Here is a 54477-nt window from a genome sequence, read left to right as displayed (position 1 = left end):
CCTCCATGTTTAACGATCTTCTTCCTTTCTGGAGGGCAATGCAATTGTCATGCCAACCATCTTGTCCAAAAGTGGCCTATACCATTTGATTTTAGACTTTTTTGTGGCAAACACGCGACACGATACCGCTAGGCAAGCGCGGCCTGCTGCCCCGCCAGCCGCAGCGGCGCCCGCTCCGCCACAAAATCGATGAAATGCCGTACCCGCAGCGGCATCAAGGTGCGCTGCTGGTAGTACATGAACACGCCACTGTTGGACGTGGCTGTGTGCCGCAGCAACGGCACCAGCGCGCCGCTGGCCAGCTCGGCTTCGATCATGAAGACCGGCAGCTGGCCGATGCCCAGGCCGTTCAGCACCGCAGTCAACTCCCCCTCCACCGTATTGAAGCTGGCCACCGCCGGCATCTCCTGGTAGACCGTGGCGCCGTCCACCTGCAACTCCCATGGCATCAAGCGGCCGGTGCTGGGACGGCGGAAGCCGGTGCAGCGGTGCAGCTGCAGTTCCAACACCGTCTGCGGCGTGCCGTGCAGCGCCAGGTAGCCGGGCGTGGCGCACGGCACCAGCACGATCTCGCCCAGCTTGCGGGAGATCAGGTTACGTTCAGGCGGATTACCGGCGCGGAAGCCGACATCGATCTTGCTCTCCACCAGGTCGGTGAAATGGTCGTCCAGCTGCAAATCGAAATGGGCGCCGGGATAGCGCCGCTGGAACTCCGGCAGCAGCGGCACGATGACCGCGTTGCCAATCGACATGGGCGCGACCACGCGGATCAGGCCGTCCACTTCGAGGCGGCTGTTCTGGATATGGTCCAGCGCCTCGTCCAGCAGGCGCAGGCCGGGGTTGGCCAGCTCGAACAGGCGCGCGCCCTCCTCCGTCAGGCTCAGGCTGCGGGTGGTGCGGTGGAACAGGCGCACGCCCAGATGATCCTCCAGCTGCCGCACCGCCTTGCTGACGGCCTGCGGCGTCAGGCCGGCGTCGACCGCCGCCTGGCTGAAGCTCTTGGCGCGCACCACGCCGATGAACAGACTGACTACCCTGGCTTTATCCATATTTACAACCAAATAGTGATAATCAAACAGCTTTCCCATGGCTAGTGTAACAGGTCGCTCATGCCTACACTGGCATCCACCAACTCACCTCACAGCAAGGAAACGATCATGACAGGCACTGCACAAAAAGTATGGTTCATCACCGGCGCATCCCGTGGCTTCGGCATGCTGACGGCGCAACAAGCGCTGGCGCGCGGCGACTTCGTGGTCGCCACCGCCCGCGATCCGCAAGCCGTCACCGCCGTGCTGGGCGAGCATCCGAATCTATTGGCCTTGCGGCTGGACGTCAAACTGGAGGCGCAAGCCATTCCCGCCGCGCAGCAGGCGATAGCGCGCTTCGGCCGCATCGATGTGCTGGTCAACAACGCCGGCTACGGCCTGCTGGGCGCGGTGGAGGAAGCCAGCGCCGAGGAAGTACGCGCGCTGTATGACACCAACGTCTTCGGCCTGCTCAACGTCACCCGCGCCGTGCTGCCGGCGATGCGCAAGCGGGGCGGCGGCCATGTCATCAACATCTCGTCGGTGGGTGGTTATTCGGCCTTTGCCGGCTGGGGCCTGTACAGCTCGACCAAGTTCGCGGTCGAAGGCATCAGCGAGGCGCTGGCGATGGAAATGGCGCCGCTGGGCATCCATGTGACGGTGGTGGAGCCGGGCTTCTTCCGTACCGATTTCCTTGACGCCTCGTCGCTGGTGTCCACCCGCGAGCGCATCGAAGACTACGCCGACACCGTGGGCGCGATGCGCGAGTTCGCCTCCGGCGTCAACCACCAGCAGCCGGGTGATCCAGCCAAGCTGGCCGGCGCACTGCTGCAACTGGCCGACAGCGCCAAGCCGCCGGTGCGCCTGCAACTGGGCTCGGACACGGTGGAACGCGTGCGCGCCAAAAACCAGTTCGTCGAAACCGAGATGGCCCAGTGGCTGGATCTGGCGGTATCGACCGACTTCAACCTTCTGCCAAAAGCGGCTTAAAGCTTGCCCGGCGGGTGCAGCGACAGCAGATCCTCGCGCGGGTAGCCCCAGCCGGGCACGCCCGCCGGACAGCTCCCGGCCTTTGCCGCGTGCAGCGTCGTGAAGTTGCCGCGCGGCGTGGTCGCGAAGCGATAGTCGGCCAGCTCGCCGGTCGCCAGCATCAGCGCCGGCATGCGGGCGAAGCGCAACCAGGCATCCACCTGGCAATTCTCATCCTTCAGCATGCGCAACGCCGTCAGGCTGGCCAGCACCGTGCCGAATTGCTGCACACCCGGCGACAAAGCCAGCACCTGCTGCGGCGATCCGACCAGGCCGGCCGGACAGGCCAGCGGCGCCAGCCACTCCGGCGCCAGGCTGGCCACGCCGCGCCGCAGGCGGTAGTAGCCCTGCTTCTCATTGGTCTCCACGCTGGCATACGACCAGCACAGCGGCTGCGACGGGAACGCCGTCATCGCCACATCCATCACGCGCACGGACGGATCGGCCTTCAGCAAGGCCGCCGTGATCTGCTCACGGCCGTAATGCGAGGCCACGCCCTGCACCGCGATGAAGCCGGCGCCGAACACCAGCGCCAGCAGCAGGCCCGCGCGGCCGCGCGCACCGGCGCGCCACTGCGCCGCGCCGCAAGCCGCCGCGATCAGCAACAGCGCGGCAAACGAAGTCCACGCCAGATAGCCTTTGGCAGCGAACACCACCAGCCCGCCGAACAGGCAAGCCAGGCCGAGCATGCGCAAGGAACGCCAGCGCATGATGAGCGCCATCGGCACACCCATCGCCACCCAGAACAAGGGCTCGACGATGAACACCATGTCGCCATAGAACCAGCGTCCGGTGAACGGATACCACGGGTGGATGCCGTAGGAATTGGTGAAGTCCATCAGCAGATGCAGCGCGAAGCCCAGCCCCACGCTCAGGGCCAGGCCGAGCCGCGCCGGCCGGCTGACCTTCAACAGCGCGCGCGCCGACGGCCAGCACAAGCACAGCAGCGCCGCCAGCAGCAAGGCTTGCGGCAGCGCCAGCAGCGCCGTATGCGTATGCCCGCGATGATGCAGCAGATAGCCCAGCGGATCGGGCAGCAGCTTGTTCAGGAACAGGTCGAGGTCGGGAAAATTGCTGGCCAGCGCGCAGGACACCAGCAGCAGCCGGTGCCGCACCCGCTGCGACGGCGCATCCGCCTCGTCGGGCAGGCTGCGGTGTACCAGTTCGCCAACGCCGAAACCGATAATGCTATGGGTGATATTGTCCATGCACCCGTCTAGCGCTGCACGTCCACGCCGCGCCAGAACGCCACGTGGTCCTTGATCTGCGCGGCCTTCTCGGACGGCTCCGGGTAGTACCAGGCGGCGTTCTCGTTGAGCTTGCCGTTGACGTTCAGGCTGTAGTAGCTGGCCAGTCCCTTCCACGGGCAGCGCGAGGTGTGCGCGCTGGCCTGCAAATACTCCGTCTTGACGCTGGACGGTGGGAAGTAGACGTTGTTCTCGACGATTTCAACCTCGTCGTCCTTCGCTTCGGCGATGACGACGCCGTTCCAGCTGGCGGTGGGCATGGGGGACTTCCTTTCAGTGTCAGGTGGGGCCGCATTCCACGCGGTTGCGGCCGGCGTGTTTGGCGCGGTACAGCGCGGCGTCGGCCTGGCGCAGCAGGCTTTCGGCATCGCTGATTCCCATGTGGTCGAAGGAACCCACGCCCAGGCTGGCGGTCACCGGCAGCAGTCGCGGGCCGGCGTAGTGCAGCTGCGCTTCGATCTTGGCGCGCAGCGTTTCGGCGAACTTGCAGGCGCCTTCGACCGGCGTGTTCGGCAGGATCACGCACAGCTCTTCGCCGCCGTAGCGGCCCGGCACGTCGATCACGCGCACGCTGTCGCGCAGCAGCAGGCCGACGCTGGCCAGCACCTGGTCGCCGACCGCGTGGCCGTATTCGTCGTTGATACGCTTGAAGTGGTCGAGGTCTATCATCACCGCCGACAGCGGCGAGCGGAAACGCTTGGCGCGCGCGGTCTCGAACTTCAGGCGGTGCAGCAGCGAGCGGCGGTTGTGCAGGCCGGTCAGCTCGTCGGTGGTGGCCAGCTGCTCCAGCTCGCGCACGGTCGATTCCAGCGCCTTCTCGTTGGCGCGCAGTTCGATCAGCGCCATCACCTGGCGCGCCAGCTTGACCAGCGTGGCGCGCTGTTCGACGCGCAGGCCGCCCGGCTTGGTGTCCATCACGCACAGGGTGCCGATGGCGAAGCCGTCGGACGAGGTCAGCGCCACGCTGCTGTACATGCGCATATGGGGCTCATCGACCGTCAGCGCCATATGGGCGGTGCGGAAGTCTTGCGTCAGGTCGGGGATTTCGGTGGCGGCCTGGCCCAGCACCGCCAGCGAGCAGTAGCTCTCGCCGCGCGGCAGCTCGCCCAGCTGCATGCCGGCGCAGGACTTGATCCAGACGCGCTCGGCGTCGACCAGCGAGATGAAGGCATACGGCACCTCGCACACTTGGGCGGCCAGCTCGGTGAGGAAGCTGAAGTCTTCGCAGGCGGGGGTATCGAGGATGTGGTAGCGGTGCAGCGCGGCCAGCCGGAACTGGTCGGCCTGCGGACGGGCGATGGACAGCGTGTGTACTTTTTCTGCGGCCAGCATGGGCCTCCCTGTAGCGACGTCGATCTTTTTTGGGCTCCCGGCATGCGGCGGGGCCGAACTATGGTGCTACCCGATCAGTTTATCGCAAAACAGGGACGGCGGGCGCACTTGCCTCCGCCGCTTACCGCATTTTTTAAGCCGCCTGCGCCATGATTTCGCGCAGCGCCTTTTCAAACACCTCGGCCGGCTGGCCGCCGGAAATCAGGTGGCGTTCATTGATGATCACGGCCGGCACCGAGTTGATGCCGTGGCGCTGGAAGAACTGCTCGCGCTCGCGCACCTCGTCGGCGTACTGGTTCGATTGCAGCACCTCGGCGGCGATGGCGGTGTCCAGCCCCACTTCGCCGGCCACGCGCAGCAGCACGTCGTGCGAGCTCGGGTCGTCGCCCTTGGTGAAGTAGGCGCCGAACAACGCTTCCTTCAGCGCCTTCTGCTTGCCCTCGCCCTCGGTCTCGGCCCAGTGCAGCAGGCGGTGGGCGTCGAAGGTGTTGTAGATGCGGCTGCGCTTGCCCATGGCGAAATCGAAGCCGACCTCGGCGCCGCGCGAGCGTATCATCTCGCGCGCCTGGTCCTGCTGCGACGGCGTCGAACCGTATTTCTCGGTCAGGTGCTCGACGATGTCCTGGCCCTCGGGGCCCATGTTGGGATTGAGCTCGAAAGGCTGGAAGTGCATGCTCACTGCCGCCTCGTCGCCGATATTGGCCAGCGCCTGGTCCAGCGACTTGAGGCCGATGGCGCACCACGGGCAGGAAACGTCGGAGACGAAATCGATCTTCAGGGGAGTGGTCATGATGTGCCTTTGCTAAACGGAATTTTCAGCATATGGCGACACCCGGCGCAAAATCAAGCGCCGGGATGGGGGATGGCCTTACTTTTTCTTGCCTTTGGCCGCGTCCTGGCTCTTGCTGCCGATGCGGCTTTCCTTTCCTGCCAGCAGATTCGAAATATTCTTGCTGTGACGGAAAGCCAACAGTGCGCTCATGACGAACACCGCGAACAGCTGCGGCTCGACGCCGAACAGCAGGCCGTAGTAGAACGGCGCGAACAGCGCCGCCACCAGCGCCGCCAGCGACGAGTAGCGGAACGCGAACGCCACCGCCAGCCAGGTCACCAGGGTGGCCAGGCCCAGCCACGGGTTCAGGCCCAGCAGCACGCCCAGCGCGGTCGCCACGCCCTTGCCGCCGACGAAGCGGAAGAACACCGGCCACAGGTGGCCCAGGAACACCGCGATCGCCACCAGCGCGATGGTGGCGTCGCCGATCTGCAACTGGTTCTGGTAGCGGATCGCCAGCCACACCGCCAGCCAGCCCTTGGCGCCGTCGCCGATCAGGGTCATGATGGCGGCCGCCTTATTTCCACTGCGCAACACATTGGTGGCGCCGGGATTTTTCGAGCCGTAGGTGCGGGGATCGGCGATGCCGAACAACTTGCTCATCACGACGGCAAACGAGATCGAGCCGATCAGATAGGCGGCGACGGTCATCCAAACTGTATTCATTATTTCCTCAAAAGTAGTCATGCGCCCGTTGGGGGCCGCTGAATATACACTGCCGACGCCCGATCGGCCAACTAATCAGCCAGCGCGCAGTGCACCGGCCGGGCCTGCAGCAGCTCGACCAGCACCCGCGGCGCGATGCCAACCAGATAACCCCTGCGGCCGCCATTGATATAAATCGTTTCCAGCGCAAGAATGCTATCCTCGACATACACCGGCAGCACCTTGCGGGTGCCGAACGGCGAGGTGCCGCCGATCTGGTAGCCGCTGTGGCGGGTGGCCACCTCCGGCTTGCACGGTTCGACGGATTTGCAGCCGATGCCGCGCGCCAGGTTTTTGGTCGAGACCTTGCAATCGCCGTGCATCAGCACAATCAAGGGTTTAGCGGCCTCGTCTTGCATGACCAGGGTCTTGACCACCGCGTGTTCGTCCACGCCCAGTTCGCGCGCCGACACCGTGGTGCCGCCGTGTTCTTCGTAGTCGTAGGGGTGCTCGCTGAAGACCACCTTATGTTTGCGCAGCATTTGCGTTGCCGGGGTCTCGGAGATGTGCTCTTTTTTAGCCATGCGTGATACGCTGCTTGTGAAGTAATGATCGGGAGTTTCTAATTATGCAGCAGGAAATTCGCTTTGCCACTTTCAATGTTTGCAATCTTTCCCAGCCTGGGGCGAAATTGTACGACAATCTGCCGCCGTTGACGCCGGCCGAGTATGAAGCGAAAGTCCTGTGGACCGCGCAGCAGCTGGACCAGCTCGACGCCGACGTGATCGGCCTGCAGGAAATCTTTTCGCTGGCGGCGCTGCGCGACGTGCTGGCCCACAGCGCGCGCTACCGCGAGGCCACGCTGGCCGGCTTCGACCCCGCGCCCGATCCCGCCACCGGCGCCGCGCGCCTGGTGCCGCAGGTGGCGCTGATCTCGCGCCTGCCGCTGGCGGCGCCGGCCGCCGAATACCGCGCCTTCCCCGACGGCGTGGCGCTGCCGGCCGGCAGCCGCGACGCCGACACTTTCGCCCGCGCGCCGCTGCACGCGCAAGTGCTGCTGCCGGACCAGCGCATCGTCGACGTGATCGTCATCCACCTCAAATCCAAGCGGCCCGACTACAGCAGCGGCGACGACTACGCCGATCCGATGCAATACGCGCAAGCGAACCTGCGCTCGCTGATACGGCGCGGCACCGAGGCGGTGGCCCTGCGCGCCCTGCTCAGCCAGCTCGAAAGCAGCGCGCGCCGGCCGCGCGTGGTGCTGGGCGATTTCAACGACACCGCCGACGCCGTCACCACCGCCATCGTCATGGGCTCCGGCGCGGCCGGCCTGCCGGGCGAGGAACTCAGCGGGCGCATGTTCGACTGCAACCAGATCCAGCTGGGCCGCGACACGCTGCGCCAGGTCGGCTACACCAACATCCACGAGGGCCACTACATGACCATCGACCATGTGCTGGTGTCCGAGGAATTCAACCCGGCCTCGCGCTACGCGGTCGGCGAGGTGCTGGAGGTGACCTATCTGAACGACCATCTGCTGCAGGACAAGCCGGAAGCATCCGACCACGGCCAGGTGCTGGTGCGGCTGCGCCTGTACGGCGCGCGCGATCGCGCCGCAGCCATGTAGTCAGGCGGCGCCGTCCAGCAGGCCGTCCAGGCCGTCGAGCAGGCCCTTCTGCTGCGCGTAGTGGCCCTGGTACTGCTGGCAGCCATGCTGCGCCAGGAAGCTCAGCTGCGCCTCGGTCTCCACGCCCTCCGCCAGCACTGTCAGGCCCAGGCTGCGCGCCATCGCGATCATGGCGATCACGACCACCGGCGGCGCCGCGCCGTCGGCGGCGGCGTCGATGTCGCCGATGAAGGTGCGGTCTATCTTCAGCTTGTCGAACGGATACTCGCGCAGATGGCTGACCCGGGTGTAGCCGGTGCCGAAGTCGTCGATCGCCAGCCGCACCCCCAGCGCCCGCAAGGCACGCAGCGTGGCCGGCGCGGAGGCCACGTTTTTCATGATGATGGCCTCGGTCAGCTCCAGCTCCAGCAACTCCGGCGCCAGGCCCGAAGCCGCCAGCGCCGCGCCGACGCTGTCGGCCAAATTACGTTGCAGGAACTGCGTCTGCGACAGGTTGACCGACACCGCCAGCGCATGACCGGCGTCCTGCCAGCGCCGCGCTGCGCGGCAGGCCTGCTCCAGCACCCACTGGCCGATACCCACCATCAGGCCGCTGTCCTCGGCGACGCCGATGAAGCGCTCCGGCCGCAGCAGCCCCAGCGCCGGATGGCGCCAGCGCAGCAGGGCTTCGGCCGCCAGCGGCCGGGCGCTGGCGATGTCGACCTGGGCCTCGTACTCCAGCACGAACTGCTGTTCGCGCAGCGCGCGCCGCAGGTCGTTCTCGAACGTCACCCGTTCGACGATCTGCGCGTTCATTTCGGGGCTGAAGAACTGGAAGCCGTTGCGGCCCTTTTCCTTGGCGTGGTACATGGCCAGGTCGGCGTTGCGCACCAGGGTGTCGATGTCGGCGCCGTCGTCCGGGTAGATGCTGACGCCGATCGAGGTGCTCACGTGCAGCCGGTGCGGCTCCAGCACGAACTCCTGGCTGATGGCGCCCAGCACGGTGTCGGCCACGTGCGCCACCTGGTCGATGCCGCCGATCTCGGACAGCATGATGACGAACTCGTCGCCGCCCTGGCGGCTGACGGTGTCGACGCTGCGCACGCAGCGCACCAGCCGCGCCGCCACTTCCCGCAACAGCTGGTCGCCGACGTGGTGACCCAGCGTGTCGTTGATGTTCTTAAAACGGTCGAGATCGAGGAACAGGATCGCCAGCCGGCTGCGCTTGCGCCGCGCCGCCGCCATCGCCAGGCTCAGGCGGTCGAGCAGCAGCACGCGGTTCGGCAGGTCGGTCAGGAAATCGTGCTCGGCCAGGTGGCGGGTCTGCTCCTCGGAGCGGCGGCGGTCGGCGACGTCGGCCAGCAGCGCCAGGTGCATCACCAGCTGGTCTTGCTTACGGGCCGAGATGTCGCGGATCGCCGCGACCACCCGCTTTGGAGCGATGGCGGTCAGCAGCACCTCGGCCCAGAACTGGCGCCCGCCGCAACCGACGCAGCACCATTCGAACTGGCGGTTGCCGTCGCGCTGCGCATCGGCCAGCAACTCGGCCAGCGCGCGCGCCGACAACACGCCCTCGGCCTGCTGCAATGGTGACAAATCAACCAGCCCCAGGCCCAGCAAGCGGTCCGGCCGGTCGCACTCGAACAGCGCCTGCGCGGCCGGATTGCAGGCGAGCACGCGGCCATCCTGCAACAGCAGCAAGGCGTCGCTGGTATGCGCGACCATCGCGAGGAAATCCGCGCGCGCGCCGTCATCTCGTTTGTGTGCTGGTGCCACCTGGGCCTCTCCGGCTTAGCGCCAATCGCGCCCTCTCAGGCCTTGCTCATTCTTGCCGCTGACAGGAATCGACCATTGACCTCCGTCAAACGCGCTTGATCCCGCGTTTTTACCGTTCATCCGTATTTTTGCGCGGCCTGTCGCATTTCTCTGGCAGCCGGCCTTGAAAATTCATAGAGTGCCAACATGCGCCGTGGCGACCATTTGATAGAAGAACGATATGAAACTTGAAACCTTGCCCGTCTCCCCACCATCCACCGTGCGCAGCAAACGCTGGCGCAAGCCGTTGGCGGTGCTGGTCGTCATCGGCTTGGCCGGCGGCGGCTGGACCGTCCTGCACAAGAAGGACGCCGCGCCGCCCAGCACCCAGGCGGCCAAGGACGATAAAAAGAAACAGGAAGTCTTCGAGCTGGCCAGCGGCGATATCGCGGCCATCGATGCACGATCATTGGCGGTCAGCTTGCCCTTGTCCGGCTCGCTGGCGCCCCTGAGTTCGGCCACCATCAAGTCCAAGGTCTCGGGCGTGGTGGAGGCCACCACGGTGCAGGAAGGCATGGCGGTGTCCGCCGGCCAGGTGCTGGCCCGCATCGACCAGTCCGACCTGCGCGCGCGCCTGCAACAGCAGCAGGCCATGCTCGACGAAGCGCAGGCCAAGCTGTCGCTGGCGAGCAAGAACGAAACCAATAGCGGCGCCCTGCTCAAGCAAAAATACATTTCGCAGAACGCCTACGATTCGACGCAGAACAGCGTCGACCTGGCGCGCGCCAACGTCAAGTCGGCCGCGGCGATGGTGGAGATCGCGCGCATCGCGCTGAACGACGGCGTCATCAAGGCGCCCATCAGCGGCGTGGTCAGCAAGCGCCACGTGCAGGCCGGCGAAAAGCTGGCGCCGGACATGCCGGTCTACAGCATCGTCAACCTGTCCGAGCTGACGCTGGAGGCGCAGGTGCCGGCCTCGGAGATCCCGCGCGTCAAGGTGGGCCAGGAGGTCAAGTTCAAGGTCGACGGCTTCCAGGGCCGCGAGTTCGCCGGCAAGGTGGCGCGCATCAACCCGGCCACCGAGACCGGCTCGCGCGCGATGCTGGTCTACATCTCGGTCAGGAACGACGACAGCGCGCTGCGCGCCGGCATGTTCGCCAAGGGCAGCATCGTCACCGAGCGTTCCGCCGTGATGCCGATCGTGCCGATGACGGCGCTGCGCACCGACAAGGGCCAGCAGGTGGTCTACAAGATCGAGCAGGGCAAGGTGGTGGCGCAGCCGGTCAAGCTGGGCCTGCGCAACGAGGACGAGGGCTACGCCGAGGTGGTCGACGGCCTGGCGCCTGGCGCCAACGTCATCATCTCCAAGCTCGACAGCGTCAAGCCGGGCAGCCAGGTCAAGCTGCCGGCCAATCTCGCCACGCCGGCCCAGCCGGCCAAATCCGCCATGCTGGCACAGAAGGGCTAAATCATGTGGATCACTAAAACCAGTATCCAGAACCCCGTCTTCGCCACCATGGTGATGGTGGCGCTGGTCGTGCTGGGCCTGTTCTCCTATCGGGAACTGGGCCTGGAGTCCATGCCCAACGTCGACATTCCGGGCGCGCTGATCGAGGTCAATTATCCGGGCGCCTCGCCGGAGGCGGTGGAGAACGACATCACCCGTCCGCTGGAGGACGTGGTCAACACCGTCAGCGGCATCAAGACGTTGCGCGCCAACTCGTGGGAAGGCCGCGCCGGCCTGTACATCGATTTCGAGCTGTCCACCAATATGGACAAGGCGATGCAGGACTTGCGCGACAAGGTGGCGCAGGTGCGCCCGCGCTTCCCGAAGGAAGCCAAGGACCCGTTCATCGTCCGCTTCGAGGGCGAGAACAGCCGCCCGATCGCGCAGATCGGCATCACCGCCACCGACCACTCGCTGCGCGACCTGTCGACCATGGCCGACCAGCTGATCGGCAAGCGCTTCCAGGGCGTGGCCGGGGTCGGCCAGGTGCGCCTGAACGGTACCGCCTCGCGCCAGATCCTGGTCAGCCTGCGGCCCAACGACCTCAACGCGCAGGCGATCGGCGTCGATGAAGTGATCAACGCCATCCAGGCCACCAACACCAACCTGCCGGCCGGCTCGATCAGCTTTGCCGGCAACGAGCAACTGGTGCGGGTCGAGGGCAAGATGAAGGACGCGCGCGACTTCAACAAGATCATCGTGGCGCGCCGCGCCAACGGCCCGGTCTACCTGGAGCAGGTCGCCACCGTGATCGACGGCGCGCAGGAAGAGCTGTCGGTGTCGCGCCTGAACGGCAAGCGCGCCATCACCATCGACATCACCAAGGTGCAGGACGCCAATGTGGTCGAGGTGGGCCGGCGCATCCAGAAGGTCGCCGCCGATCTGCAGAAGACGCTGCCGGCCGACATCACGCTGACCGTGCTCAACGATGAATCGCTGAAGGTGCAAAGCCAGCTCGACAACGTGAAGGAAACCATCATCGAAGGCGCGGTGCTGACCATGATCATCGTGTTCTTCTTCCTGCACTCGTGGCGCTCGACCATCATTACCGGCCTGACGCTGCCGATCTCGGTGATGGCCAGCTTCATCGCGATGAAGTTCTTCGGCTTCACGCTGAACTTCCTGACCCTGATGGCGCTGTCCCTGTGTATCGGCCTGCTGATCGACGACGCCATCGTGGTGCGCGAGAACATCGTGCGCCACCTGGGCATGGGCAAGAACCACCGCCGCGCGGCCGAAGACGGCACCAATGAAATCGGCCTGGCCGTGATGGCCACCACCTTCGCCATCGTCGCCGTGTTCATCCCGGTGGCCTTCATGCAGGGCATCATCGGCCGCTTCTTCCTGCAGTTCGGCATCACCGTCGCGGTGGCCGTGCTGGTGTCGCTGTTCGTCAGCTTCACGCTCGATCCGATGCTGTCGTCGGTGTGGCCGGACCCGGTCAAGGACCGCTTCAAATACCTGCCGTGGCTGGGCCGCTTCATGCACTGGGTGGAAGGCGGCATCGAGCGCCTGCACGTGGTGTACGGCAAGGTGCTGGGCCTGGCGCTGCGCTGGCGCAAGCTGACCCTGGCCTTCGCCGCGACCCTGTTCGTCGCCAGCCTGATGCTGGTGCCGATGATAGGCGGCGAGATGTTCCCCGACCAGGACAACGGCTGGATCAACCTGCACCTGAAGACCCCGGTCGGCTCCAGCCTGGAGTACACCGACAACAAGGTGCGCCAGGTCGAGGAGGCGCTCAAGGCCTTCCCCGAGATCGCCAGCGTGATCGCGGTGGTCGGCACCCAGGAGGGCCGCAACAACGCCCAGATCGACATGAAGCTGCAGGACCGCAAGACCTATAAGCGGCGCTCGCAGAAGGAGCTGGAAGGCGTGGTGCGCGCGCGCCTGAGCAAGATCGCCGGCATCACCATGTCGGTGGGCTGGAAGCCGATCTTCATCGCCATCCTCGGCACCGACGAAGGCAAGCTGGACGCGGTGGCCCACCACCTGATGGACAAGATGCGCAAGATCAAGGGCATCGCCGACCTGGAGTACAGCCAGGAAGGCGCCAACCCGTCGACCACGGTCAAGATCAACAACGAGCTGGCCAGCGACCTGGGCCTGTCGGTGCAGCAGATCGGCAGCGCGCTGCGGCCGTTCGTGGCGGGCGACACCACCAGCCACTTCCTGGCCGACGATGGCCAGAACTACGACGTCAACGTGCAGCTGCCGAAATCCGGCCGGCAGAAAGTGGCCGACCTGGCCGACCTGTCGCTGGCCTCGAGCAAGCTGGGGCCGGACGGCCGCCCGCTGATGGTGCCGCTGCGGCAGGTGGTGGACTTCGTGCCGTCGTTCAGCCCGCAGGTGCTGAAGCGCCAGGCGCTGCAGCGCCGGGTGGCGGTGTATGCCGGCGTCGAAGGCCGTCCGGGCGGCGACGTCGACAGCGACGTCAAGAAGGCCATGAAGGAAATCGACCTGCCGGCCGGCGTGCGCTTCGACGTCGGCGGCAATGCGCAGGACATGGAAGAGAGCATGTCGTCGGCCATGATCGCGCTGGGCATCGCGGTGATCTTCATCTACCTGGTGCTGGCTTCGCAGTTCGGCAGCTTCCTGCAGCCGGTGGCGATCATGATGTCCTTGCCGCTGTCGCTGATCGGTGTGCTGGTGGCGCTGCTCATCACCGGCAGCACCTTGAACATCTTCTCGGTGATCGGCTTCATCATGCTGATGGGCCTGGTGACCAAGAACGCGATCCTGCTGGTGGACTTCACCAACCATGCGCAGCAAGGCGGCATGGGCCAGCGCGAAGCGATCATGTCGGCCGGCCAGGTGCGGTTGCGTCCGATCGTGATGACCACCTTGGCGATGGTGTTCGGCATGCTGCCGATGGCGATCGGCATGGGCGACGGCGGCGAAACGCAGGCGCCGATGGGCCGCGCGGTGATCGGCGGCGTGATCACCTCGACCCTGCTGACGCTGGTGGTGGTGCCGGTGGCCTACACCTACCTCGACAGCCTGGGCAAGCGTTGCGCCCGCTTCTTCAAAGGCAAGGCCCACGACGAAGAGGCCGCGCTGCAGGACGCCATCGAGCCGCTGCACGACGTCAAGAGCCGCAACGAAGTGGCCTGAAAAACCACGGGGGTCACGGGGGTCAAGTCTGACATTCGGACACGGCCTCTGCCGTAACGGCCGTTACGGCAGAGGCCGTGTCCGAATGTCAGACTTGACCCCCGTGGTTTTGGTTTTTTTTTCGTCCCTACTCCGCCGCTGCGGCGTCGCCTTCGGCGGCATCGTCGCCGTCCATCTCCTCCAGCTCGCCTTCCTGGGCCAGGCCGGGGTTCTGCTTCAGCTCGGCCTTGCGCCGGGCTTTTTCATCCGCTTTTTTCTTCTTTTCCAACTCACGCTGGCGCTTTTCATACGCGAAATTTGTCTTTGCCATTTGCCACCTCTTCTTTATACGGTTCGATTACCTGCCCACATTATGACGCACTTACGGCCGGCGCAAGTTTTTCAGCCGCGAGGATGATGTTGCGCATGCAGATGCTTCAGGCGTTCGCGGGCGACGTGGGTGTAGATTTGCGTCGTCGAAATGTCCGAATGGCCCAGCAGTAACTGTACCACCCGCAGGTCGGCGCCGTGGTTCAGCAGGTGGGTGGCGAAGGCGTGGCGCAAGGTGTGCGGCGACAGCGGCGCGCTGATGCCGGCTTTTAACGCATGTTTTTTTATCAAGACCCAGAACATCTGCCGCGTCATCGGCCCGCCGCGCGCGGTGACGAACAGCGCGTCGTCGACCTGGCCGTTGAGGATGATGCCGCGCGCCTCCTTGACGTAGCGCTCGATCCACACCCGCGCCTGCTGTCCGAACGGCACCAGCCGCGTCTTGGCGCCCTTGCCGGTGACGCGCAGCACGCCGTCGTTCAGGCTCAGCTCCAGCAGTTTCAATGTGACCAGCTCGGACACCCGCAGGCCGCTGGCGTACATCAGTTCCAGCATGGTGCGCTCGCGCAGGCCCAGCGGCGTGGCGACGTCGGGCGCCGCCAGCAGGGCCTCCACTTGAATTTCGCTCAAGGTGTGGACGAAGCGGGCCGGCTGCTTGGCCGATACCAGTTTCAGCGTCGGGTCGTCGGCGATGCGGCGCTGGCGCAGCAGCATCTGGTAAAAACGCCGCAACACCGACAATCGCCGATTGGACGAGGTGGCCTTGCCGCTGTCCTGGTGGCGGGCGGCGATATAGCCTTCGATGTCGTGCGCGGCCACCGCCGCCAGCCCCGCCACCTGCGGCCGCTTCTTCTCCAGCCAGGTGGCGAACAGGCGCATGTCGCGCCGGTAGGCTTCCAGGGTGTTCTTCGACAGGCCGTCCTCCAGCCACAGGCTGTCGCAGAACTCGTCGATCAGAGCAGTGTTGTCTGTTGCCATGCGTATTCGCTAGCTCCTTCATGGGCCAGCAGCCAGCGCTTGATGCCCAGCAGGTAGCCATTGGGGTCGTCGCTGTTGGCGAAGCCGCCCAGGCCGCTGGCCGAGGTGACACGGTGGCAAGGGATCACCACCGGGAACCAGTTGGCGCCGCAAGCCTGGCCCACCGCGCGCGGCGCCGAACCGATGTGCCGGGCCAGCTCGCCGTAGGTGCGCACGCTGCCGCGCGGAATCGAACGGATCGCGTCCCAGACCTTGTGCTGGAACTCGGTGCCGGCGCGCTTGAGCGGCAGGTCGAAGGCGAAGTCGGCGTCCCGGCAATACCGCTCCAGCTGCGCGGCCGCCTGCTCGGCGATGGCGTCCTGTGGCGCTTTTGCATCAAAATGGGGCGGCAGGTAACACAGTTCCGTTATCAGACCACTTGCCGTGCGCACGCCCAGTTTTCCAAGCGGCAAATCCAGTACGGCGGAAAACAATTCATGCTGCTGTTGTATTTTCATCACACTCCATGCACCAAAAAATCCGCCTGATGTTGTCGAAATGCACCATTTTGTTGCATTCGAACTACATTAAAAAAACCACACGGTTGCATTGTAAATCCGGGCCTAAGGCGGCAGGCAAAAAAAAACGCACCTCGCGGTGCGTTTCCAAATCCTGCTTCACGTTCCCGGTCGTTTGCCTGTCCCCGTAGCGCGCTTGTGGCGGCCTTCAGCGACTATAACAACGACATTCTGTAAAACGTGGTCTCCTCGATCTTTTGCCGGTATTCAGTACCGTTTCTCTACACACTCCCCACCTACAATTCTGGGCTCTTGCTACCGGGTCGCATATTGATATGCAGTTATCCCTGAGAGCGACGCAATCATAACGTATCTATTTCGCTTTTTCTCCTTTTTTTTCGGCCCGATGACACCCTTGCTTTAAACATGAAACAAATCTGACGCATATCAAGAAAGTTGTGGTATTGGGCTTGAAATTGCCAAAAGACCTAGTAGTACCCCTCATTGCTTTCCTCCCAACAAAATTATAATTTAGGCGAAAATGGCGGATTTCCCGACATCAACAAAACCTTGAGACCAATCATGCTCGCAAAACTACTGGATCATCTGGAGGAGTGGATCATCACCTTCCTGATGGCAGGCGCCACCCTGATCATTTTCCTGTCCGTGGTGCACCGCTACGGCACCGGCCTGCCCATTCCCGGCGTCCAGGACTACCTGCTGTCGCTGCACTTCGAGTGGGCGCAGGAGCTGGCCATCATCATGTTCGTGTGGATGGCCAAGTTCGGCGCGGCCTACGGCGTGCGCATGGGCGTCCACGTCGGCGTCGACGTGCTGGTCAGCCGCCTGCCGGACGCCTGGCGCCGCCGCGCCACCTACGTCGCGCTGGCTTGCGGCATGCTGTTCACCGGCATCATCGGCACCCTGGGCCTGTCCTTCGTGTGGGATAACGGCCTGCACTACGCCCTGTTCAACAAGCTCGGCCTGGATATCAGCGCGCTGACCGAAGGCCCGACCACGCCCGACCTCGAATGGCCGACCTGGTTCATCTACTCGGTGGTGCCGATGGGCTCCTACCTGATGTGCTTCCGCTTCATCCAGGTGTCGCTGGTCTACTGGCGCACCGGCGAGATGCCGCACCAGGACGAGACGCAGGTCGATGGCCTGGACGACGCCGAGGACGACGACATGTTCGCCGTCGCCCACCCAACCCCAGCCCACGGAGGTGCCAAATGAGCGGCGCAGCACTCACTTCAGTCAATGTGATGTCCAAGCAGCGCGCGGCCGCGTGGCTGATCGGCATCGCCGCCATCCTGCTGTCGGTGTGCGTCATCGGCGGCAAGGTCGGCATCGTGTTCGCGCTGCTGCTGGCGCTGATGTTGACCGGCATCCCGGTCTCGATCGCGCTCGGCCTGACGGTGCTGATGTTCATGTACCTGCTGACCCACGTGCCGGTCGAGGCGGTGGCGCTCAAGCTGTTCAGCGGCATCGAAAAGTTCGAGATCATGGCCATTCCGCTGTTCATCCTGGCCGGTAACTTCCTGACCCACGGCGGCGTGGCCAAGCGCATGATCAAGTTCGCCACCAGCCTGATCGGCCACTGGCACGGCGGCCTGGCGCTGGCCGGCATCATCGCCTGCGCCATGTTCGCGCTGGTGTGCGGCTCGTCGGTGGCGACGGTGGTGGCGATCGGCTCGATCATCCTGCCGGCCATGGTCAAGCAGGGTTATCCGAAACGCTTCGGCGCCGGCGTCATCATCACCGCCGGCTCGCTGGGCATCCTGATGCTGCCGTCGATCCCGAAAGTGATCTACGCCATTTCCACCAACACCTCGATCGGCGCGCTGTTCCTGGCCGGCCTGTTCCCCGGCATCCTGCTGACGGTGATGCTGTGCACCACCACCTGGGTGCTGGCCAAGAAGAACGGCTATCCGCGCATGCGCAAAGCCACCTGGGGCGAGCGCGGCAAGGCCTTCAAGGACAGCGTGTGGGGCCTGATGCTGGTGGTGATCATCATCGGCGGCATCACCAAGGGCATCTTCACGCCGACCGAGGCGGCGGCGATGAGCGCGGTGTACTCCTTCATCATTTCGGTGTTCGTCTACAAGGACATGCCGCTGAAGAAAACGCCGGAAGTGCTGAAGAAGTCGGCCAGCCTGAGCGCGATGCTGCTGTACATCATCACCAACGCCGTGCTGTTCTCCTTCCTGATGGCGCACGAGAACATCCCGCAGGCGATGGCGGACTGGATTTTGGCCAAGGACCTGGGCCAGGCCGGCTTCCTGTTCTTCACCAACATACTGCTGCTGCTGGCCGGTAACGTGATGGAGCCGTCGTCCATCATCCTGGTGATGGCGCCCATCCTGCACCCTGCCGCGATCCGCCTGGGCATCGACGCCGTCCACTTCGGCATCATGATCGACGCCAACATGGAAGTGGGCCTGTGCCACCCGCCGGTCGGCCTGAACCTGTACGTGGCCAGCGGCATCTCGAAGATGAGCATCTCCGAGCTGACCGTGGCCGTGATGCCGTGGCTGCTCACCATGCTGGTGTTCCTGGTGATCGTCACCTACTGGCCGGGACTGTCGCTGTGGCTGCCGAAGGCGATGGGCCTGATGTAACTAAAAAAAAGCCCCGTGTGGCCTTGCGACGATCTTGAGCGTCGCATAGCGCACACGGGGCTTTTTTTCATTTGAAACGAGCTAAATTATTTAGCCGCTTCCTTGTTGATCGCCGAGATCAGGTCCTTGCCGATACGGCCTTCCATATCCTTCTGCACCGGCAGCAGCGCCTTGCGCCAGTCTGCCTGCTCTTTCACGCTAGGCGTGTAGATCTCGGTCTTGCCGGCTTTCTTGATCGCTTCCAGCGCCAGGTCGTTGTCGCGCTGGGCGATGGCTTTTTCAAACGTGGTGGCATCCTTCATCGCCTTGTCCAGCGCGCTGCGGATATCGGCCGGCAAACCGTCCCAGAACTTCTTGTTGACGATCACCGCATAGCCCAGGTAACCGTGGTTGGACACCGTCACATACTTCTGCACTTCGTGCATCTTCTGGGTGTACATATTCGATGGCGGATTCTCGGTGCCGTCGACCACGCCGGTTTGCAGCGCCTGATACACCTCGGAGAAGGCCAGCACCTGCGGGTTGGCGCCCAGCGCACGCATCTGCGCGTCCAGCACCTTGGACGACTGGATGCGCATCTTCAGGCCCTTGAAGTCGGCCACGTTATGCAGCGGCCTGTTGGCCGACATGACCTTGAAGCCATTGTCCCAGAACGCCAGGCCGATGATGCCCTTCGGTTCCAGCTTCTTCATCAGGCTCTTGCCGATTTCGCCTTCGGTGACGTTGTACAGCGCGGTCTTCGACGGGAAGATGTACGGCAGGTCGAACGCTTCGAATTCCTTCACGCCCAGCGGGCCGAACTTGGCCAGCGACGGCGCCAGCATCTGCACGGCGCCCAGCTGCAGCGCTTCCAGTTCTTCCTTGTCCTTGTACAGCTGGCTGTTTGGATAGACTTCGACCTTGACGCGGCCATTGGTGGCCTTCTCGGCCAACTGCTTGAAACGCTCGGCGGCCTGGCCTTTCGGCGTATCGGTGGCGACCACGTGGCTGAATTTGATGACGATAGGCGCCTGCGCGTAGGCATTGAAGCTCAGAGCGACGCTCAGGGCCAGTAGAACGGATTTCAATTTCATGGAGTCTCCAGAAGGGATTTAAAATGCAGTATTGTTCTAGTTTGACCGATTTTTACCAATAGTGACAAGGGGCGCAACTGTGGATAACCACAATGGTGCCGCCACTCCAAGGCTTTAACCTGAGTGTCCATGACCGCCACGCCAGCCAACATCCCGCCGCGCCGCGCCCACTACAGCTCTTCGCTGCGCTGGCTGCTGCCCATCGTGCTGGTGCTGTTCTTCCTGGCGATCCTGATCTGGCTACCGTGGCAGGCGCGCCAGATGGAGAGCAACGAGCGCCAGGAACAGCTGATCGCCGACACACTGTGGGTCGAGCAAACCATCCGCTTCCAGCTGGCGCGCGACGAGGAAAGCCTGCGCGGATTGGGTGTCGAGATCAGCGCCGGCCGCCTGCCGCCGGGCCAGACGCACGAACGCCTGGCGCGCCTGCTGAAGAACGGCCACGAACTGCTGCGCGTGATCTGGCTGCGGCCGGACGGCGCCCTGGCTGCCAGCAGCGATCCGCAGGCGGCGCCGGTGGAACTGTCGGAAGCTTCCAAGGCCACCATGGAGCTGGCCCGCAAGACCCGCCATGCGCTGTACACCCAGCCGGAAGCACAAACACCCAACCTGTCGGCCGCTCCCGCCGCGGTGCTGATGGACTATCACGTGCCGCTGTTTCGCGGCGACGACTACATCGGCGACCTGGTGGCCACCTACCAAACCAGCGCGCTGCTGGAGGAAATGGTGCCGTGGTGGTTCGCCCAGGACAACCAGGTCTCGCTGATCGACCGCGACGACAAGGTGCTGGCGCGCCGCGCCGCCGCAGGTCCCGGCCACGGCGTCTACACCCACAAGCGCGCGCTGGACCTGCCCGGCGCCACCATCACGCTGGTGACGGACAGCGTCAAGAGCGAGCCGCGGCTGCTGCCCAACCTGCTGGTCGGCTCGGTGATCGTGCTGTCGCTGGGCTTGTTATGGAGCCTGGTGGCCTTGTGGGGCCACATCTCGCGCCGGCTGGCGGCGGAAGGCGCGCTGCGCCAGCAGATGTCGTTCCGCACCGCGATGGAGAATTCGCTGGTCACCGGCCTGCGTGCGCGCGACCTCGAAGGCCGCATCACCTACGTCAACCCGGCCTTCTGCCAGATCGTCGGCTATCCGGCCGAGGAAATCGTCGGCATGCTGCCGCCCATGCCCTACTGGGCCCCGGAAGCGATGGCCGAGTACCAGACCCGCTTCGCCTCGGTCCTGGCGGGCAAGGTCACGCCGCAGTTCGAAACCATCTTCCAGCGTCCCGACGGCGAACGCGTGCCGGTGCTGATCTTCGAGGCGCCGCTGGTCGACAAGGATGGCAAGCAGACCGGCTGGATGGGCTCCATCCTCGACATTTCGGACCGCAAGCGCATCGAGGAACTGAACCGCCAGCAGCACGAGAAGCTGCAGGCGAGCGCGCGCCTGGCGACCATGGGCGAGATCTCCTCGATGCTGGCGCATGAACTGAACCAGCCGCTGGCCGCCATCTCCAGCTACACCACCGGCGCGCTCAATGTGCTGGCGCGCGCCGACAGCAGCGGCGCGCCGGTCGATTGCGGCATGCTCAAGCCGGCGCTGGAACAGGCCAGCGCGCAGGCGCAGCGGGCCGGCCAGATCATCCGCAGCGTGCACGAATTCGTCAAGAAGAGCGAGCCGCAGCGGCAGGAGATCGGCATCGCCTCGCTGCTCGACGGCATCCGCACGCTGATCGAACTGCAGGCGCGCCAGGCCTACGTCGCCTTCAGCGCCAGCATCCCCGCCGACCTGCCGCCGGTGCGCGCCGACCGCGTGATGATCGAACAGGTGCTGCTCAACCTGACCCGCAACGCCATCGAGGCGATGGCCCACATTCCGCCGCAGCGGCGCATGCTCAACGTGGTGGCCGCGTATGATGCGGCCAATGCGCAGGTCAGCGTGGCGGTGATCGACCAGGGGCACGGCATACCGGAGGAGGTGGCGCAGCGTTTGTTCTCGCCGTTCTTCTCGACCAAGGCGGAAGGCATGGGCATGGGGCTCAACATCTGCCGCACCGCGATAGAATTCCACGGCGGCGCGCTGACCCACAGCGCCAACCCGCAGGGCGGAACCATATTTACCTTCACGCTGCCGGCGGTGCTGGCGGCGGCAGAACAGGAGACTTGAAGCATGCTGCATATCGTCGATGATGAAGCGGTCGTACGCGACTCCCTGACCTGGCTGGCCACCTCGCGCGGCATTGCGTCGCGCGCGTATGAATCGGCGCCGCAGCTGCTGGCGCACACCGAGGCCGGCCAGTTCGACGCCGACGGTGACTGCGTGCTGCTCGACGTGCGCATGCCGGACATGAACGGCGTGGCCGCGTTCGACCAGATGTCCGCGCGCGGCCTGACGCAGCGCATGCCGGTGATTTTCCTGACCGGCCATGGCGACGTGCCGATGGCGGTCGACGCGCTCAAGCGCGGCGCCTTCGACTTCTTCGAGAAGCCCTTCAACGACAACCAGCTGATGGACCGGGTGCAGGAGGCCATGACCAACTCGCGCCAGGCCGGCGCGATGGCGGCGGTGCATGCGCGCCTGGCCACGCTGTCGGCGCGCGAGCGCGAGGTGCTGGAACTGATCCTGGCGGGGAAGATGAACAAGGTGGTGGCCGACCAGTTGGGCATCAGCATGCGCACCGTCGAAGTCCACCGCGCCCACATCTTCGACAAAATGCAGGTCAAGACCGCGGTCGAGCTGGCGGGATTGCTAAAATAAAACCGGGGTCAAGTCTGACATTCGGACACGAGCTCTTCAGTAGTGCCGCGCTACAGCAGAGTTCGTGTCCGAATGTCAGACTTGACCCCCGTGTTTTATTGCGCGGCGATCCACTCGTCCACCACCTGCTCCAGCACCGGCAGCGGCACGTTGCCGGTCTCCAGCACCACGTTGTGGAAGGCCTTGATCGAGAATTTTTCGCCCAGCGCCTTCTGCGCCTTGGCGCGCAGGTCGAGGATGCGCATCATGCCGATCTTGTAGGCGCAGGCCTGGCCCGGCATGGCGACGTAGCGTTCCACCTCCGCCGCAGGGATGCCGTAGTCGATGCCCTGCTGGCGCGTCCACTTCATCGCGTGCAGGCCGGTGTCCACCACCAGCCGGCGCGCGCGGAACAATTCAGCGTCCAGCTGACCCAGATGGCCGACCACGTCGCCGTCGTACCAGTTGTTCTCCGCCGCCAGCTGCTCCGCGTACAACGCCCAGCCCTCGCCATACGCCGAGCCGACCGCGAACACGCGGTCGCGCCGGTAGCGCGGCAGCTTGTCGTTCTCCTGCTGCAGCGCGACCTGGAAGTGGTGGCCCGGCACGCCCTCGTGATACACCAGCGTGCGCATGCCGACGATGCGAAAATCAGGCCCCGGCATCGGCGCCCAGAATATGCCCGGCCGCGTGCCGTCCTTGGCCGGACCCGTGTAGTGGGCCGCCGCCGTCTTCTCGGTGAACGGCGGCTCGCGCTTGACCACCACCGGCGCTTTCGGCGTGACGTCGAACAGTTCTTTCGCGCGCGCCTCGGCGTCGCGCAGCACGCCGTCGTAGCGCGCCAGCAGCGCCGGACGCGGATCGGCGTCCTTCGGCTGCGAGTCCTTTTCCAGCTTGGCCATGCGCTCCTTGATGCCGCCGTCAGTGTAGCCCAGCGACGCCAGCAGACCATCCATCTCCTTCTCGATGCGCGCCACTTCCTGCAAGCCGATATTGTGGATCTGCTCCGGCGTGTAGTCGGTGGAGGTCATCTGCTTGAGCAGCAGCGCGTAAGCCTTGTCGCCATTCGGCAGGCGCCACAGGCCGGCGTCGTTGGTGGTGCGCGGCAGCTGGTCTTGCAGCATCGCGCGGGCCCGTTGGAACACCGGAATAATCGATTGCTTGACGATGGCTTCAGCCGCCGCCGCAAACTTCGCCTGCTGTTCCGGCGATACGTCCTTCAAGCCGCTCATGCGCTGCTTCAGCGTGGCGACGAAAACGTTGTTCTCCGGCGCGCCGTCGAGGAAGCGGTCCAGCTGCCCGATCGATGACTGCGTCAAAAAGGTCGGCATCAGAATGCCGTGACCGGCCGCGCCGCGCGCCTGCACGATGCCGGTGTCCATCTTGCCGGCCACCGCCTTCAGGCGCACCAGGTAGTTTTCCACGTCGCGCTGGTTGCGGATCGGGTGCGCCTGCGTCAGGAAGTTCACCAGCTGCACATGCAGGCCGCCGAACTGGTTGAACACGAAGTTGTAGTCCACGTAAGGCCAGGCATCCACGGTGCCCCGCAAATTCCAGGCGATGCTGGCGGCGCTGGCGCGCTGCTGCGGCGTCAGCGTCTGCTGGTCGATCCTGGCCAGCTGCGCCAGCGCGGTCTTGGCGGCGGCCACTTCGCCGGCGCGGTAGACGATGGAGTTCGGCGTCAGCTTGCGGTCCAGGCGATCCTGCTCCTTGCCGCTGAAGTACTGCTTCTGCGTGGCCTGCTCAGGGTCGTTGCGCAGCTTGGCGTTGGCGACCTTGTCGGCCCAGTCGTCGAAGCTGGCGCCATGCGCGGCCAACGTGAAGGATGCGCCGGCAAGCAGCGCAATGAATCTGGTTGAAGTGTGCATGGACGTGGGCCTTGTAAGAGAAACTCCCGAGTGTAGCGCAGTTCAAGCGTGGCAGGCCAGCGCCCATTCGACGTGCTCGCGCACCAGTTCCGACGGGTGCTCGCGACGCGCCGTCAGCGCCGCCACGATGGCCGCGTCGCCCCTGGCGCCGGCCGCCGCCGCGTTGCCCAGGCCGACCGCGATATTGCGCAGCCAGCGTTCGTGGCCGATGCGGCGTATCGGGCTGCCTTCCAACTTGCGGTTGAATTCTTCCTCGCTCCAGGCGAACAATTCGACCATCGAGGCGCTGCCCAGGCCATGGCGCTCGTCGAAGTCCGGCAGCACCGCGCGCTGCGCGAACTTGTTCCACGGGCAGGCGGTCTGGCAGTCGTCGCAGCCGTAGACGCGGTTGCCGATCAACGGCCGCATCTCCAAAGGGATTGCGCTTTTCAGTTCAATCGTCAGGTAGGACACGCAGCGCCGCGCATCGAGCTTGCCCGGCCCGAGGATGGCCTGGGTCGGGCAGATGTCGATGCACGCCGAGCACTGGCCGCAATGGCTGCCGGTCGGCTGGTCCACCGGCAGCGGCAGGTCGACCAGGAACTCGCCCATGAAGAACATCGAGCCGGCGGTACGCGACAGCAGCAAGGTGTGCTTGCCGCGCCATCCCAGGCCGGCCTTCTCCGCCAGCGGCAGTTCCATCACCGGCGCCGAGTCGGTGAAGACGCGGTAGCCGAACTCACCGATCTCCGTCTTGACCTTGTCGGCCAGCTGCTGCAGGCGCGCGCGCAGCACCTTGTGGTAGTCCCGGCCGCGCGCATAGACCGAGATCACAGCGGCGCCGGGATCGGCCAGGCGGGCCTCCTCGCGCGCGCGCCAATCGTTGTCGCCACCCGTTTCCGTGTCCCTCGGCAGATAGTTCATGCGGGCGCTGATCACCCGCACCGTGCCCGGCACCAGCTCTGCCGGACGGGCGCGCATCATGCCGTGGGTGGCCATGTAGTCCATTTCGCCGTGCATGCCGGCGTCCAGCCACGCCTGCAGGCCGGCCTCGGCATGGCTGAGGTCGATGTCGGTGATGCGGATTTCGGCGAAGCCCAGCTCTACACCCCAGCGCTTGATGCTGAGGGCAAGTTCGGCTAAATTGGTGACAGGCAGGGACATCGGTAGCAGGTGGCGGTTACAATGGCTGGCGATCCAACCAACACGACATTCTAATTGATGCAGCACTTCCAAGCCCATCTCCATGACGAAGCCGGCACCGCCGCCCTGGGCACGGCCCTGGCGCGCGCCTTGGCGCCCGGCCTGGTGATCTACCTGCACGGCGACCTGGGGGCCGGCAAGACCGCCCTCACCCGCTCCCTGCTGCACGCCGCCGGCCATGTGGGCACGGTCAAGAGCCCGACCTACACCCTGTCCGAACCGTATGCGATACAACTCGGCGGCCGCAAGGTCAGCGTGATCCATTTCGACCTGTACCGCATGGGCAGCCCGGAGGAATTCCTCGACGCCGGCTTCCGGGAAGACTTCAACGGCGACAACATCTGCATCGTCGAATGGCCCGAAAAGGCCGACCGCGTGCTGCCTGCCGCCGATATCAACCTGTTTCTGACTGTGGCCGGCAACGGCCGTGATGTAGAATTGCAGGCGTCCACCGCACTGGGTAACTCATGCCTTCAACGCCTCAAATTCGCCCCGAACATGTGAACAAGGGCTTAAAAAACCCGCCTGTTTCACGCCGCACCGTCCTCAAGGCCGGCGCCACGCTGCTGCTTTCCGTGGTGGCGCCGATCCGCGCCTACGCCGCGCAGATCCTGGCGGTGCGGGTCTGGCCGGCCGAGGACTACACCCGCGTCACGCTGGAAAACGACGCCGCGCTCAAGGCCACGCACTTCATCGTCAAAGACCCGGAACGCATGGTGGTCGACATCGAAGGCCTGGAGCTCAATCCCACGCTCAAAAGCCTGGTTGCCAAGATCCAGTCCAACGACCCGTACATCAAGCAGGTGCGCGTGGGCCAGAACCGGCCCAACGTGGTGCGCCTGGTGTTCGACCTGAAGGAAGAAGTCACGCCGCAGGTGTTCACGCTGGCCCCGGCCGGCAACTACAAGCACCGCCTGATCTTCGACCTGTATCCGGTCAAGCCGGTCGACCCGATCGCCGCGATGATCGAAAAAGGCGACTGGTCGAGCGACGGCAAACTGCCGCCGTCCGGCGCGGCCGCCACCGGCAGCGCGCCCAAGGGCGACATGCCTCCGCTAAAAACCGCCGAAGCCGAGGCCCTCGCCAACGCGCCGCAGGCGCAACTGGAAGCGCTCAAGCCCAACACCAAGGCCGAGCCGCGCGCGGAACTGAAGAATGAACTGAAGACCGCCGAGAAGAACGGCAAGCTGATACGCATGCTGACCGTGGTGCTGGACCCCGGCCACGGCGGCGAAGACCCCGGCGCGTCGGGCAAGAACGGCAGCCGCGAGAAGGACATCGTGCTGGCCATCGCCAAGCGCCTGAAGGACAAGATCGAGGAGTTCCCCAATATGCGCGTGATGCTCACGCGCGACGGCGACTACTTCGTGCCGCTCGGCACCCGCGTCGACAAGGCCCGCAAGGTGCAGGCCGACCTGTTCGTCTCGATCCACGCGGACGCCTTCGTGCAGCCGACCGCGCGCGGCTCGTCAGTGTTCGTGCTGTCGGAAAAAGGCGCCAGTTCGTCGGCGGCGCGCTGGCTGGCCGACAAGGAAAACCTGGCCGACACCATCGGCGGCGTCAACGTCAAGACCCAGGACCGCCAGCTGGCCAGCGTGCTGCTGGACCTGTCGACCACGGCGCAGATCAACGATTCGCTGCGGCTGGGCAAGTCGGTGCTGGGCGAGATCGGCGGCATCAACCGCCTGCACAAAGGCTCGGTCGAGCAGGCCGGCTTCGCGGTGCTGAAGGCGCCGGACATACCGTCGATCCTGATCGAGACCGCCTTCATCTCCAACCCGGAAGAAGAAGCCAAGCTGCTCGACGACGGCTACCAGAACCAATTGGCCGATGCCATCGTCAAGGGCATACGGCGCTATTTCGCGAAGAACCCACCGCTGGCAAAGAACCGGCTGACTTAATTAAAACGGACGAGACATGGCTGTCATAATCAACACGGAATACGGCGCACTGCCGGCAGTACAAATCACGGCGGCCGACGGCAGCCAGGCGACGGTGTCGCTGTTCGGCGCCCACCTGCTGTCATGGAAAACCGGCGACGGCAAGGAGCGCCTGTTCGTCAGCGCGCAGACGCCGCTCGACGGCAGCAAGGCCATACGTGGCGGCGTGCCGGTGATCTTCCCGCAGTTTAATGTGCGCGGCCCCGGCCTGCGCCACGGCTTCGCCCGCGTCAGCACCTGGCGCCTGACCGGCAGCGGCGGCGACGGCGGCCAGTCCTTCCTCGAATTCAGCCTGAATCAGAACGACCTGGCGCCGGAACACGCGCAAGCCTGGCCGCACGCCTTCGAACTGACGCTGCGCTTCACGCTGCACGGCGAGTCGCTCGACGCGCGCTTCACCGTGCATAACAGCGGCGCGCAGGACTTCCCGTTCGGCGTCGCGCTGCACACCTACTACGACGTCGGCCAGCTGGCCGCGACCAGCATCAGCGGCTTGCAGCACATGCGCTGCACCGACCATCACCAGGAAACGCTGACGCAGGAGCATCCTGCGCTGCACTTCACCGAGAAGCTGGACCGCCTGTACCAGTCCACGCCGACGCTGACGCTGAACACGGCCAACGCCACGCTGCGCCTGGAGCAGCAAGGCTACGATAACTGGGTGGTGTGGAATCCGGGCCAGGACGACGCCAGGGCGCTGGTGGACCTGGCCGACGACGAGTACCTGCGCTTCGTCTGCATCGAACCGGCGCGCATCGACCAGCAGCAGCTGGCCGCCGGCGCCACGTGGACCGGCAACCACCGCATCACCGCGGATTAATTCAGGTCTTTAGTTCGACTCTTTGATGATGCGGCCGGAACCCGGCTGGATAGGCCGCGCATTCAATGGATAGAGGCGGCTGAACAGCGCCATCTGCGCCGGCGAGGCTTGCACCGGCTCCTTCATCACCAGCCACAACACGCCCTCGGAACACGGCGGCGTGGTCAGCGATCCCATGAACGTGAAGTAGTCGCGGCGCGCCGGCAGCAGGTCCATCGGATCGAGCACGGTCGATGGCGCCAGCGTTTCCAGCTTCTCCAGCGGCAGGTTGTTCCACACTGTCTGGATCACCGGCTGCGGCTTGCCGCGCTCCAGCAGCAGCGCCAGCACGGCCAGCTTGCCCTCGCCGTCCTTGTGCACCAGGTGCATCACCATCTCGTAACCCTTGCCGTTGATGCGCTCTTCCGACGGCCGGTGGAAGTGGAACTGGATCAGCTCATACATGCGGTTGTTCACCGTGATGAAATTGCCGCTGCCGAGCATGACCTGCACCGTATGGCCGTTGTCGGTCACGTTGAACGAAGAGGGATGGTAGTCGAAGGTGATCTGTTCCAGTTCGACCTTCATGCCGTCGCGGATGTCGATCGGCGACTGGCGGTTGCCGGTGCCGCACTTGGCCCACTCGGGATTGATCCTGCCCCAGTTGGCAGGGCCGTTCTCGCCCTCGTACGACCAGTGGTTGCTGTACACCTTGGGCACGACCGGCGCGGCGGCGGCGACCTTCCTGGCCTTGGCCGCAGCGGCGGCGCGGGCCTGCTGATTGGCGCGCATGATGGCCAGGCGCGCCGCGATCTTGGCCGACAGGTCGGATTCCGCCTCGGCCTCGCGCTCGCGCTCGGACATCTTGCGGGTCAGCGAAGAGGTGACGGAAGACGCTCCGGTGGCGGAAGCGCTGGAAGAAGCTGGACTGCTGGGACGGATGGACGCGATCGACCCGGCAGCGCCACCCACCGCCGATTTCGTCGAAGGCGAAATCAGCGGATCGTTTGCAGCGCTAGCGGTCGCGAGGACGCAGCAGCAGGCAATCAGGGTGAGGAGAGGTCGCATTTGTATCCAGGAAGAAAAGAATTACATACTGGTATACGGATGCATTTGGGCAAAACTTGAGCGGGCCGGGCCTTTCTGGAGGACTTTATTTACAGAACGGCACGCTCAGCGGCCCAGCATGCGGCGCGACAGCTTCCACATGCCGCCCAGCGCCATCGGCACCACGGCAATGCCGACGCCGAACAGCACGATCTCGGTCAGGTGCTCGCGCACGATGGCGATGTTGCCGAAGAAGTAGCCGGCCGTGGTCAGCAGCGCCACCCACAGCACGGCGCCGGTGATGTTGTACATCTGGAAGCGAGCATGGGTCATGTCCGACACGCCGGCCACGAACGGGGCGAAGGTGCGCACCACCGGCACGAAACGTGCCATTACGATGGTCTTGCCGCCGTGTTTTTCAAAGAATTCGTGGGTGCGGCGCAGCGCTTCCTTGTTGAGCCAGCGGTAATCGTGGGTGAACACGCGCTGCCCGATGGCCTCGCCGATCCAGTAATTTAGCGTATTGCCGCTGACGGCCGCGGTAATCAACAGCAGCATCAACAGGAACAAATTCATTTCGCCCAATGCGCACAGGGCGCCGGCGATGAACAGCAGCGTGTCGCCCGGGAAGAAGAACAGCACCACCAGCCCGGTTTCGCAAAAGATAATCGCGAACAGCACGGCATAGACCAAGGTTCCGTATTGCTGAATCAGCACTTCCAGTGTCTTGTCGACATGAAGGATCATGTCAAAAAATTGCATAAAATCCATATTCTTCCCATAAAGTCTGCGCCGGAATCATACACCACCCTTGCCCCGGTCGCGGAAGTTTCCAGACCGGTGATATCCAGTTTACAATCCCCCGAGCGTCCGCAACAAGCAGGCGCGACCAACCAAGGAGATAATGGATGTCCCTGACCCACCCGTTCCGCGCCCTTCCCCTCTCCATCCTGGCGATCAGCCTGGCCTCTTTGGCGCACGCCGCCGACCTGCCGGTCCGGCCCAGCGCCGGCGACGTCGTCAAGCTGTCCAAGCCGTCCGACTGGCGTCCGCTGGACCCCAACAACACCTTGTACATGGAGCTGCCCACCGGCCGCGTGGTGATCGAGCTGGCGCCGGATTTCGCGCCGCAGGGCGCCGCCAACATCAAGACGCTGGTCAGGGAAGGCTATTTCGATGGCCTGGCCATGCTGCGCTCGCAGGATAACTATGTGGCGCAATGGGGCGACCCGAACGCCGAGACCAAGCCCAAGTCGCTGGGATCGGCCAAGGCCAAGGTGCCCGGCGAGTTCACGGTGCCGATGGCGAACGACAAGCACTTCGTGCGCCAGCAGGACGCCGACGGCTACGCGCCGCAGATCGGCCATTCCAACGGCTTCCCGGTCGGGCGCGATCCCAAGGCCAAGACCACCTGGCTGGCGCATTGTTACGGCATGGTCGGCGTGGGCCGCGACAACGACACCGACAGCGGCAGCGGCGCCGAGCTGTATGCCGTCACCGGCAACGCGCCGCGCCACCTGGACCGCAATATCACGCTGGTGGGCCGGGTGGTGTCGGGTATGCCGCTGCTGGCCGGACTGCCGCGCGGCGGCGAGGCGATGGGCTTCTACGGCGCCAGCGAGGCCCGCATGCCGATCAAATCGGTGCGGCTGGAGGCGGACGTGCCGGAGGCGGAGCGCAGCCACCTGGAAGTGATGCGCAGCGAGGCGGCTATCTACAAGGACGTGGTCGACGCGGCGCGCAACCGTGGCGGCCCGTGGAACAAATTCACGCCGCATTACGTTGAACTGTGCAATGCGCCGATTCCCGTGCGCGAGCATCCCAAGGACTGAACCCTCAAGCGTGGGGTCTGACCCGAACGGGTCAGACCCCTGGCCTGCGGGGTAATCGGGTGCCGTGAGCAGTTATAATCTCAGGATGAACGCGCCCGACACTTCCCCACGCCCTCTTCTCCCCATCCGCCCCATCCAGGCCCTGCCCGACCAGCTGATTTCGCAGATCGCCGCCGGCGAGGTGGTCGAACGGCCGTCCGCCGTGGTCAAGGAGCTGCTGGAAAACGCCCTCGACGCCGGCTCCACCCAGATCACCGTGCGGCTGGAGGAAGGCGGCGTCAAACGCATCGCCATCACCGACAACGGCCGCGGCATCCCGCCCGAGCAGATGCCGCTCGCGCTGGCGCGCCACGCCACCTCCAAGATCGCCTCGCTGGACGACCTTGAAAACGTCGGCACGCTGGGCTTCCGCGGCGAGGCGCTGGCCTCGATCGCCTCGGTGGCCGCCGTCACGCTGACCTCGCGCACCGCCGACGCCGCCCACGCGTGGGAAATCGTCGGCTCGCACAACGGCGCGGTGGCGCCATCCTCCGGCGCCCAGGGCACCACGGTCGACGTGCAGGACCTGTACTTCAACACGCCGGCGCGCCGCAAGTTCCTCAAATCCGAGCAGACCGAATTCGGCCACTGCGCCGAAGTCGTGCGCCGCATCGCGCTGGCGCGGCCGGACGTGTCGTTCTCGCTCAGCCACAACGGCCGCACCATCGACCACTGGAACGTCAGCGAGATGGCCAAGCGCAGCGCCCACATCCTCGGCGACGGCTTCGCCGAGGCGCGCCTGCCGATCGACGAAAGCGCCGGCCCGCTGCGCCTGCACGGCTACGCCGGCCTGCCGACCGCCTCCAAGGCGCGCGCCGACGGCCAATTCTTCTACGTGAACGGCCGCTTCGTGCGCGACAAGGTGCTGGTACACGCCGTCAAGGCGGCCTACCAGGACGTGCTGCACGGCGACCGTTTCCCTTCCTACGTGCTGGCGCTCGACCTCGATCCCGCGCTGGTGGATGTCAACGTCCATCCGTCGAAGATCGAAGTGCGCTTCCGCGACAGCCGCGCGGTGCACCAGTTTGTGTTCCATGCGGTGCAGCGCGCGCTGGCGCAGACCTCGGCCACCGCGCACGGCAGCGTGCCGTCGCCGCTGCCGGCGGCCGAAAGCCTGGGCAGCTCGACCTGGCGCGGCGAACAGACTTCGTTCGGACCATTGCTGGCGCCGGACTACTCGCCGACGTTCTCGCCATCGCCATTTGGTTCGCGCGACGGCGGCGCAGGCTTCGGCGCGCCCCGCTTCGGCGGCAGCGAAGGCGGCGTCTCCCAGAGCACGGAAAAATACGGCGCCCTGTTCGGCGGCTCCGGCCCCGTCACCGGCTACCGCGCCGAATCGGACATGGCGCTGCCGCAGGCCAGCCCGTTCAGCGTCTCCCCGGCGGCGATGGCGCAGGAGGAATTCCCGCTCGGCTTCGCGCTGGCGCAGCTGCACGGCATCTACATCCTGGCGCAGAACAACAAGGGCATGGTGCTGGTCGACATGCACGCCGCGCATGAGCGCATCCTGTACGAACAACTGAAAACCGCGCTCGATAGCCGCGTCGCCGGCGAAGAGATGCAGGTGCAGCCGCTGCTCATCCCCGTCACCTTCTATGCCGACACGGTCGAAGTGGCCACCGCCTCCGAACACCAGGAGACCTTGCAGGCATTGGGCTTCGACATCGCCACGCTGTCGCCGACCACGCTGGCGGTGCGCTCGGTGCCGGTGCTGCTGAAGAACGCCGACGCCCAGACGCTGGCGCGCGATGTACTGCGCGACGTGCGCGAATTCGGCGGCTCGCGGGTGCTGATCGAGCGCCAGAACGAGCTGCTGGGCACACTGGCCTGCCACACGGCGGTGCGCGCCAACCGCATCCTGTCGACGCAGGAGATGAACGCCCTGCTGCGCCAGATGGAAATGACCGAACGCGCCGACCAGTGCAATCACGGCCGCCCGACCTGGGTGCAGGTGGAAATCGGCGCGCTCGACAAGCTGTTCCTGCGCGGTCAATAAGATGAGCACTCACGCTTCAAAACCGCTGGCGGTCGCCATCATGGGGCCTACGGCGTCGGGCAAGACGGCGTCCGCGCTGGCGATCGCGCAGCGCATTCCGTCGGAGATCATCTCGGTCGATTCCGCGCTGGTGTATCGCGGCATGGACATCGGCACCGCCAAGCCCACGCGCGAAGAACGCGCCGCCGCGCCGCATCACCTGATCGACATCATCGATCCGCTCGATTCGTATTCGGTGGCGCAGTTCCGCAACGATACGCTGCGGCTGGTCGGCGAGATCGTCGCGCGCGGCAAGCTGCCCTTGCTGGTGGGCGGCACCATGCTGTACTTCAAAGGGCTGGCCGACGGCCTCGACGACCTGCCCGGCGCCGATCCCGCGCTGCGCGCCGAACTGGAAGAGCAAGCGGCCCGCATCGGCTGGCCGGCCATGCACGCTAAGCTGGCAGTGCTCGATCCCGAAACCGCCGCCCGCCTGGCGCCGGCCGACGCGCAGCGCATCCAGCGCGCGCTGGAGATCTGCGCCCTGAGCGGCAAGCCGATGTCGGAACTGCTGGCGTTGAAGGAAAAGACCGAACTGCCGTTTGACCTGCTGTCGTTCGCGCTGGAGCCGTCGGACCGCGCCGTGCTGCACGAGCGCATCGCGCGCCGCTTCGACATCATGCTGGAAGAAGGCCCGGACGGTAATCTGATCACCGAAGTGGAAGTGCTGCGCCGGCGCGGCGACCTGCATCCCGGCCTGCCGTCAATGCGCTGCGTGGGCTACCGCCAGGCATGGGAATACTTGGACGGCACCATCGACTACAAGACGATGCGCGAGACCGGCATCATCGCCACGCGCCAGTTGGCCAAGCGCCAGCTGACATGGCTGCGCTCCATGCCGGAGCGCGTGGTGCTCGACTGCCTGGGCGCCGATCCGGCCAGCGCGATGCTGGCGCGGATCGCCGGGAAGCTGGGCTAAGCGGCTTCAGGATTGCGGCGGCGCCGTATCCATATAAATGATTTCCCACAAATGGCCGTCGAGGTCCTGGTAGCCGTGTCCGTACATGAAGCCGTGGTCCTGCGGTTCCTTGTACGCGCTGCCGCCGGCTTCGATGGCCTGGTTGACCATGGACGTGACCTGCTCGCGTGACTCCACCTGCAGACAGACCAGCACCTCGGTCGACGTGCGGGCGTCGCAGATCGGTTTCGGCGTAAAGCTCTTGAAGCGCTCCTCGACCAGCAGCATGACGAAGATATTTTCCGCCACGATCATGCAGGTGGCGCCGTCGTCGGTGTATTGCTGGTTGAAGGAGTAGCCCAGATGAGTGAAGAACTTGACCGAGGCGGCCAGGTCGCGCACGGGGAGGTTCACAAAGATATTGGTCGCCATAACGTCTCCGTTAAAAAAGTGCTCAAAACAGCATACCAATTTGACCATCTTTTGGCGACGCGATTCAAATTTTAAAAAAATTTCGGGACGGTCGTTGACAGCGAAGGCGCCAAGCCCCATAATGCTGGGCGTTGCAGGTGATATAGCTCAGTTGGTTAGAGCACAGCATTCATAATGCTGGGGTCGGTGGTTCAAGTCCACCTATCACCACCAAGAATTCTATAAGCCGTTGATCCGAAAGGTTCAGCGGCTTTTTCATGTCCGCTCTACTCGCGGGGTGTTGCACAAGGGTGCTACACATGGCAGGTAAATTCTCGCGTGAATCTGCTTCATCACCAGTTAGAAAACTAGCTCACTTTGGGGCGTGACTCCCTCATGATGAAACTGAAACTGAAACGGTGCGGTGACGTGCCGGCCAGCCAACCAGCCAGTGGCATGAAGCCATTGTCGGTTACTACATCCACCTGATCGCCGTCATCTCCGCAACAGGTAGCGCATTTGCGGCAGTAAAATGGCGGTGAATTCATCGTAACGGCGGTCGCGCTCAGCAGGCAGCGCATGCAGCCACTGTTCGATCTTTGCCGTTTGCGCGGCAGTAGCTGACGGCACAAACGCGGTCCAGCCAAACAGAAACAGGTGATGGAACGGTGGGCCGTTCCTGCGACTACGCGTCATCGCACCGCCCAACACGCAGAAGGCGTCCTCGCATTGGGAAGCCATCGGCCGATTATCGCGGAAGCTAAGCAGGACCGGCAAGATACCCTTTTCGTCCCAGAATGCGCTATCCAGAGCGGCGTCGAAATCGCTGTGCCAAAATCGGTATCGCGTCAGTCCGTACATGGCCGAAAACAATTCATCGCGCGGGCTGGCGGACGTCGATTCATAGAACCGCAGGGCAAGCCGCAGTACGTTGTCGAGTGCTGCATGCCAACTGTCCTGCAGCTCATAACTGCGGCGGCTCAGGGCAGCGCGCTCGACACCTTCCCACTGCCCTTGGCGCACTAGCGCGGCGTCGACTTCAGCCTGGTCAAGCGTACAGTACTGCCCACCCCGCACGCGCTGGCGACCGAACTGCTCCATGTGAATTTCTGCGCATGCACGGCATCGATTGTCTGACCGAGAATGGCACGCTTCCATCCCTTGGGGGAGGGCCAGCCAACGCCGAGCAGGCCGAGCTGTTCACGGGTCCAGCCGCCGCGCACGCTGGCGCCGGAGCGCAGGAATTCCTCGGTGATTTGCACGGTTGTGCGTGCGCCCTCATTTTGGTGGCCATTCATCTTATGCACTCAGAGTTAACATTGAAAGGGTTACCTGCCTCAGGCTTTTTCATTTCAGCTCTACTCGCATCGTGTTGCATAGGAATTCGCCGGTGACGCTTATGACAACTCTCGGCCAATTTCTCCATATTAGTCCGAAGAAGTTCCCAATGTTAGGAATCGTCACAGCCGAGTATTTGCAAGCACATACAAAATCTTGTATATTCGTGACATGACGGATTCGACAAAACTTGCCCCCAAGCCAGTAGAGTTTCGTGGCAGTTCCCTTGATGATTTGCGCGCCTACCCAATCGCCGCCAAGCGTGAAGCTGGCCACCAGATTGACCTCGTGCAGAACGGGCGGGATCCAGACGACTGGAAGCCCATGGCAACCACCATCGGACCTGGCGCCAAGGAAATACGCATTCGGGATGAAGCTGGGGCATTCCGAGTGATTTATGTAGCAAAGTTCGACGACGCCATCTACGTGCTGCACTGCTTTCAAAAGAAAACCGGGCAAACCAGTAAGCCAGATGTTGATTTGGCCGAGAAACGCTACCGTGATTTGAAGAGGGAGTTGGGAAAATGACCGCTAATCGTTTTGCAAGCGTCTGGGACGCCATTGAAGACACGCCAGAAGAGGCCGAGAATATGAGGGTTCGTTCTCAACTGATGGCGCAGCTGAAAAGCTACATCGCCAAATCCGGACTGAACCAAGGCGAGGCCGCCAAGGTCTTGGGCATCACTCAGCCTCGCGTGTCCGATCTGATGCGCGGCAAAATCAATCTGTTCGGGATCGATGCGCTGGTGAATATGGCTGCCAAAGCGGGCCTGCACGTCGAACTCCGGCTGCTGGAAGCAGCCTAGCTATCATGGCCTTACGGCCCGCTTTTCACGCCACTGCAGGAGCTCTTTGTCTCTGGCTGGAAAAGTACGGTTGACGACAATCGGTGCGATTCCCCCATCACCACCAAGAATTTCGAAGGGCGACAACTCGATGAGTTATCGCCCTTTTTGCTTTCGGCGCGGGCGCCGCAGCGCCCCGCAATGCCTATTTCCCGCTATCCTTTTTCGCCGGCATGCCGGCAGCAGCCACACGTTCGGCGCCATAGGTCTTGACCAGGTAATCGACCATGTCGGGAATATCGGCGTCCGAAAACTGGGCGCCGAACGGCTTCTTCATTTTTTTCACCGTGGCTTCCCAATAAGCGCGGGGCGATGCCGGCGGTTGCGACTGGATGTAATGCACCGAGTGGCAAATCATGCAATTGTTCTGGACCAGCGTATATCCCGGCAGCGTGCTGGGTTTGAACAGCGCGGTTTCAGACGGCAGGTCGATGTCGAGCGCGAACGCGGGGGCAGCCATCATCAGGCCGGCGGCAAGCAGGGAACGGATCATCATGGGGCACTCCTTAAACCGCGACGATGCGCGTCGATTCAACCACATTGCGCATGTAGCCGGGCGGGTTCCACAAGGCGCTGGCGGGCTGGCCCTGGCCGATGCGATTCACGGCCCGCACCATCAGTTCGAGGCCGCCCTTCTGCCTGGGCGTGAACGCCGCGCTCCATTCGCGGAACGAGTATTTTCCCAGGTCCTTGCCCAGCTGCGCGGCCTGCCAGTTCTTGCCGCCGTCCGCGGAGAAGGCCACTTCGTTCACGCCATAGCCACCGTCGAAGGCGATGCCGCGCACCACCGTCTGTTGTCCAGTCTTGACGTGCATGCCTTCGGTCAGGCTGGTGACGAAGGAACGCACATTCATGCGGTTGATCGGCACGGTCTTGGCCGGCCCTTTCCCTGGCTCGGTGCAGGCGCACTGGTTGTCCGGGATGCGATAGGCGGTGCTCATCCAGAAGCCATCGAATACCTTGTCGGTCACGGTGATGTCGGACAGGTGCTTGACCCAGTAGGTGCCGTAGTAGCCGGGCACGATCAGGCGCAGCGGATAACCGTTCAACATCGGCAGGTCGGCGCCGTTCATCTGCCAGGCCAGCATCACTTCACCATCCAGTGCATGATCGAGATTGAGCGCCTTGACGAAATCGGGACCGTCGCCGAGCGGCGGCGTATCAAGGCCGTTGAACGCGACCTGCACCGAGCCGGCCTTCACGCCCGCCTTTTCCAGCACCTTGCGCAGCGGGACGCCGGTCCAGCGGGCGTTGCCCATGGCGCCGTTGGACAGCTGGCCGCCATTGGCGCGCGGCTCGAAATGGCCACGGCTGTTGCCGGAGCACTGGACCACGGCGACCAACTCGGTTGCGTCGGCCATCTGGCGCAGGTCGGACAGCGACAGCTCCAGCGGCGTAGTGACGTTGCCGCCGACGCGCAGGCGATAAGTCTGCGGGTCGATAGAAGTCGGGATGCCGCTCCAGTGGTAGCGCACGAAGAAGGCGTCGTTAGGCGTGATCGCCGATTCGTTGAACACGCTGAACGGCGTTTCCAGTTGCGGCGGACGGGCGGTGAGCAGGATCAGCGGCCGCTTCTGCGGATAGGCGACCAGTTCGCGCTCGCCGTTTTCGAACGGCAGCGTGACGCGGCCCGGCTGCGCAGCCAGCGCCTCCAGCACCGGGTTGCCGAGTGCGGCGGCGGCGCCTATCGTGCCGGCTTGCCGCAGAAAGGAACGGCGCCGCAGCGCCTCCGTCGTCAATACGATCGCTTTATTCGCCATGCTGGTCTCCGTTGATGTTGTGAAGTCAGGCATGCCAATAATGCCACAAATCGTCAGCGCCGCGCCGACGGCGGCACCGATTCCCAGCGCTTGAACGCGCGGCGGAAATTGGCGACGTCGGTGTAGCCCAGCGCGTAGCTGATCTCCTGCACGCTCAGCTGCCCGGCGCGCAGGTATTCCATCGCCAGCATGCGGCGCACCTGCTCCAGTATCTGCTTGTACGAGCTGCCCTCCTCCAGCAAGCGCCGGTGCAAGGTGCGCGGCGTCACGCACAGCAGCCGCGCCGTCAGCTGCAGCGACGGGAAGCTGGTGCGCTGCTCCAGCATCAGCCGCTGCACCCGCGCGCTCAAGGAAACCTGCGCCGCCAGCTTGTCCAGCTCGCGCTGGCAGATCTGGACCGCGTGCCCGAACGTGGCCGGATCGCCCACCCGCAACGGCACGTCGATGGCGGCCGACGGCAGCACCATGCCGGTCCAATCCTGGCCATACTGAACCTCGCAGCGGAACAGCTCACGCGCCAGCGGCGCGTCGGACGGCGCGGCGAATTGGAAGGCCACGCCACGGCACTGATATGCGCCGCGCGCGATGAAGTCCAATACGTTCTTGAACGCCAGCAGCGCCGCCTCCAGCACCGGCCGCGCGATATCGCCCAGCGGAATGCGTTCATGCAGGCGCACACGGAACTCGTCGCCCAGTTGTTCAAAGTCGATCGAGATCATCGTCGTGCGCAGCATGAAGAAGCGCTCCAGCAGTTCCAGCGCCTGGCGCAAGGTGGCGCTGTTCATGGCGGCGTAGCCGAGGATGCCGTGGGTGTGCTCGCGCAGGCGGTCGCCTACCAGCAGGCCCATGGCCGGCTCGCCGGTCAGCGCCACCGAATCGAGCACCAACTGGCGGAACACCGGGAAGGACACGGCCAGTTCGCCGTCGTCCAGTTGGTCCGCGCGCAGGCCGCTGCGCGCCAGCCAGTCGCCGACGTCGCCGCCCATGCTGCCGATTTGCTCGGCGATCTGGCGCAGGTAGCTGCTGGCCAGCGTGTGGTCGTTTGCCTGCATGGGGAGCGCCTCAATGAAGATGAAACGATTGTCAATAAATAACCCCTGCCTGTCAATCCGGCACCTCCCCTGGACGCCGCCACGCTGCCTACAATGGACGTAATAACAACAAGGAGACCGCGTCAATGAACGTCCTGCACTACCTGAAGTTTTGCCTGTTCCATGTGGTCGGCCTGCTGGCCGCCGCCGCGCTGTACGCGGGCGGCGACACGACTGCGGCGTCGCTGCTGGGCGTGGTGCTGTTCTACGTGCTGGGCGACCTGCTGGGCGGCGACGATCTGAGCACGCCCTCGCTGCGCCACCACGCCATCCTGACCGGCCAACTGTGGCTGGCGTTGCCGCTGCTGTTGCTGATCGTCGGCGCCGCGCTGGACAGCTTCATCGCCGGCCGCTACGCCACGCCGCTGCAACTGGGCGCCGCCGTGGTGCTGACCGGGCTGATGATAGGGACAATAGGCACCATCACCGCGCATGAACTGGTCCACCGCACGAAGGAACCGGCATCGCTGCTGATCGGCCGCTGGCTGCTGGCCTTCAGCTTCGACACCGGCTTCGCCATCGAGCATGTGTACGGCCATCACCGCTACGTCTCCACCCGTGAGGACCCGGCCACCGCGCCGCGCGGACGCAACGTCTACTGGCACATCGTCTGCTCCACCATCAAGGGCAACATCAGCGCGTGGAGGCTGGAGCGCAAGCGCCTGGAACGGCGCGGCCATCGCCAGTACAGCCGGCACAACCTGGTGATACGCGGCCACCTGATGAGCGTACTACTGCTGGCCGCCGCCTGGTATTGGGGCGGCGCCGCGGCGACGCTGTTCTTCGCCGCCTGCGCGCTGTGGGGCAAGGCCATGCTGGAAGTGGTCAACTACATGGAGCACTATGGGCTGGTGCGCAATCCGGCCAGGCCGGTGCAGCCGCGCCACTCGTGGAACACCAACAAGCGCCTGAGCTCCTGGACCATGTTCAACCTGACGCGCCACTCGCACCACCACGCGCGCGCCGGCCTGCCGTACCAGGACCTGCATCCCTACCCGGAGGCGCCGATGATGATAGGCGGCTACCTGTCGACCATGCTGGTGGCGATGGTGCCGCCGCTGTGGCGCCACCTGATGGCGCCGCGCCTGCAGGCCTGGGACCGGCACCACGCCAACGACGAAGAACGCGCGCTGGCGGCCCAATCCGGCGGGGATTGACAGCGCTGCCGTTGCGGGGCAATCTAGCGTGAACCGACCGCCGCGCCGGTTGCCTCCCTCCGCAAAGGCAGCTGATGATCAAACGTGCCACGTTCTGGGAACGGCCTGGCTGGCTGTTCTGCGTACTACTGTTCCTGCTCCATTTCGCCAGCGTCAAACTGACGCTGTTCTGCGCCGTCACGCCGGAAAAAGTGGTGGTGGTCTGGCTGCCGAACGCGGTGCTGCTGGCGGCGCTGGTACGCTTCAACGGCCAGCGCGCGCCGCTGATGGCGGCGCTGACCTTCGGCTCCGACATCCTGGGCAATCTCGGCACCTTTCCCCTGCATGAAGCGGTCCTGCTCAGCGTCATCAACCTGTTCGAGGTGATGCTGTCCTTCCTGCTGATGCGCCGCAGCGGCGCCACCTTCCGCCTGCAACGCACGCAGGACCTGCTGCGCTTCGTGGTGGCCGGGCCGATCGCCGGCACGATGGCGGCCGCGCTGATGGCGGCGGTGGTGATGCAGCAGGTCGGCGGCGACACCACGCCCTACCTGACGCTGGCCCGCCTGTGGTGGTTCGGCGACGCCCTCGGGCTGCTGATCTACACGCCGATGCTGCTGGCCTTCACCTATCCGCCGCGCCAGAAGCGGCAGCGCACATGGCTGGACGACGCCGGCCTGGCGCTGACGCTGATGCTGGCGACGGCCGTGCTGTTCGCGCAGGGCGGCGCCATCGACGGCTTCCCCGTCACGCCTACCCTGCTGCTGCCGGCGGTGGCGGTGATCGCCTTCCGCTTCGGCATCCGCATGACGACGCTGTGCGTGGCCCTGATTTCGCTCGGCATGGCGATGACGATGACGGCCCACTTCAAACCCTTCGGCGACGTGCCGGTGTACCTGGAGACGCTGCACGCCCAGGAGTTCATCCTGACCCTGTGCATCGTCGGCATCGGCTTCGCCGTGATGCTCAACGAACTGCGCATGCGCGAGCGCGAACTGGAAAGCCGGGTGCAGGAACGCACACGGGAGCTCGAACAATCGAACCAGCTGCTGGCCGCGATGAGCGCCACCGACGGCCTGACCGGCATCGCCAACCGGCGCCGCTTCGACGAGATGCTGGCCGCCGAATGGAGCCGCGCCTGGCGCGGCAGCCAGCCGCTGGCGGTGGTGATGCTGGACGTGGACCTGTTCAAGCAATACAACGACCACTACGGCCACCAGGCCGGCGACGAGGTGCTGCGCAGGGTGGCGCAGGCGCTGGCCGCCCAGATGCGGCGCAGCGGTGATTTCGTCGCCCGCTACGGCGGCGAGGAATTCGCGGTGATCTCGCAATCGACCGATGCCGAACACGCGCACAAGATGGCGTCCCTGGTGTGCGAAACGGTGGCGGCGCTGCGCATGCCCCACGCCTTGTCGCCCCACGGCGTGGTCACGGTCAGCGCCGGCGTCGCGGTAACGGTGCCCGATGCCGACAGCGCCGCCGCCGACCTGCTCAAGCAGGCCGACGCCGCGCTCTACCGCGCCAAGCAGATGGGACGCAACCGCGCCGAACTGGCCGACGTCCGCCCGCCGCTGTGACCAGGCTAGCCGTTCTTGCCCGCCACCGCCAGCTGGCGGTATTGGGTCGGCGTGATGCCGGTGGTGGCCTTGAACTGGCGCGTGAAGGCGGAATGGTCGCCGTAGCCGCAGGCCTGGGCGATTTCCGCCACGCTGGCGGCGCCCTTCAGCAGGCGCGAGGCCGCGTCGACGCGGGTCTGGATGATCATCTGGCGCGGCGTCAGGTGGAAGATGCGCAGGAAGTAGCGCTCGATCTGCGCCACCGACATATTGGCCGTGCGCGCCAGTTCGGCCAGCGGCAAGGCCTGGCCGTACTCCTGGTGGATCAGGTTCACCGCCGCCGCCACCTTGCGGTAGGCGGGGTTCTTCTTATCCGCCATCGCCAGGTCGCGCGAGACGCCGGTCAGGCCGACGATGCGGCCGTCGGCGTCGCGCAGCGCGGTCTTGCGCGTCAGGCACCAGCCGGGATCGCGGTTGGGATACAGATGCAGTTCCAGCTGGTCTTCGATATCGCTGCCGCCGGCCAGCACCGCCATGTCCTGCGCCAGGTAAGTCTGGCCGAACGGCCGCGCGAACACCTCGGCCGGGGTGCGGCCGATCAGCGCCGCCTTGTGCCGCTGGCCGCAACGCTGCACCAGCGTCTGATTGACCACCACATAGCGGCATTCGACGTCCTTGACGAAGAAGACCACGTCCGGCAGCGCGTCAAACAGCGCTTCGGCAAAAAAGGGATCGGCGATGTCCATGCCCAGGGCGCGCCGGGCGTCGTCGTGAGGGAGTTCTTTATGCATGACGGCGATTGTGCCAGCGGCGCCGGGCTGCGTCTTCTGTTTTATCGCCGTTATGCAGATTTCGTCATCGATCATGCGCAGGAGATGCAAGACAGCGGGCCACGGGAAGCTTAAGATTTGAGCATGAAAACCATCTCCATCATCGACTCCCACACCGGCGGCGAACCGACCCGCCTGGTGACCGACGGCGGCCCGGAACTGGGCCAAGGACCGCTCAGCGAGCGGCTCGCCCTGCTGAAACGCCAGCACGACCGCTTCCGTTCCGCCGTGGTGTGCGAACCACGCGGCTCGGATGTGCTGGTCGGCGCGCTGCTGTGCCAGCCCTACGAGGCCGATTGTGCCGCAGGCGTCATCTTCTTTAACAATGTCGGCTACCTCGGCATGTGCGGCCACGGCACCATCGGCCTGGTCGCGTCGCTGGCCTTCATGGGCCGCATCGGCGCCGGCCGCCACCGCATCGATACGCCGGTCGGCGTGGTCGAGGCGGAGCTGCACGCCGACGGCAGCGTCACGGTGGACAACGTGGCCTCGTATCGCAGCCAGACCCAGGTCACAGTCGAAGTACCGGGCCACGGCCCGGTCACCGGCGACGTGGCATGGGGCGGCAATTGGTTCTTCCTGGTTTCCGGTCACGGATTGGAACTGGGGGTTGGTAACGTCGAGGCGCTGACCGCCTACACGGCAGCCGTCGGCGCGGCGCTGGAAAAGGCCGGCGTCACCGGCGAAGACGGCGCGCTGATCGACCATATCGAACTGTTCGCGCCATCGCGCACCGGCGCCGACAGCCAGAGCTTCGTGCTCTGTCCCGGCAAGGCCTACGACCGTTCGCCTTGCGGCACCGGCACCAGCGCCAAGCTGGCCTGCCTGGCGGCCGACGGCAAGCTGGCCGAGGGCGCGCTGTGGAAGCAGGAAAGCGTGATCGGCAGCGTGTTCGAAGCCTCGTACCGCTATCGCGGCGAACAGCTGATACCCAGCATCCGCGGCCGCGCATGGGTGAACTCGCAGGCGCAGTTGCTGCTCGATCCGACCGATCCTTTCGTATGGGGCATACGGTGAGCCAGAACGACGTGATCGTCATCGGCGCCGGCATCGTCGGTGCTGCCTGTGCGGATGCGCTCAGTCAGCGCGGCCTGCGGGTGATGGTGATCGAACAGGACATGCCCGGCAGCGGCGCCACCGCGGCCGGCATGGGACACCTGGTGGTCATGGACGACAACCCGGCCGAGCTGGCGTTGTCGGCGTATTCGGTCTCCCTGTGGAATTCGCTGGTGGGCGACCTGCCGCAGCGCCACGAGTACAGCCGCTGCGGCACCATCTGGGTCGCCGCGGACGAAGAAGAAATGGATGCCGCGCGCACCAAGGCCGACACGCTGTCCGCCTACGGCATCGCCTGCGAACTGCTGGCGCCCTCCGCGCTGTATGCACGCGAGCCGCAATTGCGCACCGGCCTGGCCGGCGGCCTGCTGGTCCCCGGCGATGGCCTGGTCTATCCGCCCAAGAGCGCGCGCATCCTGCTGGACCGGGCGATCCGCCGCGGCGCCACCACGCTGCGCGCCAGCGTTGCCGTCATTGAAGACAACGGCGTGCTGCTGGCCGACGGCGCACGTCACCAGGCGCAGCACGTGGTGCTGGCCGCCGGTTCGCGTTCGGCCACGCTGCTGCCGGAACTGCCGGTGCAGCCGAAAAAAGGACATATCGCCATCACCGACCGCTATCCCGGCTTTGTCCACCATCAGCTGGTGGAACTGGGATACATCAAAAGCGCCCACGCCGCCAGCGGCGACTCGGTCGCGTTCAATTTGCAGCCCCGTCCTACCGGACAAGTACTGATCGGCTCCTCCCGCCAGTTCGACACAATCGACCTGGCGGTGGAGCCGGCCATGCTGCAACGCATGCTGCGCCATGCCGCCGCGTTCACGCCAGCCCTGGCGCAACTGAACGTGCTGCGCTGCTGGACCGGCCTGCGCGCCGCCACGCCGGACGGCCTGCCGCTGATCGGCCCCCACGCCGCGCGGCGCGGACTGTGGCTGGCGACCGGACATGAAGGATTGGGCATCACCACCTCGCTGGCGACGGCACAGCTGCTGGCCGCACAGATGAGCGGCGACAGCACGCGCATCCCCGCCGCCCCCTATTTACCGGGACGCTTCAATGACTGACGTCGTCCTCAACATCAACGGCCACGACATCCAGGTGGCGCAAGACGTCAGCGTGGCCGCGGCGATCGCCATGGCCGGCAGCGCCGTCACCCGGCGCTCGGTGCGCGGCGCGGCGCGCGCGCCCTTGTGCGGCATGGGCGTGTGCCAGGAATGCCGGGTCACCATCGACGGCCGCATGCACCAATTGTCATGCCAGACGCTGTGCGCCGACGGCATGCGCGTCACCACCGGCGAGGCCCGGCCATGACCCGCTACGACGTACTGGTGATCGGCGCCGGACCGGCCGGACTGGCGGCCGCGCATGCGGCCCTGGCGCAAGGCGCGAAGGTCGGCCTGGTCGACGACAACCCGCTGGCCGGCGGCCAGATCTGGCGCGGCGGTCCGGAGCAACAGCAGGACCAGCGCGCGCAAAGAATGTGGAGCGACCTGCGCGCCGCCCCCAACCTGAGCTACCTGCCGCAGACGCGCGTGCTGTACGCGCCGGCGCCGCAGCAGCTGCAAGTGCAGACGCCGTCGGCGTCGGCCACGCTGCACTACGAAAAACTGATACTGGCCACCGGTGCGCGCGAGCGGCTGTTGCCCTTTCCCGGCTGGACCCTGCCCGGCGTGACCGGCGCCGGCGGCTTGCAAGCCTTGGCCAAGGGCGGCTATCCGGTGCAGGGCAAGCGCGTGGTGGTGGCGGGCAGCGGCCCGCTGCTGCTGGCGGTGGCCGCGACGCTGCGCGCCAAGGGTGCGGAGATCGTCACCATCATCGAGCAGGCGCCCTTGCCGGCATTGGTGCGCTTCGGCTTCGGCCTGCTGGCGACGCCGTCCAAGATCACGCAGGCGCTGCAACTGGCCGCGCAACTGAACGGCATTCCGTATCTGCGCAACAGCCATGTGCACTCGGCGCTGGGCGACGGCACGCTGCAATCGATATTGGTTCAACGCGGCGGCGCGCGCGAGCTGGAGGCACTGCAGTGCGACTACCTGGCCTGCGGCTACGGCCTGCTGCCCAACGTCGAACTGGCGCAGGCGCTGGGCTGCGTCACCGCGTCGAACCAGCGGCAAACGGCGGTGCTGGTTGACGACGAGCAGTTGACCTCCGTGTTCGGCGTCTACTGCGCCGGCGAGGGGACGGGCGTCGGCGGCGTGGACCTGGCCTTGGCCGAGGGCCGCATCGCCGGCCTGGCGGCCACCCGCCAGTCCACCGCCGCGCGGCAGCTGTACGCCGAACGCGCGCGCTGGAAAAAATTCGCAGCAAGGCTGGAGCGCGCCTTTGCGCTGCGGCCGGAACTACTGAAACTGGCCGGCGACGACACCATCGTCTGCCGTTGCGAAGACGTCTGCCACAGCGAGCTGCGCACGCACACCAGCTGGCGCAGCGCCAAGCTGCAAACGCGCTGCGGCATGGGGCCGTGCCAGGGGCGCATCTGCGGCGGCGCCACCGAACTGCTGTACGGCTGGCGGCCGGACGCGGTGCGGATGCCGATTTCACCGGCCCGCATCGCCAGCATCATCAACGATTAAATAATTCGATAACAACCACCGATTCATCACAAGGAGAACAGCATGGCAGCAGCAAAATGGGAAGGGGTCTTCCCCGCAGTAACCACCAAGTTCAAAGAGAACGAGGATCTCGACCACGCGGAAATGGAAAAGCACTTCAACTTCCAGATCGACAGCGGCGTGCACGCGCTGCTGACCTGCGGCTCGCTGGGTGAAGCCAGCACGCTGTCGTTCGACGAGAAGCTGGCCGTCACCAAGACCGCGCTGAACGTCGCCGCCGGCCGCGTGCCGGTGCTGGTCAACGTCAGCGAAACGCGCACCGCCACCGCCTGCCGCTTCGCCGAGAAGGCGCATGAGATGGGCGTGCAGGGCCTGATGGTGATGCCGTCGGTGCTGTACGCGGCCGACTCGCGCGAGGCGATGGACAACCTGCGCGTAATCGCCAAGGCGGCGCAGCTGCCGATCATGGTCTACAACAATCCGGTCTCCTACAAGGTCGACCTGACGCCGGAAGACTTCAAGGAACTGGCCGATTGCGAATGGATCGTCGCGATCAAGGAATCGACCGACAACGTGCGCCGCATCACCGACCTGCGCAACGCCGTCGGCAACCGCTATCAGCTGTTCATGGGCGTGGACGATCTGTCGTTCGAAGGCCTGGCAGTGGGCGCGGACGGCCTGCTGGCCGGCCTGGTGGTGGCCTTCCCGAAAGAGACGGTGGCGCTGTACAAGCTGATGAAAGCCAAGCGCTGGGATGAAGCGCTCAAGCTGTACCAGTGGTTCATGCCGCTGATGCACCTGGACGTGTCGACCAAGCTGGTGCAGAACCTGAAGCTGGTGGAAACGCTGGCCGGCGTCGGCAACGAGTTCGTGCGCCGTCCGCGCCAGCCGCTGCAAGGCGCCGACCGCGCCCGCGTCACCGCCGTGGTCCAGGCGGCCCTGGCGACCCGTCCGGACGTCAGCACGCTGTTCTAAGATCCACCCGGGGTCAAGTCTGACATTCGGACACGAGCTCTGCTGTAGCCACGGCTACAGTAGAGCTCGTGTCCGAATGTCAGACTTGACCCCGGTTTTTAGCGCTTGATGGTCGAGCCGCGCAGGATCAGCTGCGGTTCGATCATCGTGGTGGCGGGGGCGGGTTTGCCGTCGATGGCGGCGATCAGCTTTTCCATCGCGGCCACGCCCATGCGCTCACTCTGCAGGTCCACCGTGGTCAGCGCCGGCGAGGTGTATTGGCCGTATTCGATGTTGTCGAAGGCCGCCACTGACAGCTGCTCCGGCAGCTTGAAGCCCAGCGTCTGCGCCGCTTTCATGAAGCCCAGCGCCATCAAATCGTTGTAGCAGATCAGCGCATCCGGGTGCTCGGCGCCCAGCATGATGGACGAGCATACGCGCTCGCCTTCGGCCGCCGTCGGCGCGCCGCCTTCGTACACCGTCAGTTCCAAGTCGTGCGCGGCCAGGCAGGCGCGGATGCCGGCCAGGCGCTCCTCATCGCGCCGCGAGCGCGGAAAGCGCAGGTAGCCGATGCGCTTGTGCCCCAGCGAGACCAGGTGCCGCGCCAGCATGTAGGCGCCGCGGTGGTCGTCGCTGATCACCCACGGAATCTCCAGCCGCGACAGGCGGCCGAAATACACCAGCGGTTTGCCCAGCTCCATCACCCAGTCCATCTCCGATTCCAGCATGCGCGAGAACATGATGATGCCGTCCACCCGGCGGCTCAGCGCTTCCAGCAAGGGCCGTTCGCGGTCCGGGTTTTCCTCGGTGTCGACCAGCAGCAGTGTGTAGCCGTGCGCCAGCGCGACCCGGTTGGCGCCCTTGACGATGCTGGTGAAGTGCGGATTGGCCACGTCCAGCACCGACAGGCCGATGCTCTTGGTGCGGCCGGTGATCATCGACGCCGCCAACGGGTTGGAGCGGTAGCCCAGCCGGGCGATGACTTCCTTGATGGTGGCCTCCACCGCCGGCGAGAAGCGCTGCGCGCCGTTGACGAACTTCGATACGGTGGCGGTCGAGACGCCGGCCGCTGCGGCGACGTCCCGGATGGTTGCTACGTTTTTTTTCATGTTCTGATTGTCGGGATGCGTGGCAGCCGGTGCTTCGGCAGCGCCAAAGGACAATCTTAGCATGACGGCATCGGTCCGCCGTCCGATCACAGGTCGGTGATTTCCTTGTGGCGCGGAACCAGCACCTTCATCACGCACCACGCCACCAGATAGGCCAGCGCGCAGATGGCGAACATGATCATGTAACCGGTGCGGATGTCGTTCACCGACTTGTAGTAGTCGAACACCCAGCCGCCCAATTTGGTCAGCAGCACGCCGCCGATGCCGCCGGCCATGCCGCCGATGCCGATCACCGAGGCCACCGATTTTTGCGGGAACATGTCGGACACGGTGGTGAAGATATTCGCCGACCAGGCCTGGTGCGCCGAGGCGCCAACGCCGATCAGCAGCACCGGCACCCAGAAGCTGATCGCGCCCAGCGGCTGCGCCAGCAGCACCACCAGCGGGAAGAAGGCGATCACCAGCATCGCTTTCATGCGGCCGTCATACGGCGCGTGGCCGCGCGCCATGAAGTAGCTGGGGAACCAGCCGCCGCCGATCGAGCCTACCATCGTCATGCTGTACAGCACCGCCAGCGGCACCACGATGGCGTCGCCCTTCATGCCGTACTGCGCCGACAGGTAGGTGGGCAGCCAGAACAGGAAGAACCACCAGACGCCGTCGGTCATGAACTTGCCGAAGGCGAAGGCCCAGGTCTGGCGGTACTTCAGCAGCTGGAACCACGAGACTTTCTTCGCCGCGGCCGGCGCCGCCACCGCCGCCGGCTGGTCGCTGCGGATGTAGGCCAGCTCCTGCGCCGACAGGCGCCGCTGCTGGTCCGGCTTTTCGTACAGCGTGATCCACACGCTCATCCAGATGAAGCCCAGCATGCCGATCATGATGAAGGCGGCCTGCCAGCCCCAGATGCCGGCGATCAGCGGCACGCAGATCGGCGCCAGGATGGCGCCGACGTTGGCGCCGGAGTTGAAGATGCCGGTGGCGAAGGAGCGTTCCTTCTTCGGGAAGTATTCGGCGGTGGCCTTGATCGCGGCCGGGAAGTTGCCGGCCTCGCCGACCGCCAGCACCGCGCGCGACATCATGAAGCCGAGGATGGACGGCGCTGCGACCACGCCGAAGGCGCCCAGCAGCACGCCCATGCCCTGCCCCATCGGCACCGAGAAGGCGTGCAGCAGCGCGCCCAGCGACCAGATCGTGATCGCCAGCACATAGGCGGCCTTGGTGCCGATCTTGTCGACCACGCGGCCGGCGAACAGCATCGAGATCGCGTACACGAACTGGAAGGCGGCGGCGATGTTGGCGTAGTCGGTGTTGCTCCAGCCGAATTCCTTGGACAGGTCGGGCGCCAGCAAGCTCAGCACCTGGCGGTCCAGGTAGTTGACGGTGGTGGCAAAAAACAACAGCGCACAGATGGTCCAGCGGTATTTACCGACGGTTTTCCCCACCGCTTGCGCGTTCACAGGCTCGCTCAGGTTCATGGCATCACTTCTATTCTGGTTTTTGGTGATGATCTCTCGGTCTCCACGAGATCACTCTAGTCGTAAGTCATCGTACAACTATAAAACGCGATAGGCAAGCGGAAAGATGCGGATATTCAAGGGATTGCGCCATCGCGGCAGTCCGGCTCAGCGGCGGCCGCGATGGCGTTGTATGATGACATTTTATGCAATTATGGCGTCTTGGCGGTGCCGCCCTTGGCCAGCAGCAGCGCCACCAGGCTGATCACCGCCGCCGTGGACAGGTAGTAGCCGACGTATTGCAGGCCGTAGTTGGTGGCCAGCCAGGTGGCCGCGTACGGCGCCAGCGAGGCGCCCAGGATGCCGGCCAGGTTGAACGTCAGCGAGGCGCCGGTGTAGCGCACCTCGGCCGGGAACAGCTCGGACAACATGGTGCCCAGCGGGCCGTAGGTCATGCCCATCAGGCCCAGGCCCAGCGACAGGAACACGGTCACCAGCATGCTGTTGCCGGAACCGAACATCGGCGCCATCGCCAGCCCGAACACGGCGATCGCGGCCGACACCCACACCAGCGTGATGCGGCGGCCGTAGCGGTCGGCCCACAGCGCGGCGACCGGGATGGTCAGGCCGAAGAAGATCACGGCGAACAGCTGCTGGATCAGGAAGTCCTTGCGGGTGAACTTGAGCGCGCTGGTGCCCCAGCTCAGCGCGAACACCGTCATCAGGTAGAACAGCACGAAGGTGGCCAACGCGATCAGGGTGCCCAGCACCAGCACGCGGCGGTGGTCGCGCCACACGGTCACGACCGGCACCTTGACCCGCTCGTTCTTCTCCAGCACCTTCTGGAAGTCCGGGGTTTCATGGATCTTCAGGCGGATGTACAGGCCGACGATCACCAGCAGCGAACTGGCCAGGAAGGGAATGCGCCAGCCGTAGCTGAAGAACTCGGCGTCGCTCAGGGTCTGGCTCAGCAGCAGGAAAATGCCGCCCGACAGGAAGAAGCCGATCGGCGCGCCCAGCTGCGGGAACATGCCGTACCAGGCGCGTTTGCCCGGCGGCGCGTTCTCGGTGGCCAGCAGCACCGCGCCGCCCCACTCGCCGCCCAGGCCCAGGCCCTGGCCGAAGCGGCACAGCGCCAGCAGCGCCGGCGCCAGCGTGCCGATCGAGGCGTAGGTCGGCAAGGCGCCGATCACCACGGTCGAGATACCCATGGTCAGCAGCGCCGCCACCAGGGTGGCCTTGCGGCCGATGCGGTCGCCGAAGTGGCCGAACACGGCCGACCCGACCGGGCGCGCGAAGAAGGCGATGGCGAAGGTGGCCAGCGATTGCAAGGTGGCGGCGGCAGGGTCGCTGGCGGGGAAGAACAGTTTGGGGAACACCAGCACGGCCGCAGTGGCGTAGATGTAGAAATCGAAGAATTCAATCGTGGTGCCGATCAGGCTGGCAAACAGCACGGTGGCCGGGGAATTGGCCTTGGGCGATCCGGGGTGAGACTGACTCATGCTTGACGCTCCTGCGGGTGGATGGTGCGGCCCATCATACACACCCGCCTCGCCTGCTGCCAAGCAGATAAGCTTGTTCTCTAGGTATCGATTTGCGCAAAGGCAACGCCGATCGGGTCGGCCTGCAGCGGCCGCACCAGACGCGCCACTTCCTGGCCGTCGCGCAGGAAGATCAGCGTCGGCCACAGCTTGACGCGGTAGGAGCGGCCCAGCGCGCGGCCGGGGCCGTCCTCGACCTTGTAATGGCGCACGCCCTCGTGGCCGGCGAAGGCTAGCGCCAGCGGCGCCTGCGCGGCCATGCAGTGGCCGCACCAGTTGGCGCCGAATTCGAGCAGGGTGGCGCCGGCCAGGGCGTCGACGGTGGCGCGGTCGGGCGCGCCGGGCAGGTAGATTTTTTCCATGGCGTCAGGATTTGGCTTTGGCTTTGAGTTCGGCGCAGGGGTCGGGACGGGACTGCGGCGCCACGCTGTAGACCGCGTCGTAGCGGCCGGCGCCGTCCGCGCCTTCGACATAGCCTTCGCTGCGCACCGTCAGTGCCGGCGTCAGTGCGTTGAGCCAGCGCGCCACGCCGATGTCCTTGCGCACGTGGCCGTTGCCGGCGATCAGCACGACGTCGCGCGGCTGCTGGTCGCGCACGATCTTGGCCATCCAGATGTCACGCGACACCTGGGCGTTGATCATGCCGTCGACCATCATCTCCGGCAGCATATTGCAGTGGCCGGCGATGATTTCCTGGTACTGTCCGCCGCGTACGTCGGCCGGCAGCGGCTGGTCGAGGTGGTAGTCGCGCACGCTTTGCGGGTCGAAGCTGGCGGCGATGCCGTCGCGCACCACGCGCGAGGCGTCGGCGCGCGACAGGTTGCCGGCGATCAGCGGCAGCTGGTAGGTCAGCGCCAGCTGGATCACCGGGTAATACAGCTGCCAGCTCCAGCGGCCGGCGCCGACCACATGGATCACGCACTGGGCGTCCAGGCAGCCTTTCTGGGCCTTGCTCAGCACGTCCTGGTTTTCTCGGTCGAACTGTTCCATGACGATGGCCGGGCGCCAGCCGGCCTCGACCCGCTGGCGCAACAGCTCGTAGCGCAGCTTGTGACCGGCGGCGTTGTCGTGCACCTCGCCCAGCAGCAGCACCTGCGGATTGGGCCCCGCCGGCGCCGGTGCGGCCGCCGTGGTCGCGCCAACGGCCCCCTTGCCGCCGCTGGCGCAACCGGCCAGCAAGGCCAGCGCCGCCGCGGCGAAAGTCCATCCCAATTTGCCGCCATATATCGAAATCATCTGTGTCCGGGCCCTATGCGATCGAATGATTGCTTGTGAAGTTGAAAGTGTGAACGCCACTGGCTAGTCAGCAATAACCGTTGTTGCGGCGCACTAATTGATTGCCCAAAGAAAAATACAGATGGCAATATGTTATTAATTGTGGTTTAATGTAAAATAGTCGAGCACGGTTGGATCCACGACCAATCTTAGCTTAATGTTTATGTTTTAATATAGCCTTAACGTCCTGCTCGTGCAGCATAGCCAGGAGAGAACTTTGAAGAAGTTGACTTTTATAACAACATTATTGCTGACCCTGGGGATGGCCGGAGCCGCGCAAGCGCAGACCGCCAGCCCGGATAACGGCAAAATTGCAACCGCAGCAATCATACTCGCCCATTGCGACGCCCACAGCACCACGCCGTGCGGCATCGATAGCGCTGTGCCTGCGGAGAAGACCGCCTCGGATCGCGATCCGGAAGCGCTGGCCAGCAACAGCCCGGAAAACCAGCACGCGATCGACCCGGTGGCCGAAGTGCCGGAACCGCAGGCCTTCGTCATGCTGATGCTGGGACTGGTCATTCTGGGCTGGTCCTCGCGCAAAGGCGACGCCTCGGACAAATTTACCGAGTAAGCCCCGCCGCCGCTACAGGCCGCACACCCCATGGATGTTGGTGATCGCCACGCCATGCAGGATGGCGCGGCCGACGCAGGAAAGTTTCTGCACCCCGTCCTCGGTCCCCAATACCGCAAAGATCGCCAGCGCCAGCGCCACGCCGATTAAAATCACCAAGCCTTTGAGTGTGTCCTTGTCCATGGCGGCATTCTAGCGTGGCGCCGGACGCCTAAGCAACGGCGTCGCCCAGCGTGTAGTCGAAATCGTAGTAATGCTTGCCGCCCTCGATGCGGATCTGCAAGGCGCCGCTGAGGCCGACCAGCTCGCCGCTGCCGGAATCGGCCACCACCGCCACCTTCAGGCCGGCCGCGCCGCGCTCCATGGTGCCGGTGTGCTGCAGCAAAAAACTGCCGCGCCGCCCCTCCAGCGTCCCCCGCACTTTTTCCATCGCCACGTAGGCGCCGGAACCCAGTTCGCGATCCATATAGGCCAGCATCTCGCCGGCGCCCGTGGCGTCCAGCGCGCCGTGGTAGTGCTTGTCGAGCGACATGCGGCCGATGCCGCTCTCGGCCGCCACGGGCGACATGGTTTCGGGCACCATCTTGACGTTGAATTCACCGCTGATTTTGGGCATTGCTGGCCTTTCAATTATGGAGACGGGCATCGGCTTGCAGCGCGGCCGGGTCGTCGACCGGCGTCACGCACGGCATGCGCAGCACGAAGCTGGCGCCCTGCCCCAGGATGCTGGAAACGGTAATGGTGCCGCCAAACTGCTTGGCGATCAAGTTGAACACGATATTGAGTCCGAGGCCGGTGCCGCCCTGGCCGCGGCGGGTGGTGACGAAGGGGTCGAACACCTTGTCGAGCATGTCCGGCGGGATGCCCTTGCCGTCGTCCACCACCTGCATCTCGATCCAGTCGGCCGTCTGCGCCACGCCGATGGTGATGCGGCCCTCGTCGCCCGGATCGAAGGCGTGCTCGACGCAGTTGAGCGTCAGGTTGGTGATGACCTGGGCCAGCGCGCCCGGATAGCTGTCGAGCATGATGTCCGGCGGGCAGGCGATGCTGACGGTGATGCG

54 protein-coding genes and 1 tRNA gene (1 of these 55 cut by a window edge) are annotated in these 54477 nt (G+C 65.0%); 25 read left to right on the top strand and 30 right to left on the bottom strand.

Annotated elements, in window-relative coordinates:
• Positions 1 to 128: 128 nt before the first annotated feature.
• The gene (locus KVP70_RS05510; protein WP_217941063.1) at positions 129 to 1049 is read right to left on the bottom strand and encodes a LysR family transcriptional regulator; all 921 of its coding nucleotides are present in this window, start codon (positions 1047 to 1049) and stop codon (positions 129 to 131) included.
• Positions 1050 to 1157: 108 nt separating this feature from the next.
• On the opposite strand from KVP70_RS05510, the gene KVP70_RS05505 reads away from it, so the two are divergent.
• Complete coding sequence (locus KVP70_RS05505; protein ID WP_217941062.1) at positions 1158 to 2018, top strand: oxidoreductase; 861 nt, start codon at positions 1158 to 1160, stop codon at positions 2016 to 2018.
• Here KVP70_RS05505 and KVP70_RS05500 read toward each other — a convergent pair.
• The 6 genes from KVP70_RS05500 to ybaK form a co-directional block, all read right to left on the bottom strand.
• Complete coding sequence (locus KVP70_RS05500) at positions 2015 to 3265, bottom strand: metal-dependent hydrolase (RefSeq protein WP_217941061.1); 1251 nt, start codon at positions 3263 to 3265, stop codon at positions 2015 to 2017. The two genes, KVP70_RS05505 and KVP70_RS05500, sit on opposite strands and share 4 nt — an antisense overlap.
• A gap of 8 nt (positions 3266 to 3273) precedes the next feature.
• Entirely contained in the window at positions 3274 to 3564 is a 291-nt protein-coding gene (locus tag KVP70_RS05495) for a DUF427 domain-containing protein (RefSeq protein ID WP_217941060.1), read from the bottom strand.
• A gap of 19 nt (positions 3565 to 3583) precedes the next feature.
• Positions 3584 to 4636: a GGDEF domain-containing protein gene (locus KVP70_RS05490; RefSeq protein ID WP_217941059.1), complete on the bottom strand. Its 1053-nt coding sequence runs from the start codon at positions 4634 to 4636 to the stop codon at positions 3584 to 3586.
• Between the two features lie 133 nt (positions 4637 to 4769).
• Entirely contained in the window at positions 4770 to 5426 is a 657-nt protein-coding gene (locus KVP70_RS05485; RefSeq protein ID WP_217941058.1) for a DsbA family oxidoreductase, read from the bottom strand.
• A 78-nt stretch (positions 5427 to 5504) separates the two neighbouring features.
• The gene (plsY, locus tag KVP70_RS05480; protein ID WP_217941057.1) at positions 5505 to 6134 is read right to left on the bottom strand and encodes a glycerol-3-phosphate 1-O-acyltransferase PlsY; all 630 of its coding nucleotides are present in this window, start codon (positions 6132 to 6134) and stop codon (positions 5505 to 5507) included.
• 71 nt (positions 6135 to 6205) lie between these two features.
• Positions 6206 to 6697: a Cys-tRNA(Pro) deacylase gene (gene ybaK, locus KVP70_RS05475; RefSeq protein ID WP_217941056.1), complete on the bottom strand. Its 492-nt coding sequence runs from the start codon at positions 6695 to 6697 to the stop codon at positions 6206 to 6208.
• Between the two features lie 44 nt (positions 6698 to 6741).
• Here ybaK and KVP70_RS05470 point away from each other — a divergent pair, with 44 nt between their 5' ends.
• A complete protein-coding gene (locus KVP70_RS05470; RefSeq protein ID WP_217941055.1) occupies positions 6742 to 7740 on the top strand; it encodes an endonuclease/exonuclease/phosphatase family protein in 999 nt (332 codons plus the stop codon).
• Here the strand turns inward: KVP70_RS05470 and KVP70_RS05465 are convergent, their stop codons facing one another.
• Positions 7741 to 9495, bottom strand: a complete 1755-nt coding sequence (locus tag KVP70_RS05465; RefSeq protein WP_262311797.1) for a putative bifunctional diguanylate cyclase/phosphodiesterase — start codon at positions 9493 to 9495, stop codon at positions 7741 to 7743. It abuts the gene before it with no gap.
• 220 nt (positions 9496 to 9715) lie between these two features.
• Here KVP70_RS05465 and KVP70_RS05460 point away from each other — a divergent pair, with 220 nt between their 5' ends.
• On the top strand, positions 9716 to 10942 hold the full coding sequence (locus KVP70_RS05460) for an efflux RND transporter periplasmic adaptor subunit (RefSeq protein ID WP_217941054.1): 1227 nt from the start codon (positions 9716 to 9718) through the stop codon (positions 10940 to 10942).
• Positions 10943 to 10945: 3 nt separating this feature from the next.
• Positions 10946 to 14092 (top strand): efflux RND transporter permease subunit, encoded by a 3147-nt coding sequence (locus KVP70_RS05455; RefSeq protein WP_217941053.1) that lies wholly within the window; start codon positions 10946 to 10948, stop codon positions 14090 to 14092.
• A gap of 127 nt (positions 14093 to 14219) precedes the next feature.
• Here KVP70_RS05455 and KVP70_RS05450 read toward each other — a convergent pair whose 3' ends face one another.
• The 3 genes from KVP70_RS05450 to KVP70_RS05440 all read right to left on the bottom strand — a co-directional run bounded on the left by KVP70_RS05450 (position 14220) and on the right by KVP70_RS05440 (position 15876).
• Complete coding sequence (locus KVP70_RS05450; RefSeq protein WP_217941052.1) at positions 14220 to 14402, bottom strand: hypothetical protein; 183 nt, start codon at positions 14400 to 14402, stop codon at positions 14220 to 14222.
• Positions 14403 to 14473: 71 nt separating this feature from the next.
• Complete coding sequence (gene xerD, locus KVP70_RS05445) at positions 14474 to 15379, bottom strand: site-specific tyrosine recombinase XerD (RefSeq protein WP_217941051.1); 906 nt, start codon at positions 15377 to 15379, stop codon at positions 14474 to 14476.
• Positions 15355 to 15876 (bottom strand): methylated-DNA--[protein]-cysteine S-methyltransferase, encoded by a 522-nt coding sequence (locus KVP70_RS05440; RefSeq protein WP_217941050.1) that lies wholly within the window; start codon positions 15874 to 15876, stop codon positions 15355 to 15357. The genes xerD and KVP70_RS05440 overlap by 25 nt, the downstream gene beginning before the upstream one ends.
• A 582-nt stretch (positions 15877 to 16458) precedes the next feature.
• Here KVP70_RS05440 and KVP70_RS05435 point away from each other — a divergent pair.
• Both KVP70_RS05435 and KVP70_RS05430 read left to right on the top strand, forming a co-directional pair.
• A complete protein-coding gene (locus KVP70_RS05435) occupies positions 16459 to 17112 on the top strand; it encodes a TRAP transporter small permease (protein WP_217941049.1) in 654 nt (217 codons plus the stop codon).
• On the top strand, positions 17109 to 18497 hold the full coding sequence (locus KVP70_RS05430) for a TRAP transporter large permease (RefSeq protein WP_255575776.1): 1389 nt from the start codon (positions 17109 to 17111) through the stop codon (positions 18495 to 18497). The genes KVP70_RS05435 and KVP70_RS05430 overlap by 4 nt, the downstream gene beginning before the upstream one ends.
• An 86-nt stretch (positions 18498 to 18583) precedes the next feature.
• On the opposite strand, the gene KVP70_RS05425 is transcribed toward KVP70_RS05430, so the two are convergent.
• Positions 18584 to 19570, bottom strand: coding sequence for a TRAP transporter substrate-binding protein (locus KVP70_RS05425; protein ID WP_217941048.1), 987 nt, complete (start codon positions 19568 to 19570; stop codon positions 18584 to 18586).
• 129 nt (positions 19571 to 19699) lie between these two features.
• Here KVP70_RS05425 and KVP70_RS05420 point away from each other — a divergent pair, with 129 nt between their 5' ends.
• Both KVP70_RS05420 and KVP70_RS05415 read left to right on the top strand, forming a co-directional pair.
• The gene (locus KVP70_RS05420; RefSeq protein WP_217941047.1) at positions 19700 to 21724 is read left to right on the top strand and encodes a two-component system sensor histidine kinase NtrB; all 2025 of its coding nucleotides are present in this window, start codon (positions 19700 to 19702) and stop codon (positions 21722 to 21724) included.
• A gap of 3 nt (positions 21725 to 21727) precedes the next feature.
• On the top strand, positions 21728 to 22315 hold the full coding sequence (locus KVP70_RS05415) for a response regulator transcription factor (protein ID WP_217941046.1): 588 nt from the start codon (positions 21728 to 21730) through the stop codon (positions 22313 to 22315).
• Between the two features lie 95 nt (positions 22316 to 22410).
• Here the strand turns inward: KVP70_RS05415 and KVP70_RS05410 are convergent, their stop codons facing one another.
• Entirely contained in the window at positions 22411 to 24162 is a 1752-nt protein-coding gene (locus tag KVP70_RS05410) for a DUF885 domain-containing protein (RefSeq protein ID WP_217941045.1), read from the bottom strand.
• Positions 24163 to 24204: 42 nt separating this feature from the next.
• Positions 24205 to 25305: a tRNA epoxyqueuosine(34) reductase QueG gene (gene queG / locus KVP70_RS05405; protein WP_217941044.1), complete on the bottom strand. Its 1101-nt coding sequence runs from the start codon at positions 25303 to 25305 to the stop codon at positions 24205 to 24207.
• A gap of 57 nt (positions 25306 to 25362) precedes the next feature.
• Here queG and tsaE point away from each other — a divergent pair, with 57 nt between their 5' ends.
• Genes tsaE through KVP70_RS05390 form a run of 3 tightly spaced genes read left to right on the top strand, consistent with a single transcriptional unit; the run spans position 25363 to position 28104 of the window.
• Positions 25363 to 25848, top strand: coding sequence for a tRNA (adenosine(37)-N6)-threonylcarbamoyltransferase complex ATPase subunit type 1 TsaE (gene tsaE, locus KVP70_RS05400; RefSeq protein WP_217941043.1), 486 nt, complete (start codon positions 25363 to 25365; stop codon positions 25846 to 25848).
• Positions 25812 to 27245, top strand: coding sequence for an N-acetylmuramoyl-L-alanine amidase (locus KVP70_RS05395; RefSeq protein WP_217941042.1), 1434 nt, complete (start codon positions 25812 to 25814; stop codon positions 27243 to 27245). Before tsaE ends, KVP70_RS05395 begins: the two co-directional genes overlap by 37 nt.
• Positions 27246 to 27261: 16 nt before the next feature.
• The gene (locus KVP70_RS05390; RefSeq protein ID WP_217941041.1) at positions 27262 to 28104 is read left to right on the top strand and encodes a D-hexose-6-phosphate mutarotase; all 843 of its coding nucleotides are present in this window, start codon (positions 27262 to 27264) and stop codon (positions 28102 to 28104) included.
• Between the two features lie 9 nt (positions 28105 to 28113).
• Here KVP70_RS05390 and KVP70_RS05385 read toward each other — a convergent pair whose 3' ends face one another.
• Together KVP70_RS05385 and KVP70_RS05380 are read right to left on the bottom strand one after the other, a co-directional pair.
• Positions 28114 to 29151 (bottom strand): carbonic anhydrase, encoded by a 1038-nt coding sequence (locus KVP70_RS05385; RefSeq protein ID WP_217941040.1) that lies wholly within the window; start codon positions 29149 to 29151, stop codon positions 28114 to 28116.
• Positions 29152 to 29256: 105 nt separating this feature from the next.
• Positions 29257 to 29901 (bottom strand): VTT domain-containing protein, encoded by a 645-nt coding sequence (locus KVP70_RS05380; protein ID WP_217941039.1) that lies wholly within the window; start codon positions 29899 to 29901, stop codon positions 29257 to 29259.
• Between the two features lie 137 nt (positions 29902 to 30038).
• On the opposite strand from KVP70_RS05380, the gene KVP70_RS05375 reads away from it, so the two are divergent.
• The 3 genes from KVP70_RS05375 to miaA all read left to right on the top strand — a co-directional run bounded on the left by KVP70_RS05375 (position 30039) and on the right by miaA (position 33955).
• Positions 30039 to 30962, top strand: a complete 924-nt coding sequence (locus KVP70_RS05375; RefSeq protein WP_217941038.1) for a peptidylprolyl isomerase — start codon at positions 30039 to 30041, stop codon at positions 30960 to 30962.
• An 85-nt stretch (positions 30963 to 31047) separates the two neighbouring features.
• Entirely contained in the window at positions 31048 to 32997 is a 1950-nt protein-coding gene (gene mutL / locus KVP70_RS05370; RefSeq protein WP_217941037.1) for a DNA mismatch repair endonuclease MutL, read from the top strand.
• A gap of 1 nt (position 32998) precedes the next feature.
• Entirely contained in the window at positions 32999 to 33955 is a 957-nt protein-coding gene (miaA, locus tag KVP70_RS05365) for a tRNA (adenosine(37)-N6)-dimethylallyltransferase MiaA (protein ID WP_229224602.1), read from the top strand.
• A gap of 6 nt (positions 33956 to 33961) precedes the next feature.
• Here miaA and KVP70_RS05360 read toward each other — a convergent pair whose 3' ends face one another.
• On the bottom strand, positions 33962 to 34366 hold the full coding sequence (locus KVP70_RS05360; RefSeq protein ID WP_217941036.1) for a VOC family protein: 405 nt from the start codon (positions 34364 to 34366) through the stop codon (positions 33962 to 33964).
• Positions 34367 to 34502: 136 nt separating this feature from the next.
• Here KVP70_RS05360 and KVP70_RS05355 point away from each other — a divergent pair.
• Positions 34503 to 34579, top strand: a tRNA-Met gene (locus KVP70_RS05355).
• Positions 34580 to 34840: 261 nt separating this feature from the next.
• Here the strand turns inward: KVP70_RS05355 and KVP70_RS05350 are convergent.
• Positions 34841 to 35446 (bottom strand): hypothetical protein, encoded by a 606-nt coding sequence (locus KVP70_RS05350; protein ID WP_217941035.1) that lies wholly within the window; start codon positions 35444 to 35446, stop codon positions 34841 to 34843.
• 408 nt (positions 35447 to 35854) lie between these two features.
• Here KVP70_RS05350 and KVP70_RS05345 point away from each other — a divergent pair, with 408 nt between their 5' ends.
• On the top strand, positions 35855 to 36211 hold the full coding sequence (locus KVP70_RS05345) for a type II toxin-antitoxin system RelE/ParE family toxin (protein ID WP_217941034.1): 357 nt from the start codon (positions 35855 to 35857) through the stop codon (positions 36209 to 36211).
• Complete coding sequence (locus KVP70_RS05340) at positions 36208 to 36489, top strand: helix-turn-helix domain-containing protein (RefSeq protein ID WP_217941033.1); 282 nt, start codon at positions 36208 to 36210, stop codon at positions 36487 to 36489. The genes KVP70_RS05345 and KVP70_RS05340 overlap by 4 nt, the downstream gene beginning before the upstream one ends.
• Before the next feature lie 184 nt (positions 36490 to 36673).
• Here KVP70_RS05340 and sorB read toward each other — a convergent pair whose 3' ends face one another.
• The 3 genes from sorB to KVP70_RS05325 are packed head-to-tail and all read right to left on the bottom strand — an operon-like array spanning position 36674 to position 39340.
• Entirely contained in the window at positions 36674 to 37024 is a 351-nt protein-coding gene (gene sorB / locus KVP70_RS05335; RefSeq protein ID WP_217941032.1) for a SorB family sulfite dehydrogenase c-type cytochrome subunit, read from the bottom strand.
• Between the two features lie 10 nt (positions 37025 to 37034).
• Positions 37035 to 38288, bottom strand: a complete 1254-nt coding sequence (gene sorA / locus KVP70_RS05330) for a SorA family sulfite dehydrogenase catalytic subunit (protein WP_217941031.1) — start codon at positions 38286 to 38288, stop codon at positions 37035 to 37037.
• A gap of 53 nt (positions 38289 to 38341) precedes the next feature.
• Positions 38342 to 39340 (bottom strand): AraC family transcriptional regulator, encoded by a 999-nt coding sequence (locus KVP70_RS05325; RefSeq protein ID WP_217941030.1) that lies wholly within the window; start codon positions 39338 to 39340, stop codon positions 38342 to 38344.
• A gap of 125 nt (positions 39341 to 39465) precedes the next feature.
• On the opposite strand from KVP70_RS05325, the gene KVP70_RS05320 reads away from it, so the two are divergent.
• Positions 39466 to 40536, top strand: coding sequence for an alkane 1-monooxygenase (locus KVP70_RS05320; RefSeq protein WP_217941029.1), 1071 nt, complete (start codon positions 39466 to 39468; stop codon positions 40534 to 40536).
• A gap of 74 nt (positions 40537 to 40610) precedes the next feature.
• Positions 40611 to 42092: a GGDEF domain-containing protein gene (locus KVP70_RS05315; RefSeq protein WP_217941028.1), complete on the top strand. Its 1482-nt coding sequence runs from the start codon at positions 40611 to 40613 to the stop codon at positions 42090 to 42092.
• A 5-nt stretch (positions 42093 to 42097) separates the two neighbouring features.
• On the opposite strand, the gene KVP70_RS05310 is transcribed toward KVP70_RS05315, so the two are convergent.
• On the bottom strand, positions 42098 to 42862 hold the full coding sequence (locus tag KVP70_RS05310; protein ID WP_229224601.1) for an AraC family transcriptional regulator: 765 nt from the start codon (positions 42860 to 42862) through the stop codon (positions 42098 to 42100).
• A 123-nt stretch (positions 42863 to 42985) separates the two neighbouring features.
• On the opposite strand from KVP70_RS05310, the gene KVP70_RS05305 reads away from it, so the two are divergent.
• The 5 genes from KVP70_RS05305 to KVP70_RS05285 are packed head-to-tail and all read left to right on the top strand — an operon-like array spanning position 42986 to position 47484.
• Positions 42986 to 43918, top strand: a complete 933-nt coding sequence (locus tag KVP70_RS05305; RefSeq protein WP_217941026.1) for a 4-hydroxyproline epimerase — start codon at positions 42986 to 42988, stop codon at positions 43916 to 43918.
• A complete protein-coding gene (locus tag KVP70_RS05300; RefSeq protein ID WP_217941025.1) occupies positions 43903 to 45021 on the top strand; it encodes an NAD(P)/FAD-dependent oxidoreductase in 1119 nt (372 codons plus the stop codon). The genes KVP70_RS05305 and KVP70_RS05300 overlap by 16 nt, the downstream gene beginning before the upstream one ends.
• Positions 45014 to 45268: a 2Fe-2S iron-sulfur cluster-binding protein gene (locus KVP70_RS05295; RefSeq protein ID WP_217941024.1), complete on the top strand. Its 255-nt coding sequence runs from the start codon at positions 45014 to 45016 to the stop codon at positions 45266 to 45268. The genes KVP70_RS05300 and KVP70_RS05295 overlap by 8 nt, the downstream gene beginning before the upstream one ends.
• A complete protein-coding gene (locus tag KVP70_RS05290) occupies positions 45265 to 46530 on the top strand; it encodes an NAD(P)/FAD-dependent oxidoreductase (RefSeq protein ID WP_217941023.1) in 1266 nt (421 codons plus the stop codon). Before KVP70_RS05295 ends, KVP70_RS05290 begins: the two co-directional genes overlap by 4 nt.
• A 42-nt stretch (positions 46531 to 46572) precedes the next feature.
• The gene (locus KVP70_RS05285) at positions 46573 to 47484 is read left to right on the top strand and encodes a dihydrodipicolinate synthase family protein (RefSeq protein ID WP_217941022.1); all 912 of its coding nucleotides are present in this window, start codon (positions 46573 to 46575) and stop codon (positions 47482 to 47484) included.
• 98 nt (positions 47485 to 47582) lie between these two features.
• Here KVP70_RS05285 and KVP70_RS05280 read toward each other — a convergent pair whose 3' ends face one another.
• The 5 genes from KVP70_RS05280 to KVP70_RS05260 all read right to left on the bottom strand — a co-directional run bounded on the left by KVP70_RS05280 (position 47583) and on the right by KVP70_RS05260 (position 52803).
• Positions 47583 to 48572 carry a LacI family DNA-binding transcriptional regulator gene (locus KVP70_RS05280; RefSeq protein WP_217941021.1) on the bottom strand — a complete coding sequence of 330 codons (990 nt, stop codon included), beginning with the start codon at positions 48570 to 48572 and terminating at the stop codon, positions 47583 to 47585.
• Positions 48573 to 48658: 86 nt separating this feature from the next.
• Positions 48659 to 50047 carry an MFS transporter gene (locus KVP70_RS05275; RefSeq protein WP_217941020.1) on the bottom strand — a complete coding sequence of 463 codons (1389 nt, stop codon included), beginning with the start codon at positions 50045 to 50047 and terminating at the stop codon, positions 48659 to 48661.
• Positions 50048 to 50238: 191 nt separating this feature from the next.
• Positions 50239 to 51528, bottom strand: a complete 1290-nt coding sequence (locus KVP70_RS05270; protein ID WP_217941019.1) for an MFS transporter — start codon at positions 51526 to 51528, stop codon at positions 50239 to 50241.
• An 80-nt stretch (positions 51529 to 51608) separates the two neighbouring features.
• Positions 51609 to 51929 carry a thioredoxin family protein gene (locus KVP70_RS05265; RefSeq protein ID WP_217941018.1) on the bottom strand — a complete coding sequence of 107 codons (321 nt, stop codon included), beginning with the start codon at positions 51927 to 51929 and terminating at the stop codon, positions 51609 to 51611.
• Between the two features lie 4 nt (positions 51930 to 51933).
• Entirely contained in the window at positions 51934 to 52803 is an 870-nt protein-coding gene (locus tag KVP70_RS05260) for a ChaN family lipoprotein (RefSeq protein WP_217941017.1), read from the bottom strand.
• 256 nt (positions 52804 to 53059) lie between these two features.
• Between KVP70_RS05260 and KVP70_RS05255 the strand changes: the two genes are divergently transcribed.
• Positions 53060 to 53416: a PEP-CTERM sorting domain-containing protein gene (locus tag KVP70_RS05255; RefSeq protein ID WP_229224600.1), complete on the top strand. Its 357-nt coding sequence runs from the start codon at positions 53060 to 53062 to the stop codon at positions 53414 to 53416.
• A 12-nt stretch (positions 53417 to 53428) separates the two neighbouring features.
• Here KVP70_RS05255 and KVP70_RS05250 read toward each other — a convergent pair whose 3' ends face one another.
• The 3 genes in view from KVP70_RS05250 to KVP70_RS05240 are tightly spaced (at most 28 nt apart) and all read right to left on the bottom strand, a layout consistent with a single transcriptional unit that may run on beyond the window.
• A complete protein-coding gene (locus KVP70_RS05250) occupies positions 53429 to 53599 on the bottom strand; it encodes a hypothetical protein (protein ID WP_217941016.1) in 171 nt (56 codons plus the stop codon).
• A gap of 28 nt (positions 53600 to 53627) precedes the next feature.
• Entirely contained in the window at positions 53628 to 54032 is a 405-nt protein-coding gene (locus tag KVP70_RS05245; protein WP_217941015.1) for a DUF3224 domain-containing protein, read from the bottom strand.
• Between the two features lie 10 nt (positions 54033 to 54042).
• Positions 54043 to 54477 carry the 3' portion of a sensor histidine kinase gene (locus tag KVP70_RS05240; protein WP_217941014.1) on the bottom strand. It continues 1149 nt past the right edge of the window, so the window shows 435 of its 1584 coding nt (coding positions 1150-1584); its start codon lies off the right edge, out of view; the stop codon is at positions 54043 to 54045.

Source organism: Duganella violaceipulchra (assembly GCF_019166075.1).
GTDB classification, from domain to species: domain Bacteria; phylum Pseudomonadota; class Gammaproteobacteria; order Burkholderiales; family Burkholderiaceae_D; genus Rugamonas; species Rugamonas violaceipulchra.
This window is presented reverse-complemented; position numbering and strand designations above follow the sequence as displayed.

Excerpts from the sequence above, each read along its gene's own strand:
- KVP70_RS05505 (WP_217941062.1), top strand. The coding sequence starts at position 1,158 with ATGACAGGCACTGCACAAAAAGTATGGTTCATCACCGGCGCATCCCGT.
- KVP70_RS05345 (WP_217941034.1), top strand. The coding sequence starts at position 35,855 with ATGACGGATTCGACAAAACTTGCCCCCAAGCCAGTAGAGTTTCGTGGC.
- KVP70_RS05310 (WP_229224601.1), bottom strand. The coding sequence starts at position 42,862 with ATGCATAAAGAACTCCCTCACGACGACGCCCGGCGCGCCCTGGGCATG.
- sorA (WP_217941031.1), bottom strand. The coding sequence starts at position 38,288 with ATGGCGAATAAAGCGATCGTATTGACGACGGAGGCGCTGCGGCGCCGT.
- KVP70_RS05425 (WP_217941048.1), bottom strand. The coding sequence starts at position 19,570 with ATGAAATTGAAATCCGTTCTACTGGCCCTGAGCGTCGCTCTGAGCTTC.
- KVP70_RS05435 (WP_217941049.1), top strand. The coding sequence starts at position 16,459 with ATGCTCGCAAAACTACTGGATCATCTGGAGGAGTGGATCATCACCTTC.
- KVP70_RS05280 (WP_217941021.1), bottom strand. The coding sequence starts at position 48,572 with ATGAAAAAAAACGTAGCAACCATCCGGGACGTCGCCGCAGCGGCCGGC.
- KVP70_RS05260 (WP_217941017.1), bottom strand. The coding sequence starts at position 52,803 with ATGATTTCGATATATGGCGGCAAATTGGGATGGACTTTCGCCGCGGCG.
- KVP70_RS05390 (WP_217941041.1), top strand. The coding sequence starts at position 27,262 with ATGGCTGTCATAATCAACACGGAATACGGCGCACTGCCGGCAGTACAA.
- KVP70_RS05415 (WP_217941046.1), top strand. The coding sequence starts at position 21,728 with ATGCTGCATATCGTCGATGATGAAGCGGTCGTACGCGACTCCCTGACC.
- KVP70_RS05325 (WP_217941030.1), bottom strand. The coding sequence starts at position 39,340 with ATGCAGGCAAACGACCACACGCTGGCCAGCAGCTACCTGCGCCAGATC.
- KVP70_RS05245 (WP_217941015.1), bottom strand. The coding sequence starts at position 54,032 with ATGCCCAAAATCAGCGGTGAATTCAACGTCAAGATGGTGCCCGAAACC.
- KVP70_RS05320 (WP_217941029.1), top strand. The coding sequence starts at position 39,466 with ATGAACGTCCTGCACTACCTGAAGTTTTGCCTGTTCCATGTGGTCGGC.
- queG (WP_217941044.1), bottom strand. The coding sequence starts at position 25,305 with ATGTCCCTGCCTGTCACCAATTTAGCCGAACTTGCCCTCAGCATCAAG.
- KVP70_RS05315 (WP_217941028.1), top strand. The coding sequence starts at position 40,611 with ATGATCAAACGTGCCACGTTCTGGGAACGGCCTGGCTGGCTGTTCTGC.
- KVP70_RS05500 (WP_217941061.1), bottom strand. The coding sequence starts at position 3,265 with ATGGACAATATCACCCATAGCATTATCGGTTTCGGCGTTGGCGAACTG.
- KVP70_RS05300 (WP_217941025.1), top strand. The coding sequence starts at position 43,903 with ATGGGGCATACGGTGAGCCAGAACGACGTGATCGTCATCGGCGCCGGC.
- KVP70_RS05290 (WP_217941023.1), top strand. The coding sequence starts at position 45,265 with ATGACCCGCTACGACGTACTGGTGATCGGCGCCGGACCGGCCGGACTG.
- KVP70_RS05470 (WP_217941055.1), top strand. The coding sequence starts at position 6,742 with ATGCAGCAGGAAATTCGCTTTGCCACTTTCAATGTTTGCAATCTTTCC.
- KVP70_RS05420 (WP_217941047.1), top strand. The coding sequence starts at position 19,700 with ATGACCGCCACGCCAGCCAACATCCCGCCGCGCCGCGCCCACTACAGC.
- KVP70_RS05305 (WP_217941026.1), top strand. The coding sequence starts at position 42,986 with ATGAAAACCATCTCCATCATCGACTCCCACACCGGCGGCGAACCGACC.
- KVP70_RS05340 (WP_217941033.1), top strand. The coding sequence starts at position 36,208 with ATGACCGCTAATCGTTTTGCAAGCGTCTGGGACGCCATTGAAGACACG.
- KVP70_RS05275 (WP_217941020.1), bottom strand. The coding sequence starts at position 50,047 with ATGAACCTGAGCGAGCCTGTGAACGCGCAAGCGGTGGGGAAAACCGTC.
- KVP70_RS05510 (WP_217941063.1), bottom strand. The coding sequence starts at position 1,049 with ATGGATAAAGCCAGGGTAGTCAGTCTGTTCATCGGCGTGGTGCGCGCC.
- plsY (WP_217941057.1), bottom strand. The coding sequence starts at position 6,134 with ATGAATACAGTTTGGATGACCGTCGCCGCCTATCTGATCGGCTCGATC.
- sorB (WP_217941032.1), bottom strand. The coding sequence starts at position 37,024 with ATGATGATCCGTTCCCTGCTTGCCGCCGGCCTGATGATGGCTGCCCCC.
- KVP70_RS05440 (WP_217941050.1), bottom strand. The coding sequence starts at position 15,876 with ATGAAAATACAACAGCAGCATGAATTGTTTTCCGCCGTACTGGATTTG.
- KVP70_RS05450 (WP_217941052.1), bottom strand. The coding sequence starts at position 14,402 with ATGGCAAAGACAAATTTCGCGTATGAAAAGCGCCAGCGTGAGTTGGAA.
- KVP70_RS05285 (WP_217941022.1), top strand. The coding sequence starts at position 46,573 with ATGGCAGCAGCAAAATGGGAAGGGGTCTTCCCCGCAGTAACCACCAAG.
- KVP70_RS05265 (WP_217941018.1), bottom strand. The coding sequence starts at position 51,929 with ATGGAAAAAATCTACCTGCCCGGCGCGCCCGACCGCGCCACCGTCGAC.
- KVP70_RS05455 (WP_217941053.1), top strand. The coding sequence starts at position 10,946 with ATGTGGATCACTAAAACCAGTATCCAGAACCCCGTCTTCGCCACCATG.
- xerD (WP_217941051.1), bottom strand. The coding sequence starts at position 15,379 with ATGGCAACAGACAACACTGCTCTGATCGACGAGTTCTGCGACAGCCTG.
- KVP70_RS05395 (WP_217941042.1), top strand. The coding sequence starts at position 25,812 with ATGCCTTCAACGCCTCAAATTCGCCCCGAACATGTGAACAAGGGCTTA.
- KVP70_RS05295 (WP_217941024.1), top strand. The coding sequence starts at position 45,014 with ATGACTGACGTCGTCCTCAACATCAACGGCCACGACATCCAGGTGGCG.
- tsaE (WP_217941043.1), top strand. The coding sequence starts at position 25,363 with ATGCAGCACTTCCAAGCCCATCTCCATGACGAAGCCGGCACCGCCGCC.
- KVP70_RS05270 (WP_217941019.1), bottom strand. The coding sequence starts at position 51,528 with ATGAGTCAGTCTCACCCCGGATCGCCCAAGGCCAATTCCCCGGCCACC.
- KVP70_RS05460 (WP_217941054.1), top strand. The coding sequence starts at position 9,716 with ATGAAACTTGAAACCTTGCCCGTCTCCCCACCATCCACCGTGCGCAGC.
- KVP70_RS05360 (WP_217941036.1), bottom strand. The coding sequence starts at position 34,366 with ATGGCGACCAATATCTTTGTGAACCTCCCCGTGCGCGACCTGGCCGCC.
- KVP70_RS05490 (WP_217941059.1), bottom strand. The coding sequence starts at position 4,636 with ATGCTGGCCGCAGAAAAAGTACACACGCTGTCCATCGCCCGTCCGCAG.
- miaA (WP_229224602.1), top strand. The coding sequence starts at position 32,999 with ATGAGCACTCACGCTTCAAAACCGCTGGCGGTCGCCATCATGGGGCCT.
- KVP70_RS05385 (WP_217941040.1), bottom strand. The coding sequence starts at position 29,151 with ATGCGACCTCTCCTCACCCTGATTGCCTGCTGCTGCGTCCTCGCGACC.
- KVP70_RS05485 (WP_217941058.1), bottom strand. The coding sequence starts at position 5,426 with ATGACCACTCCCCTGAAGATCGATTTCGTCTCCGACGTTTCCTGCCCG.
- KVP70_RS05375 (WP_217941038.1), top strand. The coding sequence starts at position 30,039 with ATGTCCCTGACCCACCCGTTCCGCGCCCTTCCCCTCTCCATCCTGGCG.
- KVP70_RS05350 (WP_217941035.1), bottom strand. The coding sequence starts at position 35,446 with ATGGAGCAGTTCGGTCGCCAGCGCGTGCGGGGTGGGCAGTACTGTACG.
- ybaK (WP_217941056.1), bottom strand. The coding sequence starts at position 6,697 with ATGGCTAAAAAAGAGCACATCTCCGAGACCCCGGCAACGCAAATGCTG.
- KVP70_RS05250 (WP_217941016.1), bottom strand. The coding sequence starts at position 53,599 with ATGGACAAGGACACACTCAAAGGCTTGGTGATTTTAATCGGCGTGGCG.
- KVP70_RS05380 (WP_217941039.1), bottom strand. The coding sequence starts at position 29,901 with ATGGATTTTATGCAATTTTTTGACATGATCCTTCATGTCGACAAGACA.
- KVP70_RS05430 (WP_255575776.1), top strand. The coding sequence starts at position 17,109 with ATGAGCGGCGCAGCACTCACTTCAGTCAATGTGATGTCCAAGCAGCGC.
- KVP70_RS05410 (WP_217941045.1), bottom strand. The coding sequence starts at position 24,162 with ATGCACACTTCAACCAGATTCATTGCGCTGCTTGCCGGCGCATCCTTC.
- KVP70_RS05495 (WP_217941060.1), bottom strand. The coding sequence starts at position 3,564 with ATGCCCACCGCCAGCTGGAACGGCGTCGTCATCGCCGAAGCGAAGGAC.
- mutL (WP_217941037.1), top strand. The coding sequence starts at position 31,048 with ATGAACGCGCCCGACACTTCCCCACGCCCTCTTCTCCCCATCCGCCCC.